Below are 56,960 nucleotides of genomic sequence, written 5' to 3' on the forward strand. Positions count from 1 at the left end.
TACGGCTCCCTCCCGGCCGGTGGCCTGGGTGCAGTGACCCTTGGTTGGCCTGTTGGGGTCAGTTGGTGAATCTCAGCTCGGGTGACGAGACCACCGTGCCCAGTCTGGGGAAGTCCAGGCGGACCGAGGCCTCGTGTTCCGGGGCGGTGAATGCCGTCATCGCGTCCTCGACGAAGACCAGGTCGTAGCCGAGGTCGCCGGCCGCGCGGGCTGTCGACTCCACGCCGAGGTTGGTGGCGATGCCGCCGAACACCAGCGTGGTGACCCCGCGTTGACGCAGCCGGTCGTCCAGACCCGTGCCCTGGAAGCCGCCGATCGTCCGCTTCACGATCTCCAGGTCACCGTCCCGTGACAGGCCCTCCGCCAGTGCGCTGCCGGCCGGCTGCTCGGCCACGTGGGGACGCTCCACCCGGATCAGTACCACGAGCGCGCCCGCCGCCCGGCAGACGGACGCCAGGTCCACGCAGGTGGCGAGCACGTCCGTGCCCTTCCGGGGTGCCAGGGGCAGCGCGACGATACGGTCCATCAGGTCCACCAGGACCAGAGCCGTGCGCGCGGGATCGAGTGCGAGGGGTGCGGTCATGACGGAACGTTAACCGCCGTCAGCGTTCCGTACCGGAGATCCCACGGATCAACCGGCCCCTGAACGCCCCGCGTCCGGAGGCACCATGGACCAGGTGCGCCCCTGCCACTAACGTCCCGTTGCGTGCCCGACGACGCACGCGTACGACACCGCACGGGAACGGGGCTCGGCCTGCTGCTGGCCCTGGTCCTCGGCGCCGTGCTGCTCACCGCCCTGCCCGAGGACGACGACACGGACGGCGCCTGCGCGCCCCGTACCGTCCGGGCCTGGGCCGCCGACCAGCGGCTCACCTCGGAGTTCGCGCGATACGGCGACGACCCCTCGCGCACCGACGACTGGACCGGCGGCGACGGCACCCACTCGGTGCGGCTGCCGGACGGACGGGTGCTGTGGCTGTTCTCGGACACCTACCTCGGCCAGGTGCACGCCCCGCCCAACCCGGTCGGCGAGTCCTACGCCTGGCGGGACACCACGGCTCCGATGGTGCGCAACTCGGCGGTCGTGATGCGCGACGGGCGGCTGGAGAGCACCCTGCCCGCCCCGCTCTTCCCCGATCCCGCGCCGGGGCAGTGGCGCTGGCCGGTAGCGGCACGCGTCGAGCCCCGCTCCCCCGGCTCCTCGGAACAGGTCCTGCGCGTGCTGCTGTGGGTGCGCACGAACGGTCAGCCGCCATGGATCTACGGTGTGCCCACCGCCACCGAGGTCGCCACGCTCTCCCTGCCCGATCTGCGCGTCGAGTCGACGGTCAAGGTCTTCGACCAGCAACTGGTCGCCGACCCGTCCCGGCGCGTGCTGTTCGGCACCACGCTGGTCGAGGAGGACGGCTGGACGTACGTCTTCGGCGGCGACGACGGCCGGGCGGTGTCCCGGCCGGCCTCACGGGCCCATGTGGCCCGGGTGCCCGAGGGCGGCCTCGCCGATCCGGGCGCCTGGGAATACTGGGACGGCGATGAGTGGGCGGTGGGCGTCCGCCCGCGCGCGGTGCTCGGCGACGAGCGGCGCACCGGGGTGGGCAGCGCCTTCTCGGTGGTGCGCGACGGGCGGACGTACGTGCTGTTCACCATGGCGGCGGGCGGGGCGGGACTGACGACCGTGACCTCGTACTGGTCCTGCTCGCCCACCGGCCCCTGGCACGGGCCGGCCAAGGACTTCAGCCCCTCCCTGCCGGACGGGCAGGTGGCCGCGTACAACCCGCAGACCCATCCCGAACTCAGCGAGGACGGGCGGCTGGTGCTCAGCTACGACGTCAACTGGCTGGACACCACCGGTGCCGCTGCCCAGCTCAGCCGGAACGTCTCCCTGTACCGACCGCGGTTCGTGACGCTGCGGCTGGCGGCCGGGGGGTGACCTCCGGGTCGCGGGAGCGCCGTTTGGCGATCACCGCGCACACCATCAGCTGCATCTGGTGGAAGAGCATCAGCGGCAGCACCGCCAGCGAGGCGTGCGCGCCGAACAGGACGCTCGCCATGGGCAGCCCGGCGGCCAGGGACTTCTTGGAGCCGGCGAACTGGATGGCGACCCGGTCCTCCCGGCCGAAGCGCAGCACCTTGGCGCCGTACCAGGTCAGGGTGAGCATCACGGCGAGCAGTACGGCCTCGACGGCGAGGAGTGCGGCCAGCCGGGCGGGGCTGACCCGGCTCCAGACGCCCTGGACCATGCCCTCGCTGAACGCGGTGTAGACGACGAGCAGGATGGAGCCGCGGTCCACCAGGCCGAGGACCTGCTTGTGGCGGGTGAGGAAGCCACCGATCCAGCGGCGCAGCACCTGCCCGGCCAGGAACGGCACCAGCAGTTGCAGCACGATCTTCAGCAGGGAGTCGGCGGAGAAGCCGCCGCCGGTGCCGCCGAGCAGGCTCGCCGCGAGGAGGGGGGTGGCGACGATGCCGACCAGCGAGGAGAAGGAGCCCGCGCAGATCGCGGCGGGCACGTTGCCGCGGGCGATCGAGGTGAACGCGATCGACGACTGCACGGTGGAGGGCACCAGGGTGAGGAAGAGCAGCCCTTGGTAGAGGGGGTCGGTCAGGAGCACCGGGACGAGTCCGCCGGCCGCCAGGCCGAGTACCGGGAAGACGGCGAAGGTGCAAGCCAGGACGGTGATGTGGAGGCGCCAGTGGCGCAGTCCGTCCAGCGCCTCGCGGGTGGACAGGCGGGCGCCGTAGAGGAAGAAGAGGAGGGCGATCGCGGCCGTCGAGGCGCCGGAGGCCACCTCGGCCCCGGTCCCGCGCGCCGGCAGCAGGGCGGCGAGCCCCACCGTGCCGAGCAGCAGCAGGACGTACGGGTCGATCGGCAGCCGACGCGGCCATCGCAGGCGTTTCACTGTGCTCCACTACTTCGCTGTACGTCCGGTCCGGGGGCACGGTCGTGCCCTCTCCATCGTCCTCCCCGCCGAGCTGATCGGGAATCCGGCATACCACTCTGACTGTCATCACGTTCCGCGATAACCTGGGGGCGTGTACGACCCCTCCCAGCTGCGCACCTTCCTGGCGGTCGCCCAGACGCTGAGCTTCACCCAGGCCGCCCGGCGGCTCGGCCTGCGGCAGTCGACGGTGAGCCAGCACGTACGGCGGCTGGAGGACGCCACGGGCCGGCAGCTCTTCGCCCGGGACACCCACTCCGTGGAGCTGACCGAGGACGGCGAGGCGATGCTCGGCTTCGCCCGGCGGATCCTGGAGGTCCATGAGCAGGCGGCCGCCTTCTTCACCGGGACCCGGCTGCGCGGGCGGCTGCGCTTCGGCGCCTCGGAGGACTTCGTGCTGACCCGGCTGCCGGAGATCCTGGAGGGCTTCCGGTACGAGCATCCCGAGGTCGACCTGGAGCTGACCGTGGAGCTCTCCGGCACCCTGCACGAGCAGCTGGCGGCCGGAAAGCTCGATCTGGTCCTCGCCAAGCGCCGCCCCGAGGAGCCGGGGGGCGAGCTGGTGTGGCACGACCGGCTGGTGTGGATCGGGGCGGAGCGGCTGCGTCTGGAGGCGGACCGCCCGGTGCCGCTGATCGTCTATCCGCCGCCGGGCATCACCCGCGCCCTGGCGCTGGAGGCCCTGGAGCGCCAGGGGCGGCAGTGGCGGATCGTGTGCACCAGCGGCAGCCTCAACGGCCTGATCGCGGCGGCCCGGGCGGGCCTGGGCGTGATGGCGCACTCGCGGGGCCTGATCCCGCCGGGGCTGGTCAGGATGGCGCAGCGGTCGGGGCTGCCGGAGCTCGGCCGGGTGGACTTCGTACTGGTCCACGGGCAGCGGCGGACGGCCGCCCAGGGAGCGGCGGAGGCGCTGGCAGCGGCCATCCTGGCGGGCGGGGAGCGACTGCACCGCCGCTGAGCGGGCCGTACGGATTCGGAGTCGTACGGATTAGGAGTCGTACGGATCCGGTGGCTTACGGATCCGGTGGCTTACGGATCCGGTGGCTTACGGATCCGGTGGCTTACGGATCCGGTGTCGTGCAGATCCGGTGTCGTACAGATTCGGTGGAGATTACAGCCATCCGGCCGGAGCGTGGGGTAGCTTTCACGGCGCTGTGCGGGGCGTCGACGAGAGCGGGGAGCGGGGTTTGCGCGAGTTCACCAACCCTCCGTCGGCGTTGGCACCGCCGGTGGGCGGACTGGCCGACGTGGTGTTCGAGCGCGCCCGGGAGAACCCGGCGCACGTGGCGCTCGGCCGCAAGGACGGGGCCGGCCGCTGGCGGGACGTGACCTCCGCCGAGTTCCGCGACGAGGTGCTCGCCCTGGCCAAGGGGCTGCTCGCCCGGGGCGTCCGGTTCGGCGACCGGGTCGCCATCATGTCCCCCACCCGCTACGAGTGGACCCTGTTCGACTTCGCCCTGTGGAGCGTCGGCGCCCAGGTGGTGCCGGTCTACCCGACCTCCTCCCCCGAGCAGTGCTTCTGGATGCTGCACGACGCGGAGGTCTCGGCGGCGGTCGTCGAGCACGAGGACCACGCGATGACCATCGCCACGGTCATCGACCGGCTGCCGCGACTGCGCGAGCTGTGGCAGCTCGACGCGGGCTGCGTCCAGGAGCTGTACGACGCGGGCGCCCACCTCGACGACGAGGTGGTGCACCGGCACCGCCAGGCGGTCACCCCCGACTCGGTCGCGACCGTCATCTACACCTCCGGCACCACCGGCCGCCCCAAGGGCTGCGTCATCTCGCACGGCAACTTCATGTACGAGGCGGACACCGTCATCGAGCGCTGGGAGCCGGTGTTCCACTCGAAGAAGGGCGACGAGGCGGCCACCCTGCTCTTCCTGCCGCTCGCGCACGTGTTCGGCCGCATGGTGCAGGTCGCCGCGATCCGCGGGGGCGTCCGCTTCGGCCATCAGCCGCAGATGAACGCCGCCGCCCTGCTGCCCGACCTGGCCGCGTTCCGGCCGACCTTCTTCCTCGCCGTGCCGTACATCTTCGAAAAGGTCTTCAGCGCCGCCCGCCGCAAGGCCGAGAAGGAGGGCCGGGCCGGCGCCTTCGAGAAGGCCGTCGAGGTCGCGGTGAAGTACGCCGACGCCATGGAGGCCAAGGCCTGGGGGATCGGGCCCGGCCCCTCGGCCGGTCTGCGCATGCAGCACCAGCTCTTCGACAAGCTCGTCTACGGCAAGATGCGGGCCGCGATGGGCGGCCGGATCCGGCACGCCATGTCCGGCGGCTCGGCGATGGACCGCCGGCTCGGCCTGTTCTTCGCGGGCGCGGGCGTGCACATCTACGAGGGCTACGGCCTGACCGAGTCCACGGCGGCCGCCACCGCCAACCCGCCCGAGCGCACCCGCTACGGCTCGGTCGGGCAGCCCGTCCCCGGGACGACCGTGCACATCGCGGACGACGGGGAGATCTGGCTGCACGGCCCCCATGTCTTCCAGGGCTATCTCAACAACCCCAAAGCCACCGACGAGGCCCTGCACGACGGCTGGCTGGCCACCGGGGACCTCGGCTCCCTCGACGCGGACGGCTATCTCACCATCACCGGCCGCAAGAAGGAGATCCTGGTCACGTCGGGCGGCAAGAGCGTCTCGCCGGGGGTGCTGGAGGAGCGGGTCCGGGACCATCCGCTGGTCGCCCAGTGCATCGTGGTCGGCAACGACCGCCCGTACATCGCCGCCCTGGTCACCCTCGACCAGGAGGCCGTGGACCACTGGCTGGCCATGCGCGACAAGCGGCGGCTGCCCCCGGCCGAACTGGTGCGCGACGCCGATCTGGAGGCGGAGGTGCGGCGCGCGGTGGTCGCCGCCAACACCCTCGTCTCCCAGGCCGAGTCGATCCGCACCTTCCGGATCCTCGCCCAGCCCTTCACCGAGGAACACGGCCTGCTCACCCCCTCGCTGAAGCTGAAGCGCAGGGCGATCGAGAAGGCCTACGCCGACGAGGTGGCGGCGCTGTACCAGGCCTGAGGGTTCCGGGCGGACTCCGCACGGATTCCGCGATCAGGAATGCACAGCGGCCCGTGATCGTTGACGATGGGAGTACCAGTCGACGACAACCGTAAGGATCACGAGCTCGTGAGCAGCAAGGTCCCCCCGATCATCCTCAACAACGGCGTCGAGATGCCCCAGCTGGGCTTCGGCGTCTGGCAGGTGCCGGACGACGAGGCGGAGCAGGCGGTCAGCACGGCTCTGGAGGCCGGGTACCGCAGCATCGACACAGCGGCGATCTACGGCAATGAGGAGGGCACCGGCAAGGCCATCACCGCCTCCGGCATCCCCCGCAAGGACATCTTCGTCACCACCAAGCTCTGGAACGCCGAGCAGGGGTACGACAGCACCCTGCGCGCCTTCGACACGTCGCTGGCCAAGCTCGGCCTGGACTACGTGGACCTGTACCTCATCCACTGGCCCCTGCCGGCCCGGGACACCTACGTCGACACCTACAAGGCGTTCGAGAAGCTGCACGCCGACGGCCGCATCAGGGCGATCGGCGTGTCCAACTTCCTGCCGGAACACCTGGAGCGGCTGATCGGCGAGACGTCTGTCGTCCCGGCCGTCAACCAGATCGAGCTGCACCCGCATCTCCAGCAGGACGCCTCCCGCGCCTTCCACGCGGAGCACAGCATCGCCACCGAGGCCTGGTCGCCGCTCGGCCAGGGCAAGGGCCTGCTGGAGGTCCCGGCCATCGTGGCCATCGCCCGCAAGCACGACCGCACCCCGGCCCAGGTGGTGCTGCGCTGGCACCTCCAGCTCGGCAACGTGGTGATCCCGAAGTCGGTCACGCCGTCCCGGATCCAGGAGAACATCGACGTGTTCGACTTCCGCCTGGACGACGAGGACCTGGCGGCGATCAGCGCGCTCAACGAGGACCGCCGGATCGGTCCCGACCCGGCGACGTTCGACGTCGTCTGACGCGTCCGGGGCGGGCGGTCCGGGCCACCGGGCCGCCCGCGCCGGTCAGTTGGGCTGCCCGATCGGCCGTACGACGACGGTGTTGACGTCCACGCCCTGCGGCTGCCGGATCGCCCAGACGATCGAGTCGGCGAGCTGGTCGGCGGTCAGCAGATGCCCCGGCGGCAGACTGCCGTAGCTGTCCCAGAACGGCGTCTCCACCCGGCCCGGCGCGATCAGCGTCACGCCGACGCCCCACTCGGTCACCTCCCGGCGGGTGTTCTCGGCGAGTCCGGTCAGCGCCCACTTGGTCGCGCCGTAGAGGTTGCCCGGTGTGTGCACGAACCCGGCGACACTGCCGACCAGCACGATGCGGCCCCGGGTCTCCTTCAGGGCGTCGATCGAGGCGCGGATGAGCAGCGCCGGTCCGAGGACGTTGGTCAGGATCATCTCCGGCCAGCCGGCCGGGTCGCCCTCGGCGACCGAGTCATGGGTGGCGATTCCGGCGTTGGCGACAACCGTGTCGAGGCGCCCGAACCGCTTCAGCGTGGTCTCCACCGCGCCCTGGATCTGCGCGTAGTCGGCGGCGTCCCCGACGATCGTCAACAGCCCCTCGGGATCACCGAGTTCCTCGGCGAAACCGCGCAGCCGCATCTCGCCGCGACCGGTGACGGCCACCCGGTGCCCGGCGTCCAGCAGCTGCCGCGCCGCGGCGGCGCCGATGCCGCTGCCGCCACCGGTGATGAGTGCGACCGGAGAGTCGGTCATGGTTACCCCCTGTTGTCGTTCGGTGAGGGGGAGTTCATCAGTTGAAGCGCTCTCCAAGTCAAGGGCCGTCGCAGGTGGAGCGGTACCCGGCGGAGGGGAACCAGCGCTGCCACTGCGCCTCGGTGAGCCCTCCTTCGGTCCGGGCGCACACGGTGGCCGCGGCCCGGTCCGGGGCCGACGGCAGGCGGCGCTCGGCGAGGTGCGGGCTGCTGACGCGCAGCACGCCGTCGTGGGTGGTGAAGCGCAGGGCGAGCAGCGGACCGTCCCCGGCCGGAAGGGTGGCCGGCGGCAGGCTCGGCATGGCCGTCTCCCAGACGTGCACCGAACCGTCCGGTGCGCCGACCGCGAGGAGCGAGCCGTCGGCGGAGAAGGCCAGGGTCTCCTCGTCCACCGTGGACCCCACCGCTCTGAGAACGGCGATGCGGCGCCAGGCGCGCCGGTCCCACAGGGTCACCCGGCCCTGGACGTCGGCGACGGCGAGGAACCGTCCGTCGCGGCTGAAGGCGGCCGCGCGCAGGTAGTCCTCCCCCCGGACCCCCTTGACTCCGGTGCGTGGTTCGCCCGTCGTCGCGTCCACCAGGACTCCCTCGGCGGTCAGCGCGGTGTGCCCGGCCGGGTCGCGGGCGAGTGCCTCGGTACCGGCGACCCTGGTGCGCGGGGGGCGCCGCGCCGCTCGCGTCCGCCAGCCGTCGTCCATCAGCCCGTGCAGCGAGAGGGTGCGCACCAGGCTGGTGCGGCCGCTCTCCCGGTAACGCAGGACGCCCACGGCGGGATCGAGCCTGAGGTCCCCGATCGACTGCCCGGCGACGGGATGGGTCAGCACCGGCGTGCGCGGGCCGCCGTCCGCCGGGGCCGGGAGGTCGGTGCGCCACAGGGTGAAGGTGCCCGAGCCCCAGGCCAGGACGTAGGGACCGGCGAACTCCACCTGGATCACGCCGCCCGCGACCGGCAGCCGGGGGCGTTCCCGTCCGGCCCGGAAGTCCCAGGTGACGAGCCCCTCGGAGGTGCCGGAGGCCACCGCCCGCCCGTCGGGCGTGAAGGTGAGGTCACCCGCGCACAGCGCCCGCTCGGTCGCCTCCGGGATGTCCAGCGTGACCAGGCGCCCCTCGACGCCGTCGAGCACGCGCAGCCGGGTCCCGTCCCCGGCGCACCAGGCGAGATGCCGGTCGTCGTGGCTCAGCACCGGCAGGGCGCCGTCGTCGTCGCCCCGGTCGTGGCGCAGCAGGAGCCGCTCCCGGCGGACGTCCCACACCTCCAGGGCGGCCCGTCCGTCGGCCGCGTGGTCGACCCGCCGCAGGAGGAGGGTGTCACCGCTGGGGCCGAAGCCGACGTCGGTGTCGGTCCACGGGCCGGTCGGAAGACGGCGCGTGCTGCCGTCCGCCAGACCGGCGATCACCAGGCCGTCCCGGCTGCCGGGGGTGCGGTACGCGACCAGGCGTCCGTCGTCGCTGACGTCGACCAGTCCCGCGGAGAGCCCGTCCAGCCGCACCGAGCGCAGTCGGCGGTGGGTGGGCACGTCCCACTGAACCGCCTCGTCCCGCACGACCGCGGTCAGGATCCGCCCGTCGTGGCTGAGCCAGACAGGGGCGTTGAGGGCGCGCCCGCCCTCCTCGGGCTGGACGAAGACGTCCAGTTCGCTCTGGGCCGCCGCCGTGCGCAGGGCCGTGCGGGTCTCGGGCAGGTCGGCGGTGCGCCAGGCGGCCAGGGCGAGGCGCATCGCGGTGCGTGGTGCGGTGGCGCGCAGGGTGTCCGCGAGGGCTGCGGCCCGGCGGGCCTCGGCCTCGTCGCGCTGCCGGGAGGTGACCCCGCTCTCCCGCCAGGCGGTCACGCCCGCGACCACGGCCAGGCAGAGCAGCACCGCAAGGGCGCCGGTCAGCGCCCGCAGCCGGCGGGCGGCCCGGGTCGCGGCCCGCCGGGCGCCCTCGTCGGCGGCGACACTGGCGGCCAGGAAGTCCCGTTCCGTACGGCTCAGTCCGGCTCCCTCCCCGAAGGTCTCACGGGCCTCCGCCAGCCGTATCCCCCGGTACAGCGCGCCCGCGTCGCGGCTCAACTCCGTCCAGGCGTGGGCGGCTTCGGTGAGCGTGCGGTGCAGGCGCAGCCGGTCGCGGTCCTCCGCCACCCAGCCGCGCAGCCGGGGCCAGGCGCCGATCAGGGCCTCGTGGGCGAGTTCGACGGTGTCCCCGTCCACCGTCAACAAGCGCTCGCGGACCAGGCGTTCGAGCACCTGGGCGGTGGTGTCGTCAGCGTCCAGCTCGGTGCGCGAGACCGGCCGCCGGGTGTCCTCGGTGCCGTCACCCGGCTGCACCAGCCGCAGCAGCAGCGCCCGGGCCGCGGCGGCCTCGGCAGGGGTGCAGCGGGCGTAGGCCGCTTCGGCGGTGTGCGCGACGGCGCCCTCTACGCCGCCGATGGCCTCGTAGGCGGCGAGGGTGAGGGCCTTGCCGGAGCGGCGGCGCCAGACCTCGCGCAGGGCGTGCGCCATCAGCGGCAGTCCCCCGGGCTCACCGGCGACGTCCGCGACGATCCGGGCGGTCAGGGCGCGCTCGACGACCAGCCGGTGGGCGGCGGCGGGCCGGACCACGGCCTCGCGCAGCCCGCGCGGCGACAGCGGCCCCACCAGCAGCGCGGCGTCCCGCAGGGCCTCGGCGAGCGGGCCGTGCTCGGCGCAGCGGCCGTAGAAGTCGGCGCGGACGGCGATCACCACGCGCAGCCGGGAGGCGGGGTCGCGAGCGGTGAGCAGCCGGGCGAGGAAGCGGTCGCGTTCGCCGGGGTCGGCGCAGAGGGTGAACAGCTCCTCGAACTGGTCGACGACGAGGAGGGTGTCGCCGGGGCCCTCGTGCGGGGTGAGCAGCCGCTCGTGGGTCCTGGCCGGACGGGGGCCCGGGGTGAGCAGCCGGATGACGGCCGGCCGGTCGTCGTCCCGGCCGCGCAGGGCGGGCACGAGACCGGCGCGCAGCAGGGAGGACTTGCCGCAGCCCGAGGCCCCGACGACCGCCGCGACCCGGGTGCGGGCCGTGAGCCGGACGAGTTCGCCGATCAGGTCGTCCCGGCCGTGGAAGTGCTCCTGGTCGCCGGTCCCGAAGCGGGCGAGGCCCGGGTAGGGGCCGGCGCCGTCGTCCGGGGCATGCCGCTCCTCGACCGCCTCTTGCAGCCGCCGCGCCCAGGGGTCCGGATCGCCGCCGCACGCGGTGACGTAGGCGGTGAGCACGGCGAGGGACGGCAGCCGCTCCCCGCCCGCCGCCGCGGCCAGGGTCGGCGCGGAGTAGCCGGCGCGTTCCGCCATCGCGCGGTAGGTCAGGCCGCCCGTCTCGTCGCGCAGCTTGCGCAACTCGTAGGCGAACCGCTGTACCGGACCCTCCCCCGGGTCCAGTGGCTTCTCCCGGCGCCCCATGCGGGCCTCCCCCCGTTCGCCCACCCACGCTAACAAGCGCCCCCCGGGCGATTGTTGGGCACCGCGGATCGGGGCTGCCCAACAATCCGCCGGGGCCTGGACTCATCGGTGACCGCCTTGCCGTCCCGCACGGGAGCCAGCCATCGCCACCGCACACGTACCCGAGCCCGCCCTGCAGTCCGCACAGCCCCCGCGCGTCCGCGTGGCGCGCCCCGCGCCGCGTCCGTCCGCCGGCGTGGTCCTGGGGCCCGTCGCCCTCGGCCTCGTCGTCGGTCTGTGGGGCCTGCGCCGCGGCGGCAGCCTGTGGCGGGACGAGGCGGTCACCTACGACATGGCGCGGCGCCCGCTGCCCGACCTCGTGGGGACCCTCGCCCACGCCGACGCCGTGCACGGTCTGTACTACCTGGTGCTGCACGGCCTGTTCCGGATCTGCGGCGACCTGGATCCGCTGCTGGTGCTGCGGCTTCCCTCGGTGCTGGCCGCCGCCGCGGCGGGCGGCTTCGTCGCGCTGCTGGGGCAGCGGCTCGCCGGGCCCCGGGCGGGGCTGCTGGCCGGAGCCGTGTTCGTGCTGCTGCCGCCGGTGCAGCGGTACGCGCAGGAGGGCCGCGGTTACGCGCTGGTGTGCGCGCTGGTCGCCTGGGCGTCGTATCTGCTGCTCGGCGCGGTCCGGTCGGGGAGCCGCCGGGCCTGGGCGGGGTACGGGGCGGTGCTGCTGACGGCGTGTCTGGTGCACGAGTTCGCGGTCCTGGCCGCCCTAGCGCACCTGGTATCACTCCCCCGGCGGACCCGCCGGGCCGGGCTGGCGGTGACCGTCGCGGTCGCCGCCGGTCTCGCGCCACTGGCGGTGCTGAGCGCCGGCCAGTCGGAGCAGGTCGCCTGGATCGGCGGCCCCGGCGCGGGGGCGCTGCTGGGCTTCGCGGGGGTGAGCGCACTCGGCGCCGGATGCGCCGTCCTGGTCAAGGGCCCGCCGGCCCGGTTCGCCCTGCCCCTGCTGGTCCTGCCCGCCCTGCTGCTCCTGCTGCTCTCCCTGATCAAGCCGCTGTACGTGGACCGTTACGTCCTCTACGGCCATCTCGGCACGGCCCTGCTCCTCGGCGCGGCCCTCGACCGGCTGCTGCGGAGGGGGCACGTGCTCGGGGTGGCCGCGGCGGGGGCGGCCGTGATCGCCCTGCTGCCGGCGACGCTGCACCTGCGCACCCCCGAGAGCCGCACGGACGACGTCACCGCCATCGCGACGGCGATCCGGGCGGCCGACGCCGACGCGATCGTGTTCATGCCGTCCCGGCGCCGGGTGTGGACCCTGACCGACCCGTCGTCCGTGCACGGCCTGCGCGACCTGGCGCTGAAGGGCTCCCCGTCCGCGTCGCGCACCCTGTACGGCACGGAGCTGCCCGCCCCGGAGATCCGCACCCGCCTCCTCGCGGCGGGCCGCGTGGTGTCGGTCCGCGACCCGGCCGGGCAGCCCGTCGACCGGACGGCACAGGAGAGCACCAAGCGCCGGGTGCTCGACCGCTACTTCGTGGAGTGCGGCACCCGCAGCGTCCAGGGCGCCCGCGTCACCGTCCACGCCCGGCCGGGCCGCTGCTGACGGCTCGGATCAGGCCGGGCGCACCGCGGTGTGTACCGTGCGCGCCGCCAGGAAAAAGCCAGGTGCCCGGCCGCCATTTCGTGAAGTGCGGCACCCGCAGCGCCCAGGGCGCCCGCGTCACCGTCCACGCCCGGCCGGGCCGCTGCTGACGGCTCGGATCAGGCCGGGCGCACCGCGGTGTGCACCGTGCGCGCCGCCAGGACGAACAGGTCCGGACGGTGGTGGACGCTCGCCTTGTCGTCCGGGTCCAGGAGCCGGTCGAGGGTGGCGCGGTCGGTGGCGTCGAGAGCGTCACCGCAGGTCTCGCGGAACCGCCCGAACGTGTCCGCGGCGACCGTGCGTGCCCGGTCGGGCGCCGGAGCGGGCAGGTCCAGCAGGAAGGTCCGCGAGCCCGTGGGCCGCAGCCCCGCCGCCGACATCAGCGCCCGCCAGTCCTCGGGCACCGCGACACTGCCCGGCAGCCCGGACCGCATCTCGCTGAACCAGTCCTCCTGCACGGCGTCGAGCCGCGCCTGCAGACCCGGCCGTCCGATGCCGAAGTCACGCGGCAGGAAGCGGGTGGGCAGCCCGCCCTCCACGAGGGCGAGGGTGCCGCCGACCGCCAGCCGCTCGGCGAACGCCGCGAGGGCCGCCTGCTGGTCGCCGAGGTGATGCAGGCTGTAACTGGCCCAGATCAGGTCGGCCGGATAGTCCAGGTCGGCCATGGCGTCCGGGAGTTCACCGGTGATGGTGCCGAAGCGGTCCGCGACCCCGAGCCGCTCCGCGCGGGCGCGGGCCCGCTCCAGCAGCGGCTCGGAGCCGTCGACCGCGACGACCCGGGCGCCGGGGAAGGCGTCGGCGAGCATGCAGGAGACGACGCCGGGGCCGCTGCCCGCGTCGACGATCAGACCCGGCTCGGACTGCTTTCCGCCCAGCCAGGCGAGCGCGTGCTCGGTCAGCGGCGTGTACAGCTCGGCCTGGGTCTCCAGGTGCGCGGCCATGTCGGCCCAGTCGATGTCGGTGTGGTCGTGGTGGTGCGCGTGCTGGGACGCGTGCGAGTGCGCCATGGTGGTCAGCCTCTCCTCCGGATGGCGCCAGCGTGCGCCGACGCACCGTCGAAAGGCAATCGACGTTGCCGTAACCGCAAAAAACGGCCGGCGGAGCGGACGACCTGCGCCGGGGCCCGGCCCTCCCGGGCCCCGGCGGGTCGGCCGCTTACGGCAGCGGCGGGTAGGCGTTCCGCATCAGCTGCTGGAACTGGGCGGAGAACCAGTCCCCGGACAGCGGGGCGTCCGGCAGGGCGCCGGAGAGGTTGTTGCCGTTGCGGGCGTTGCCGGTGTACGTCGGGTCGCACATCCGGTCGAAGCCCTTGCCCTCGTCGTTCGGGATCTCCCGGCTGGCGCCGTCGGACTCACCCGGCGGCTTCATCCACACGTAGGCGTCGATCCCCGCGGCCGGTGCGGCCTGCGGACGCTCGCCGAGGCCCGCGCCGGACTGGTTGCACCAGTTGCCGATGTGGATCCGGCGGTCGTAGCGGCCGCCGTCGATGTAGGTGTCGACGCTGGTCGTCGCCCCGGGACCGGCGGGCCGGGCCGAGCCGCCCCAGCCGTTGCGGGAGGTGTCGATCAGCATGCCGATGCTGCTGTTGAAGCCGACGCTGACCAACTGGTTGCGGAAGCCCTGGGCGAAGGACAGCTCGTCCACGTACCGGTTCCAGTCGACCCACTTCGACTCGCGGACCGACTTGCCGGCCACGGTGTCGTTGATGGTGAAGTTGTTCTCCTTCAGGGCGCTGTAGTTGGCGGTGTTGGTGATGAAGCCGTGGACGTCGTTGACGGTGGCGCCCTCGGTGGTCGCGGCCTCCTTGAACAGCTGGGCGGACGGCGCGAAGTTGTCGTCCCAGCCGATCCAGCCGTGGTGCCCGGCGTCCACGTAGTTGTAGACGTTGGGCACGTCACCGAGCTCGCTGAGCGCGTAGCCGACGCCCTTGACGTAGTTGCCGTTGGCCTTCATCACGTCGCACTGCGGGGTGGCCGTCGGGCGGCTGCCGGTGTTGGTGACGAGGTTGGGCAGGGAGTCGATCTCGACGGTGGTGACGATCCGCAGCCCGGCGTACTTGGGGTCGGCGAGGATCGCGGCGATCGGGTCGATGTACTCGGTCTTGTACCGGCCGATCTCCGTCGGTCCGAGTTCGCCGTTGGAGGCGAGGGCGGCGCAGTCGCGGCCGGGCAGGTTGTAGATGACCAGCTGGACGACGAGTTCGCCGCTGCCCTTCTGCGTCAGGGCGGTGTCGAGGTGGTCGCGCAGGCCCATGCCGCCGTTCACACCGTTGATGGCGGCGATCCGGTCGAGCCAGACCCCGGTCGGCTGGTTGGAGATCCGGCTGCCGCCCGGCTCGGCGGCGGCCTTCGCGGACCACTGGGGGTTCACATAGACCTTGGCGCCGGCGTACGGGTTGTCCACGCGGTTGCCGGGATCCGGATCCGGGTCCGGGTCCGGGTCCGGGTCGGTGCCGCCGCCGTCGTCGACGTTGCAGGTCACGCCGTCCAGGGTGAAGGTGGCGGGGACGGCGTTGCTGCCGCTGTAGGAGCCCTGGAAGCCGAAGCTGACCGAACCGCCGGTGCCCAGGGTGCCGTTGTAGGACTCGTTGGCGGCGGTGACGGCCGTACCGCTCTGGGTGATTCTGGCGTTCCAGCCGTTGGTGATCTGCTGGTTGCCGGCGTACGACCACTTCACCGACCAACCGCTCTTGGCGGCGCCGTTGTTGGTGACCGTGACCGCGGTGGTGAAGCCGGTGCCCCACTGGTTCTGCACCTTGTAGTCGACCGTGCAGGGCACTGCGGCGGTGCCGGTGTCGCCGGGCACGGCGGCGAATGCCGTCCCGGAGGCCCCGGCGACCAGCGCCAGGGCGGCGAGCATGGCTGTTCTGGAACGACTCATGGTGGGGGGTTCCCTCTCCGTCAAGGGTGGTGCCCGTTACGGGATGTCATCCGTCGAGCGCGCGCGGATGTCTCGCGGCACGAGGCGATCGGCGCGGGTGACGGGCGGTGCGGGCGGAGGGCTCTGGGCACCGCCGTCACGGTCGTACCGGACCGGGACCATGGGGGTCACTCCGGTGACGGCTAAAAGTACTGAACGCGGGGGGTGGCGCATGAGCGACTCCTTGCGCTCAGCGCGTCGTGACCGACGCGTCGACTGGTGGAACCGCTCCCACTGGTGTCAACGAAGTTAGCGCCAAGTGGCGTCGAGGGACAGAGGAGTTCCTGGACTTTCGCTCGACGCACCTGTCGAATCTTTTTCGACTCTTCAAGCACCTTGACCCCCCGTACGCCCGTCTCCACTATGGGAGCGCTCCCACTGGTTCAAGCCTTGACTTCTCCGAGCCGCAAGGAGGGACCAGCACATGCAACTCCCGCACCGAAGGCGAAGAGCTGTACGGCGTGCCTGGACGGCCGTCGTCGCCGCCCTGGCACTTCCGTTCACGCTGCTCGCGACGGGCACCTCGCCCGCGCAGGCGGCACCGCTGCAGTGCAGCGTCGACTACAAGACCAACGACTGGGGCTCCGGCTTCACCACGGACCTGACCATCACCAACCGCGGCACCGACGTCATCGACGGCTGGACCGTCACGTACGCCTACACGGGCAACCAGCGGCTCAGCAACGGCTGGAACGGGACCTGGTCCCAGTCCGGCCAGAACATCACCGTGAGGAACGCCCCGTACAACGGCCGGATCGCCGCCGGCGCCGCGGTCTCCACCGGGGCGCAGTTCAGCTACAGCGGCACCAACGCCGCCCCGGCCTCCTTCTCGGTCAACGGCACGCGCTGCACCGGCGCCCATCAGCCCCCGATCACGGTGCTGACCAGCCCGGCCGCGGGTGCCGTCTACTCGCAGGGGGACGCGGTGCCGCTCGCGGCGACCGCCGCGGCCGCCGACAACGCCACGATCAGCAAGGTGGAGTTCTACGACGACACCCGGCTGCTGGGCACGGACACGAGCGCCCCCTTCTCGCTCTCCGTCTCCAACTTGACCGTGGGCAGTCACTCACTGCTGGCCAAGGCGTACGACAGCCTGGGCGCGTCCGCGGAGTCCACACCGGTCGGCATCACGGTCGCCTCGGGTCCCGCCGTGGTGGCCTCGACCAACCAACTCGCGGTGCAGCAGGGCGAGACGGGCACGTACGACATCAAGCTGTCGACGCAGCCGTCGGCCAACGTGACCGTCACCACCGCACGCACCGGGGGCAATTCGGGCCTGTCGGTGACCGGCGGCGCCTCGCTCACCTTCACCCCGGCGAACTGGAACACCGCCCAGCGTGTGACCATCACCGCCGACTCCTCGGGAACCGGCGCGGCGACCTTCGAGTCGACCGCGAACGGCCACGGGAAGGCCACGGTGACCGTCACCCAGGTGGAGGCGTCGGGTGAGTACGACGCCCGCTTCCTGGAGCTGTACGGCAAGATCACCAACCCGGCGAACGGCTACTTCTCGCCCGAGGGGATCCCCTACCACTCGGTCGAGACGCTGATCGTGGAGGCACCGGACCACGGCCACGAGACCACCTCGGAGGCCTACAGCTACCTGCTGTGGCTGCAGGCCATGTACGGCAAGGTCACGGGCGACTGGACCAAGTTCAACGGCGCCTGGGAGATCATGGAGAAGTACATGATCCCCACCCACGCCGACCAGCCGACCAACTCCTTCTACAACGCCTCCAAGCCCGCGACCTACGCGCCCGAGCTGGACACCCCGAACGAGTACCCGGCCCGGCTCGACACCTCGGTATCGGTCGGCCCCGACCCGATCGCGGCGGAGCTGAAGAGCGCGTACGGCACGGACGACGTCTACGGCATGCACTGGCTGCAGGACGTGGACAACGTCTACGGCTTCGGCAACTCGCCCGGCAAGTGCGAGGCGGGCCCCTCGGACACCGGCCCGTCGTACATCAACACCTTCCAGCGCGGTGTGCAGGAGTCGGTGTGGGAGACGGTGCCGCAGCCGACCTGCGACGCCTTCAAGTACGGCGGCCCGAACGGCTATCTGGACCTGTTCACCGGTGACGCCTCCTACGCCAAGCAGTGGAAGTTCACCAACGCCCCGGACGCCGACGCGCGTGCGGTGCAGGCCGCCTACTGGGCCGACAAGTGGGCCGACGCGCAGGGCAAGGGCAGCCAGATCTCCGCGACCGTCGCCAAGGCCGCGAAGATGGGCGACTACCTGCGCTACGCCATGTACGACAAGTACTTCAAGAAGATCGGCAACTGCGTCGGTCCGGCGGCCTGCCCGGCCGGCACCGGCAAGGACTCCTCGCACTACCTGCTCTCCTGGTACTACGCCTGGGGCGGTGCCACCGACACCTCGGCGGGCTGGGCCTGGCGCATCGGATCCAGCCACGCGCACGGCGGCTACCAGAACCCGATGGCCGCGTACGCGCTGGCCAGTTACCCCGACCTGAAGCCGAAGTCGGCGACGGGACAGGCGGACTGGTCCAAGTCCCTGGAGCGGCAGATCGAGTTCTACCGCTGGCTGCAGTCCAGCGAGGGCGCGATCGCGGGCGGGGCGACCAACAGCTGGGCGGGCCGCTACGCGACCCCGCCGGCCGGCAAGTCGACCTTCTACGGCATGTACTACGACCAGCAGCCCGTCTACCACGACCCGCCGTCCAACCAGTGGTTCGGCTTCCAGGCGTGGTCGATGGAGCGGGTGGCCGAGTACTACCAGCAGACCGGGAACGCCGCGGCGAAGGCGGTCCTCGACAAGTGGGTGGACTGGGCGCTCGCGCACACCACCATCAACCCCGACGGCACCTACCGGATACCGTCGACGCTCCAGTGGTCGGGCCAGCCCGACACCTGGAACGCCGCGAACCCCGGCGCCAACACCGGCCTGCACGTCACCGTCGCCGACTACACCAACGACGTCGGTGTGGCGGCCGCGTACGCCAAGACCCTGACGTACTACGCCGACCGCTCCGGTGACACCGCGGCGGCGACGACGGCGAAGGCCCTGCTCGACGGCATGTGGGACCACCACCAGGACGCCCTCGGCATCGCCGTCCCGGAGAACCGCGCCGACTACAACCGCTTCGACGACCGCGTCCACATCCCGAGCGGCTGGACCGGAACGATGCCGAACGGCGACGCGATCAACTCCTCGTCGACGTTCGAGTCGATCCGCTCCTTCTACGAGGACGACCCCGCCTGGTCGAAGATCGAGGCGTATCTGGCGGGCGGAGCGGTTCCCACGTTCACGTACCACCGCTTCTGGGCCCAGGCGGACATCGCCCTGGCCATGGGTTCGTACGCGGAACTGCTCGAATAACCCGCCCCCGCCAGGCGCCCCACGGCGCCTGAACGAGCACCGCGTGCAAGGTCTCGTCACCTGACGGCGAGGCCGGACGGCCGGGCGGTCCCTCCCGCACGGGGGGCCGCCCGGCTCATCTCGCTGTGCTGAGCAAGCGCTTTCCACTCCCCCACCGGAAAGGACTTCCCGTGCGAAGAACCCGCATCCTCACGGCCGTCCTGGCGCTCGCGGCCGGGCTGCTCTCGGGCGCGCCGCCCGCACTGGCCGCCGCCGAGCCCGCCGAGAAGACCGTGTCGATCACCGCCGACACCTACTCCTGGAAGAACGCCCGCATCGACGGCGGCGGCTTCGTCCCCGGCATTGTGTTCAACCGCACCGAGAAGGACCTCGCCTACGCCCGCACCGACATCGGTGGCGCCTACCGCTGGGTGGAGGCGTCGAAGACCTGGACTCCCCTGCTGGACTCGGTGGGCTGGGACGACTGGGGCCACACCGGGGTCGTCAGCCTCGCCTCCGACTCCGTGGACCCGGACCGGGTGTATGCCGCCGTCGGCACGTACACCAACAGCTGGGACCCGGGGAACGGGGCCGTGCTGCGCTCCGCGGACCGGGGCGCCAGCTGGCGGAAGGCGGATCTGCCGTTCAAGCTGGGCGGCAACATGCCGGGCCGGGGCATGGGCGAGCGCCTGGCGGTCGACCCAAACCGCAACAGCGTGCTGTACCTCGGCGCGCCGAGCGGCAAGGGCCTGTGGCGGTCGACGGACTCCGGGGCGACCTGGTCGCAGGTGGCGAACTTCCCCAACGTCGGCAACTACGTGCAGGATCCGAGCGACACCAGCGGCTACGCCTCCGACAACCAGGGCATCGTCTGGGTCACCTTCGACGAGTCCACGGGCACCGCCGGCAGCGCCACCCGGACGATCTACGTCGGGGTGGCCGACAAGGACGACGCCGTGTACCGCTCGACGGACGCGGGCGCGACCTGGAGCAGGGTCGCCGGGCAGCCGACCGGCTACCTCGCCCACAAGGGCGTCCTGGACGCGGAGAACGGCCACCTCTATCTGTCGTACAGCGACAAGGGCGGCCCCTACGACGGCGGCAAGGGCCGGTTGTGGCGGTACGCGACGGCGACGGGCACCTGGACGGACATCAGCCCGGTGGCGGAGGCCGACGCCTACTTCGGCTTCAGCGGCCTCACCGTCGACCGGCAGGATCCGGGCACGGTGATGGCCACGGCGTACAGCTCCTGGTGGCCGGACACCCAGATCTTCCGCTCCACCGACAGCGGCGCCACCTGGACGAAGGCTTGGGACTACACGTCGTACCCGAACCGCGCCAACCGCTACACCATGGACGTCTCCTCCTCCCCCTGGCTGACCTGGGGGGCGAACCCGAGTCCGCCCGAGCAGACGCCCAAGCTCGGCTGGATGACCGAGGCGCTGGAGATCGACCCGTTCGACTCCGACCGCATGATGTACGGCACCGGCGCGACGATCTACGGCACCGAGAACCTCACCGCCTGGGACACCGGTGCGCAGTTCACCATCAAGCCGATGGTGCGGGGCCTGGAGGAGACGGCCGTCAACGACCTGATCTCTCCCCCGTCCGGCGCCCCGCTGCTCAGCGCGCTCGGCGACATCGGCGGCTTCCGCCACACGGACCTCACCAAGGTCCCCTCGATGATGTTCACCCAGCCCAACTTCACCTCGACGACCAGCCTGGACTTCGCGGAGTCCAAGCCGGACACGGTGGTCCGGACCGGCAACCTGGACTCGGGCCCGCACATCGCGTTCTCCACCGACAACGGCGCCAACTGGTTCGCGGGGACGGACCCCTCGGGTGTCTCCGGGGGCGGCACGGTCGCCGCGGCGGCGGACGGCAGCCGGTTCGTATGGAGCCCGCAGGGCGCCGGCGTCCACCACTCCACCGGCTTCGGCACCTCCTGGTCGGCGTCCTCCGGCATCCCGGCGGGGGCGATCGTGGAGTCCGACCGCGTCGACCCGAAGGTCTTCTACGGTTTCAAGTCCGGCAAGTTCTACGTCAGTACGGACGGCGGCGCCACCTTCACCGCCTCCGCCGCGACCGGGCTGCCGAGCGGCGACACCGTCCGCTTCAAGGCGCTGCCCGGCGCCAAGGGCGACGTGTGGCTGGCGGGCGGCGCGAGTGACGGCGCCTACGGGCTGTGGCACTCGACCAACGGCGGCACGAGCTTCACGAAGCTGACGAACGTCGAGCAGGCCGACACCGTCGGATTCGGCAAGGCGGCGCCCGGAGCCTCGTACCAGACGCTCTACACCAGCGCGAAGATCGGCGGGGTGCGCGGCATCTTCCGCTCCACCGACCAGGGCGCCACCTGGACGCGCATCAACGACGACGCCCACCAGTGGGGCTGGACCGGCGCGGCGATCACCGGTGACCCGAGGGTCTACGGCCGCGTCTACATCGCCACCAACGGGCGGGGGATCATCTACGGCGACTCCTCCGACAGCGGCGGCGGTACGGATCCCGATCCCGGGCCCACGGGTGCCTGTGCGGTGACGTACAAGGTCACCAACCAGTGGCAGGGCGGCTTCCAGGCGGACGTGCGGCTGACCAACACCGGGACGAGCGCCTGGTCCGGCTGGGCACTGGCCTGGTCCTTCCCCGACCGCCAGACGATCTCCCAGATCTGGAACGCCGAGCACACCCAGTCGGGCGCCGCGGTCACGGCGAAAAACGTCGGCTGGAACGCGAACGTGTCGGCCGGTGCCTCGGTGAACTTCGGCTTCACGGCCAACTGGTCCACCAGCAACGGCAAACCGGCCACCTTCAAGGTCGGTGACCAGACCTGCGCGGTGAGCTGAACCCCGAGGGGCGCGTGCCGTGCCGGCGCGCGCCCCACTGCGTCACTTGACCTCGCCGGCGAAGACGGACTCCTCGGCGGCGGCCGTGAGTGCGCCCTGCAACCGCCGGGGAGGCGGGCAGGGCGCAGGGTGCCGTCAGGGCGCGTACACCGCCGGTCGGGGCGCGGTCGGCATGCCGTTGCCGAGGTAGAAGCTCGGGTGCGGGGGCTGGTTGTAGGCCGTATTTTGCCAGGCCAGGCCCGTGCGGTACATGGTGTCGTGCAGCAGGGTCGTGATTCTGGTGGTCGTCTCGTGCGGCGTCGAGTAGATCCTGAGGGCCCGGTTGTCGCTGGTCGGCCAGATGACTTCCTCGCGCCAGTCGCCGAGGAGGTCGCCGGAGAGCGCCGGGGTCGCCTTGGTGCCGTTGTTCGAGTGCACCGAGGCGCCCGTCAGCAGCCGGGTCTCCGCCGAAGTGCCGTACTTGTCGATCCGGGTGCCGTCGAGGAGTTCGCGGACCGTGTCCCCGTCCCACCAGGACAGGAAGTTGACGGAGGACGGCTCGCGGCCCTTGGCGGCGCCGGCCTCGTCGCGGATGCTCGTGTCCGAGGCCGACCAGACCTCCGCGCCGTCGTTCCCGGCCCACACGTCCGCGGCCACTCCCCGCCCGTTGTCGCAGCAGGCGGCGAGCTTCCAGCGGACCGCCCCGTTCGCCGGGTCGAGATACACAGCGGCCGGCTGGGACGTCGACTCGGAGACCTTGAAGTACTCCAGACCGGGCGCGCCCGGGTCGAGGTCGCCGAGGTGCTGGGCGTCCCCGTGACCGGTCCTCGCGGTCCACAGGCCGCTGCCGTTGTCGTCCACGGCCATCGAGCCGTACACGATCTCGTCCCTGCCGTCGTGGTCGACGTCCCCCACCGACAGGCTGTGGGAGCCCTGACCGTCGTAGCCCTTGCCGGTGTTGGTGGAGGAAGCGGTGTCGAAGGTCCAGCGGCGGGCGAAGGAGCCGCCTCGCCAGTCCCAGGCGGCGATCACGCTCCGGGTGTAGTAGCCGCGCGCCATGATCAGCGAGGGCCGGGAGCCGTCCAGGTACGCCGTGCCCGCGAGGAAGCGGTCGACGCGGTTGCCGTAGGAGTCGCCCCAGGAGGAGACCGTGCCGCGCGCCGGGACGTAGGCCACGGACTGCATGGCCCGGCCGGTCTGCCCGTTGAACATGGTCAGGTACTCGGGGCCGGTCAGGACGTAACCGCTGGAGTTGCGGTGGTCCGCCGAGGCGCTGCCGATCACCGTGCCGCCGCCGTCCACGGTGCCGTCGGCGGTCTTCATCGCGACCTCGGCCCTGCGGTCGCCGTCGTAGTCGTAGACCTGGAACTGCGTGTAGTGGGCGCCGGAGCGGATGTTGCGGCCCAAGTCGATGCGCCACAGCCGGGTGCCGTCGAGGGTGATGCCGTCGACGATCGTGTTGCCGGTGTACCCGGACTGGGAGTTGTCCTTGGCGTTGGTCGGCTGCCACTTCAGGACCAGGTCGAGGGCGCCGTCGCCGTTGAGGTCGCCGACGGAGGCGTCGTTGGCCTCGTAGGTGTAGGCGACCCCGTCGGGTGTGGTGCCGCCGGCCGGCGGGGAGAGGGGGACGTCCTTGTACCCGGTGCGGAACTGGATGGCGTGGACGGAGTCGGCCTGCTCCACGCCGCCCACGACGGCGCGGACCGTGTAGTCGGCGTGCGCGGGGGCGCCGGAGTGGAAGTAGTTGGTGGAGCCGGTGACCGGGGTCGCGTTGACCTTCGTACCGGCCCGGTAGAGGTTGAAGGAGACGTTGTCGGGGTCGGTGCCGAGCCAGCGCCAGCTGACCAGGTTGCCGCTGCCGGTGTGCACGCTGACCACACCCCGGTCCAGGGCCTCGACCTGGCGTGCGGTGGCGGCCTCGGCGCGGTCGGCGCCGGTGAGGGTGGTCAGCCCGGCGGCGAGGAGCGCCGCGGTGGCGCCGAGGGCGGGCAGGAGGATGCTGCGTCTGCGGTGCTTGCGCGGATGCTGCACGAGAGGTACCTCCCGGGAGGACGGACGGTTCCGTTCTCCTTCAGTCGTCGCCGCCGTCCGCGAAGTTGCCGTACCGCTCGGCCAGTTCGGCGACGGTGCGGGCGATCTTCCGCCGAAGTTCGGCGGGTTGGAGCACCTCGATGTCCGTGCCCAGGCGCAGGAATTCGGCATGCGCGTGGTCCACGGACTCGATGGGCACGGTGACCCGGGTCCAGCCGTCCTCCTCGGCGCGCGGGTCACGGGCCCTGGGCAGGGTCCGCCCCGGCGCGAGGCGCACCACCGCCTCGCCCCGGTGCAGCCGGTCCTGGAAGTCCCGCTGGTAGCCGGCCCAGTACGCGGCGAGATCGAAGTCGCCGGGGCGCTCGAACTCCTCTCCGGTGGCGGTCAGTTCGAGGATCTGGTCGACCCGGAAGGTGCGCGGGCCCGGTCCCGCCACGACGTACCAGCGGCCCGCCTTGAGGACGAGTCCGTACGGTTCGAGGCGGCGCTCCACATCGGTGGGCTCGCGCCAGCGGCGGTACCGCACGTGCAGCACCCGGCTGTTCCAGACGGCGTCGGCGACCGCCGGGAGGAAGGGCGTCTCGTCGGCGTCGGTGTACCAGCCGGGGGCGTCGAGGTGGAAGCGGGCGCTGATCCGGTCGGCCTGGACGGGGAGGGCCGCCCGCACCTTCAGCTCGGCGGCGGCGAGCAGCGAGCCGAGGCCCAGTTCGGCGGCGGGGCCCGGCACCCCGGCGAGGAAGAGGGCCTCGGCCTCGTCGGCGGTCAGCCCGGTGAGCCGGGTGCGGTAGCCGTCCAGCAGCCGGTAGCCGCCCGCGTGCCCGGCGTCGCCGTACAGCGGGACCCCGGCCGCGCTCAGCGCCTCGACGTCCCGGTAGACGGTGCGGACGGAGACCTCCAGCTCCTCGGCGAGCTGCGCGGCGGTCAGCCGGCCGCGGGTCTGGAGCAGCAGGAGGATGGAGACGAGACGGCTGGACTTCACTGACACAGGATGTCAGTGAAGCGGTCCTACCGTCACGCCATGCCCTTCACGGAGAAACTGCTGACCGTACCGCCGCCCATTGAGGTGGCGGGCCGGTGGATCAAGCGCTACCACGTCACCACCGACCCGGCGGGCATCGCGCCGGAGGTGGCGGAGGCGGCCTACGCGATCCTGCCGAAACTGCTCCCGGAGCCGGACGGCACACCGCCGGCGACCTTCGTCGTCCTCCACCGGGGCGGCGACGACGGCGCCTACCTCAACGCCTACAGCTGGGTGTGGGACAACGTGCTGCACTTCCGGGGCGCCGCGGCGGGCCAGCCGGTGCTCGGCTGCCCGGACCGGGACCCGGCGCACTTCATCACCCCTGAGCTGCCCTGGATCGGCTGCGTCTGGGAGCTGCCGCCGATCCTGCACGAGCGGGACGCCTGGGTGCGGCACGTCCTGGCGCCCGACTCCCCCGATCTCGAGGCCTATGTGGCCGATTCGCTGCCCGAAGGAACCACGGGAGACCGCTGATGAGCACCGCGCACGACTTCGACTTCCTCCACGGCGACTGGGACGTGCGGCACCGCCGCCGTACCGACTTCCTCGACCCGGACAGCGGCTGGGAGGAGTTCCCCAGCACATGCCGCTGCTGGAGCCTGTTCGACGGTGCCGCCAACATCGACGAGATCGACATGCCGCACCTCGGCGCGAAGGGGCTGACCCTGCGCCTGTTCGACCCCGGGACGCGGCAGTGGTCCCTCAACTGGTCCTCCAGCCGCACCGGCACCCTGTTCCCGCCGGTCCTCGGCGGCTTCGAGGGCGAGCACGGCGAGTTCTACGGCGACGACCTGCACGACGGCAAGGACGTCCGGGTGCGGTTCGTGTGGTCGGGCGTCTCCGCGACCACCGCCCGCTGGGAGCAGGCGTTCTCCCTCGACGGCGGTGCGACCTGGCTGGCCAACTGGGTCATGGAGTTCACCCGGGCTTCCGGAACGCCCGCAGGCTGAACACCGGATCGGGCCGGCGGCGGTCCGGGTCGGGCAGGGTCCCCAGCTCGGCGGCGAAGCGTTCGGTGAGGGGGCCGCCGGGCGGCAGCTGGGTGAACCAGCCCCGGCGCAGATCGGCCGCGGTGCCACGGGGGCTGCGGCCCTGGCCGACGCCCTGGAAGCGCGCGCTGCCGAGGGGGTGGAGGCCGTGCTCGGCGGCGCGGGCCCCGACGCGATGCGCGGCGTCCGGGGCGGACCGGCGCGGGCGCGGTGCGAGCACGGCGTCGATGTCGCTGCCCACGTCATGGGCGGCGGCCTTGTCGACGGTGGTCACGTACACCCCGCCGGGCCGCAGCACCCGGGCGCACTCGGCGACCACCGCGCCCATGTCGTCGCCCCGGTCCAGCAGATGCAGCAGCCACACACTGGTCACCGCGTCGAACGTCCCGTCGGGGAACGGCAGCCGCCGGCTGTCCGCCAGCACGATCGCGCCGGGCAGCCGGGCTGCGGCCGTCCGGGCCATCCGGTACGTCAGATCCACGCCCGTCACCCGCAGCGCGGGCCGCGCCGCCGCGAGCCGCCGGGTGACGATACCGGTGCCACAGGCCACGTCGAGGAGGTCCCGGGCACCGTCCGGAATCAGCCCGAGGACCGCCTCGGCCGCCGCGGCGGCCCGGGGTTCGCCGCCGCGGGAGGAGTCGTAGGCGTCGGCTTCCTTGTCGTAGTCGAGCACGTGCCCCTCACTCGGCCCCGTGCCCCGGGGCCAGCTCGGCGACCCGGCGGGCCAGCTCGACGTCCTTCTCGGTGACGGCGCCGCCCGCGCTGTGCGTGTGCACGGTCAGCGAGACGGTGTTGTAGCCGAGCGTGAGGTCGGAGTGGTGGTCGAGCTCCTCCTGGACCTGGGCGATGTGGACGACCATCGCGGTGGCCGCGAAGTGCGAGGAGAGCCGGTAGGAACGGGCGAGGCGGTCCCCGTCGAGGGACCAGCCCGGCAGGTCCGCGAGGCGGTCCTCGATCTCCTTCTGGGACAGCGGTTCGACGGCCATGCGCCGCTCCTTCCTGGACTGCGGGTGCCCCCCAAGAGTGCCCTCCAAGACTGCCACAGAGCCACCGCCCGAGCCCTGGTCGCAAGGTGGGCATCGCCGGTGTGCCGCCGGGTCGTCTACGGTCGTGGCATGACCGTCACTTCCACCGACCGGGGTGTCGGGCCGCTGCTGCGGGCCTGGCGGGAGCAGCGCCGGGTCAGCCAGCTGGAACTGGCGCTGCGCGCCGACTCCTCGGCCCGGCACATCAGCTTCATCGAGACGGGCCGGTCCCGGCCCAGCGAGGAGATGGTGCTGCGGCTGGCCGAGCACCTGGACGTGCCGGTCCGCGAGCGCAACGCCCTGCTGCTGGCGGCCGGTTACGCCCCGCACTACCCGGAGACACCGCTGGACGACCCGGCGCTGGACGCCGTGCGCCAGGGCATGGAGCGGCTGATCCAGGGTTACGAGCCCTACCCGGCAATCGTGGTGGACGCCCTGTACAACGTCCAGGCGGCCAACCGGGGCATCCTGATGCTGCTGGACGGCATCCCCGGGCATCTGCTCGAACCGCCACTGAACGCGATGCGTCTGACCCTCCACCCGGAGGGCCTGGCACCGCGCATCCGCAACCTGCGCGAGTGGCGCGGCCATCTGCTGGAGCAGATGCAGCGGCAGATCGCCCTGCACCGCTCGGAACCCCTGCGCAAGCTGTACGAGGAGGTGGCGGCCTACCCGGTGCCGGAGGAGGACCCGAGCGAGGAACCGGCGGAGCCGGTCCCCTACTTCGCGCTGCCGCTCCGGATCGAGCACGAGGGCCGGACCCTGTCGTTCATCTCGTCGATCTCCACGTTCAACACCCCTATGGACGTGACCGTCGCCGAGCTGGCCATCGAGACGCTGCTCCCGGCCGATCCGGCGACGGTCAAGTACCTTCAGTCGCTGATGGCCTGACGGCTTTTCAGCGCCAGGTGCTGCAGTGCCGCGAACCCGGCGACGGTCAGCGCCTGCACGACGGTCCACACGGCGCCGGCCGTGGTCGGGGAAAGCCACACCGCGAGGGCCAGCAGACTGAGCGCGGCCCAGGCGAAGTTGGACTCGATCACGACCCGGACCGGGAAGGCGGCCGGCCGGGCGCGGGAGGCGAGCAGCCCGACGCCCGCGGCATACACCGCGAGGAAGATCCCGAGGGCTATCAGCAGCGCCGAGTCGACCCCGAAGAGCCGCCCCAGGGGGCCGGAAGCGGCCAGATAGGCGAGTGCGTTGGCGCCCGTCACCACCGCGTCGAGGGCGAGGAACCGGCGCAGCACGGTCCCCGGCTCGGACGTCCTGGCGAGCGCGGCAAGCTGGGTCGCGGACATGACGAATCACCCTCCGTCGGGTCTGGGGCACGGGACCCGGGTCCCGGATCGGAGTGCGCCGATCCGGAGCCCGGTGACCCCTACGATCCCGCGGCCCGGGGCGGGGGTCGATTACCTCCCGGGTAATGCGGCGTCGGACAGTGGTGAGTGCCTCACCGCCGAACCGGTGAGAGCGGAAGCGGAACGTGGCACACTGCACGGGTACTTCGGCGCGTAGGGGAGGCGTGGCGTGAGTGAGCGGCGGCCTGCGCCGACCGTGGGGCAAGTGGTGCTCGGCAAGCGTTTGCAGGAGCTCCGGGAGGCGGCCGGGCTCAAGCGCGAGGAGGCCGCGAAGGTCCTGCGGGTGGCCTCGGCGACCGTACGGCGGATGGAGATGGCCGAGGTCTCCCTGAAGATCCCGTACGTGCAGGTGCTGCTCGAGACCTACGGGGTGCCCGAGGAGGAGGCGGCCGCGTTCGTCTCGCTGGCCGAGGAGGCGAACCAGCCGGGCTGGTGGCAGCGGTACCACGACGTCCTGCCGGACTGGTTCAGCCTGTATGTGAGCCTGGAAGGCGCGGCGCGGCTCATCCGCTCCTACGAGCCGCACTTCGTGCCGGGCCTGCTGCAGACCGAGGACTACGCGCGCGCGGTGCTGGAGGCGGGCACCATCGGCCAGACCGGACCCGCGGCGATCGAGCGGCACGTGGCCCTGCGCATGGAGCGTCAGCGCCTGCTGGAGAGCCCGGACCGCCCCCACCTGTGGGTGATCATGGACGAGACGGTGCTGCGGCGGCCGGTGAGCGACCATCCCTCGGTGATGCGCGAGCAGCTGGACAAGCTGCTGGAGTTCGCCGAGCGGGACCGGGTCACCCTGCAGATCGCCGAGTTCGCCCGGGGCCCGCACCCGGGCACCTACGCCCCCTTCACCCTGTTCCGCTTCGCCGAGCCCGAGCTGCCCGACATGGTCTTCACGGAGTACCTGACCGGCGCCCTGTACCTGGACTCCCGCACGGAGGTGGCGGCCCATCTGGAGGTGCTGGACCACATGTCCACCAGCGCCGCCACCGCCGACCGCACGAGGAAGATCCTCCGGGACCGCCGCACGGACTTCTGAGTCCCCGCCTCCCGGCCCGCCCGCGCCTTCTGACCCGTACGGGTGCCGTCAGCGGGTGCGCCTCCCCGCTCCGCCCTAGGTTCGTGACCACAGGCGAGCAAGGAGGAGATCCGATGCCCTCGGACGCGGTGCTCTACCAGGCGGCGGCGCTCTGCCTGACGTACCCCGACGACGACTTCCGCGCCCGGCTTCCGCTGCTGCGCGAGGCCGCACCCCAGCTGCGGGAGTTCACCGACCACGCGGCGGTGACCGACGCCCAGGAGCTGGCCGCGCACTATGTGCAGGTCTTCGACCCCACCGGTCGGCACGGCCTGTACCTGAGCCGGTGGCGGGACGGGGACACCCGGCGGCCCAGGATGCCACCGGCCCGCTTCGAGGACCTCTACCGCGAGCACGGTTTGGAGTCCAGCGGCGAGGAGCTGCCCGACTTCCTGCCCGCGGTCCTGGAGTTCGCGGCCCGCACCGGCAACCTCGACCTGCTCGTCGAGCACCGCGACGGCCTGGAGCACCTCCGCTCCCGGCTCACCGACCGCGGCACGCCGTACGCCTCCGTCCTGGACGCCGTGTGCGCCACGCTCCCACCGGGAACCGCCGGTGACCGCTAGGCGGTCCCGCCCTTGTGGTCCTTCTCGTCGTCGACGATCTCCGCGTCCACCACGCCTTCTTCGTCCTGCGGTGCGGTGTGCCGGTCGGTGGGCTCCGACTCGGGCTGCGCGTACATCGCCTGGCCCATCTTCTGGCTGACGGTGGCGAGTTTCTCGACGCCGGTGCGCAACTCGGCGGTGTCCGCGTCGCGTTCCAGGAGACCCTTCAGCTCGGTGATCGCGGCCTCCACCTCGGAGCGGGTGTCGGTGGGCACCTTGTCCCCGTTCTCGCGGAGGAACTTCTCGGTCTGGTAGACGAGTTGTTCGGCCTGGTTGCGGGTCTCGGCGGTCTCGCGGCGCTTGCGGTCCTCCTCCGCGTACTGCTCGGCGTCCCGCATCATGCGGTCGATGTCCTCCTTGGGCAGGGCCGAGCCGCCGGTGACCGTCATCTTCTGCTCGCGGCCGGTGGCCAGGTCCTTGGCGGAGACGTGCATGATGCCGTTGGCGTCGATGTCGAACGCGACCTCGATCTGCGGAACCCCCCGGGGTGCGGGCGGCAGGCCCGTCAGGTCGAAGACGCCGAGCTTCTTGTTGTAGGCCGCGATCTCGCGTTCGCCCTGGTAGACCTGGATGCCGACCGAGGGCTGGTTGTCGGTGGCGGTGGTGAAGATCTCCGAACGCCGGGTGGGGATCGTGGTGTTGCGCTCGATCAGCTTGGTCATGATGCCGCCCTTGGTCTCGATGCCGAGGGACAGCGGGGTGACGTCGAGCAGCAGCACGTCCTTGACGTCGCCGCGGATCACCCCCGCCTGGAGGGCCGCGCCGACCGCCACCACTTCGTCGGGGTTGACGCCCTTGTGCGGGTCCTTGCCGGTCAGCTCCTTCACCAGCTCCGTCACGGCCGGCATCCGGGTCGAGCCGCCGACGAGGATCACGTGGTCGACCGCGGCGAGCTTGATGCCGGCGTCCTTGACCGCCTGGTGGAAGGGCGTCGTGCAGCGGTCCAGGAGATCGGCGGTGAGCTCCTGGAACTGGGCGCGGGTCAGCTTCTCGTCGAGGTGCAGCGGCCCCTCGGCGGAGGCCGTGATGTACGGCAGGTTGATCGTGGTCTCCGAGGAGCTGGAGAGCTCGATCTTGGCCTTCTCGGCGCCCTCGCGGAGCCGCTGCAGAGCCATCTTGTCGTTGCCCAGATCGATGCCGTACTGACCCTTGAACTTCTTCACCAGGTGCTCGACGACCCGCTGGTCCCAGTCGTCGCCGCCTAGGTGGGTGTCGCCGTTGGTGGCCTTGACCTCGATGACGCCGTCGCCGATCTCCAGCAGGGAGACGTCGAAGGTGCCGCCGCCGAGGTCGAAGACCAGGACCGTCTGCTCCTCGCCGCGGTCCAGGCCGTAGGCGAGGGCGGCCGCGGTCGGCTCGTTGATGATCCGCAGCACCTTCAGGCCCGCGATCTCACCGGCCTCCTTGGTCGCCTGCCGCTGGGCGTCGTCGAAGTAGGCGGGGACCGTGATCACGGCGTCGGTGACGTCCTCGCCGAGATAGGACTCGGCGTCCCGCTTCAGCTTCTGCAGCACCCGGGCCGACAGCTCCTGGGCGCGGTAGCGGGTGCCGTCGACCGAGCCCTCGTGCGGGAAGCGCCAGCCGCCGTCCCCCATGTACCGCTTGACCGAGCGGGCGGTCCGCTCGACGTTGGTCACCGCCTGCCGTTTGGCCACCTCGCCGACGAGCACCTCGCCGTTCTTGGCGAAGGCCACGACCGAGGGTGTGGTCCTGGCCCCCTCCGCGTTGGCGACGACCGTGGGTTCGCCGCCCTCCAGCACCGCCACCACCGAGTTCGTGGTCCCGAGATCGATTCCGACCGCACGTCCCATCGCTGTCCCCTTCCGCCAGGGCACTTCCCCGAACTCCAGCACAAAACTTGAGTGCGCTCTTGTCAATGGTGCGTACCCCGGGGTGCCGGTATCCCGGCGGTGGCTCAGCCGGTCACCCGCTCCGGTTCCCGGGGGTCGCCGCGCAGGGCCACGGCCCGCCGGGGCCGGTCGGTGATCAGTACGTCCACGCGCGGGTGGCTGAGGAAGGTCCGCATCAGGGTGTCGTCGTTGACCGTCCACACCATGGTGAACAGGCCGTTGCGGGTCGCCTCCCTGAGCACACTGGCGCGGGCCAGCTGCTGGTGCACCGCGACCCCGCCGGCCCCGCAGGCCCGCACCCGCCGCATCGGCAGCAGCTCGCTGAGCCGGGTCCCGGGGAGCCGGGCCCAGCCGATCTCGTCCCGGTCGCGGCCGAGCGAGAGGGCGGTGCGCGCCCGGGGGAAGGCCCGGGAGATCGCGGCGACGGAACGGTCCTCCAGGGTGGTGGCCACGAAGCCGTCCTCGCCGAGCAGGGCGACGGCCCGGTCGATCACCTCGCGCTCGTAGCCGACCTCCTTGAGGTCCAGGTGGCCGACGAGCCTGCCGGCGATCAGTTCCATCACCTCGTCGACGACCGGCACCGCGTATCCGGCCCGCTCGCTGAGCTCCGCGTGGGTGATCGTCGACAGCAGTGGCCCGGTGTGGCAGGCCCGGGCGTCGTGGTAGACGACGAGGACCCCGTCCGCGGTGCGCCGGATGTCGAACTCGGCGTACTCCGCGCCGCTCAGCAGCGCGTCCTCGTACGCCTCCCAGGTGGCGGCACCGGCGCGTTCGGAGCCGCCGCGGTGGGCGGAGACGGCGGGTCGTCGCGGCATCATCGGTCAACTCCCGGGAGGGGTACGCGGTGCGGGCACCGGGGCGGTCGGCGGGTCGGACGCGGACAGCAGTGTGCCGGGCCGTCTGCCGACTCTGCGGAGCAGCAGGTAGCCGAGCACGACCAGCACGACGAAGGGCAGCCAGGCCAGCGCGTACGCGGCGCCGTACCGGCCGAGGTCGAGGATGGAGCGGCCCTCGTCGACGTCGGTGGCGTTCACGCCGAAGAAGGCCAGCAGCAGGGTCGGCGGGAGGGCGATGAGGGTGGCCGCCGCGACCAGCGCGGAGATGACCCGGTTCTGCCGCTCGTCCCGTTCCGCGAGGGCGGCGTCCAGGGCGGCCGAGCGGGCGCTGATGACGGAGGTGAGGCGCTCGACCATGCGGGCGGAGTTGTCGAGGCTGTCGCGGATGCCGAGGGTGTCGCGCAGCGACGACTGGAAGCCCTCCATGAGCATCTCCGGGATCAGCAGGCTGTCGACGTACGCCTCGACACCGAAGGCGAGGTCCAGTTGCAGCTCGTTCACGCCGTCGGAGAGGCGGGAGATGAGGGTGCGGACCTCGGAGGCCGAGTCGGTCAGGGCCTGTTCGTTCTGCTTCATCATCGCGAAGGCCGCGAGCCGGGTGCGCTGGAGCACGGCCAGCGCGGAGACCATGCCGAGCGCGACGACGGCGAGGCCGTTCTCCACATGGGTGGCCCAGCCCGCCTGGACGGAGACGCCGCGGCCGTGGGCGGAGAGGGTGACGCCCTGATTGGTGAGGTTGGGCGGCACGCTGACCGTCAGGCGGTCGGCGGCCTCGGCGGGCATCTTGCCGCGGTAGATGATCCGGTTCAGCAGCGCGGACCGGTGGGTGTCGTCGGCGTGGGACAGCACGTCCTCGCGTAACCGGCCGCCCGGGTAGACGAGTTGGTGGACGTTGAGGCCGAAGGGGAAGGGCTCCGGCAGGCCCAGGCGTTCCCTCAGCACCTCCAGCAGCGGCCGTCCGCCGAGCAGCAGGTGGTCGCGCTCGAAGCAGGTGGTGGCGAGCCAGGAGGCGACGGCGAGCGCCTCGGTGTCCCCGGCGAACTCGCAGTCCAGCAGCAGCGTGGCGTCCCCGCGGGGGGTGGCGACGACGAGCAGGTCGAGACGGGACAGGGTCAGGCCGTGGTCCCCGCCGGGCAGCCTCAGGTCACCCGGGGCCACCGTCTCGGCCAGTACCGGTACCGGCAGCACCGCCTCGCCGGACTCCAGGTGCGGCCGGAACCGGCCGAAGGGGAAGCGGTCGACGAGGGTGTCCGGGGCGGGGTCGGGCGGGCGGACCCGGCAGCCGAGGCTGAACAGCAGCAGTATGCGGGTCAGTTCCCGGGTGGCGGAGTCGAGCACCGCCCCGCTGCCCGCGGTTCCCGTCACCATCGCGGTCCTTCCGAGTCACCGGCGTCCATGTCATACCCCGAACCGACGTCGCGCAGGCCACCGGGCGGGCGGCCTGCGCGAACCATGCTCCGCGACGCTCAGGCGAGCTTCGCGGACAGGGTGATCGGGACGGCCTTGAGGGCCTGGCTGACCGGGCAGTTGGCCTTGGCGTCCTCGGCGGCGGCCAGGAAGTCCTCCTCGCTGATGCCGGGCACCGTGCCCTCGACGGTGAGGTGGATGCCGGTGATGCCCTGGCCGGGCTGGAAGGTCACGTCCGCGGAGGTGACGAGCTTGGTGGGCGGAGTGCCCGCCTTGTCCAGGCCGTTGGAGAAGGCCATGCAGTAGCAGCTGGAGTGCGCTGCCGCGATCAGCTCCTCGGGGCTGGTCTTGCCGTTCGCCTCCTCGGTGCGCGCCGGCCACGACACCGGCTGCGCGGCGATGCTGCCGGAGGAGTCGAAGGTCACGACGCCGTTGCCCTGGAACAGGTTGCCTTCCCACACGGTGTGTGCGGAGCGCGTGGTTGCCACGATGAATCCCTTCGGTGAGGTCCCGTGTTCGGGGTCCGTGAGCACTATCCGATCACATTCCGGCTCAGCTCACCCGGAAGACCGGCCCGCCTGCGGAGAACGGCAGCCGGGCGCCCTGCGGGATCAGATAGGCGTGCTCGCGCCGGACCCTGAGCACGTCGCACCAGCCGTCCGTGATCACCAGGACCGGCGCGCCGGGCGGGAAGTCGTCGGCGCGGTGCAGCAGGTCGACGCCCGGCTGCAGAACCGTGCCGCCCCGGCCGTGCACCCGGACCCGCCCGGCGATCTCCGTGACCGGCAGATATCCCGCGTCGTGCGGGGCCGTGTCGCAGAACACCACCCGCGCGGCCGGGACGTCCCGGGCCTCGGCGTAGGAGGCGATGGCGCCGAGCGCCTTGCCGAGCAGGATCCGGTTCATGGAACCGGAGGTGTCCAGGACCACGCCGAAGGTGCAGCGGGCGATCTCCTCGGGCGGGAAATGGCGTCCCGCGCGCGGGATGCCGGGCGTGGCGGCCTGGCGGCGCGCCGGGCGGGCGTACGTCCGCACCGGTTCGGGGCGGGGCACGAACTCGTCGAACCATCGCGCCAGTTGCGCGTCCCACGGCAGCGGCGGATGACTGAGCGCGCGGATCTCCTCGACCAGGCCACCGGGCAGGAAGCCGCGTTCCTGGCGCTGGTGCAGGTCCAGGCCCTGGTGGAGGCCGCGCCGGTAGAACTCGTCGAGGTCGACGAAGTCGCCCGGCGGGCACAGCGGCGCGCCGAGGATGTCGCCGACGCCCTTGCCGCGCAGGGTGGCCAGGCGCCGCATCCGGCGCAGATCGCCGGCGATGCGGTCGTAGACCTCCTCGGCGGACAGTCCCGTGAGCCCGGCGTCGTACAGCAGGCCCTCGGGCATGGTGCCGACGTCCATCTCCTTCAGCCAGCCGTTGATGACGTAGTCGCAGGCGATGTTGAAGAGGTAGGGATCGCGGGCGCCGCAGCGGTCGCCGTGGCGCAGGGCGGCGTGCAGCATCTCGTGGGCGAGCACGAACCGCCACTCCTCGTCGTCGAGGGAGCGGAGCGGGTTGACGTAGATCTCGCCCGCCTCGGCGTTCACCGCCGCGACGGAGATGCCGTGGGCGCGAGCGAGGTCGGCGTCGGCGACCAGCTTGATGCCCGAGGCGATCCCGGCGAGGAGCGGGTAGGAGGCGATGAACCAGCTCAGGGCGCGCTGCCAGGGGCGCTGCAGGGCCGGTTCGCCGTCCAGGGTCTCGCGGCGGCCGCCCGCCATGTCCATCGCCGCGGACACGGTCCGGGTCAGCGCGGTCGCGAAGGCCAGCTGGTGGTCGGGCGGCTGCCCGTACCAGCCGTGCCACTCCACCAGCCGCAGGTCCGGCTCGCCGCCCGCGGTGCCGCAGCGCTCGTACACGGCCGGCAGGCCGGTGCGGCGCCAGCGCGCGGCGAGCTGCTCCTCGTCGCCGTCGGGGTAGGCGGCGGGCAGTTCCTCGGGGGTCTCGCCGATGGTGAAGCCGAGCAGGAAGCGGTTGACGACGACACAGCGGGCGGCGAGGTCGCAGGCGTCGGGCTGCTCGCGGACGCCCTTGGCCGCCGGGGCATGACCGAAGCCGAGGTGGAGGATCGCGTGGGCGAGGGCCCAGGCCCAGGCGGCAGGCGCGGCCATGGGGGTCCCCCCGCGCGAGTCTGTTCGAGCGTGGGGGAGGTCGGGGTGGACGTGGAGGGTGGCGGAGGAGGTGACGCGTACCAGTCCCTCGCGCGGGGCCAGCGCGCAGTCCTCCTCGCGGCACAGGTCGAACTCCACGGCCGCCAGCGCCGGGTTGGCCTTCACCAGCCGCATCCCCTCGGCGAGCGCCTCCGCGGCCAGGTCCCGCTTCTTCGGCCGCTGACGGCTCACCGGCGGGCCTCCACCAGCCGCGGCATGTCCCGGGCCGCCTCGACCAGGAACCACGAGGGCAGCACGGGGTTGCCGTCCGCGTCGGAGGCGATGACGGTCTGGGCGACCTCGACGGAGATCTCCGCGAGCTGCACGAGCAGCGACTTGGCGCGGTAGGCGGTCTGGCGGCCGCTCGCCGACATGTGCTCCTTGCCGGCGGGCAGTTCCTTGACCAGCCGGCCGCGGAAGGAGTCGGCGAGGTAGTAGAGCAGGTCGCGGTCCTCGGGGCGGTTCGGCCAGCGCGCCTCGCCCTTGATGATCGCCTCGATGCCGAACCGGCTGCGGACGATCTTGACGTAGCCGCAGAACGCGGTCGCGTGGGCGGGGGTCAGCGTGCCGTGCGCGAGGACCTTCAGGGTCTCCTCGTCCAGGTCCCGTCCGAAGGAGTGCAGCGCGTCGGAGAGCATGTGCCAGGACCGGGGCGTGGAGAACGGCTCCTCGGTCTTGGGCGGCCTGGACCACAGCTGGTCGGGCCGGTCGGTGAGGTGGTCCACCACCCAGGGGTGCACGCCGTTCTCCCCGGCCCAGACCAGCCAGTCCTTCGGGGAGGCCGCCAGATGCACATGGGTGAGCCGGTTGATCAGCGCGGAGGCGATCGGGCGGGCTAGCGCGTTGTCGGTGGCGCGGTTGCCGGCCCCGATGACGATCGACCCCGCGGGCAGCTCGTAGTTGCCGATCCGGCGGTCCAGGATCAGCGAGTAGAACGCCTTCTGCACATCCGGTCCGGCCGCGTTCAGCTCGTCCAGGAACAGGCAGTACGGCTCGTCGCGGGCGATCGCCTCGGGCGGGCAGAACACCGACCGCCCGTCCCTGATCTGCGGCACGCCGATCAGGTCCTCGGGCGCGAGCTGGGTGCCGAGCAGGCTGACGCACTCCAGCCCGAGCGATGCGGCGAAGTCCCGTACCAGGGAGGACTTCCCGATGCCGGGGGCGCCCCAGAGGAACACGGGCCGCACGGTGGCGAGGCCGAGGAGGAGTTCCGGGAGGCGGGCGGGGGTGACGGTGACGGCAGCCTGCAAAGCAGGGGCTCCTCAGGGGTGTTCGAGCGATGGGCTGCGAACAGTGTGTGCGTACGACCCTTTTGGCGCACCCGGTTTTCAGGCCGCCCGCTCCTCGGCGGGCCGCTCCAGGGGCACCTGCGGCCCGCCCGCCTCGTCCAGCCAGCGGCGCAGCACCCGGTGGACGCTCTCGGCGCCGACGAGCTCCGCCCCGTCCTCGGCGGGCGCGGACAGCACGAGGGGCGAGAGCAGGAAGGCCTTGCCCTGGGCGCCGCCGAGTCCGCCGTGCGAGCCGATCTGCTCCTCGAAGGCGAGGACTTCGCCGTCGGCGGGGTCGTACATGGAGTTGACCATGATGTCGGCGGTGTGCGGGAAGGAGTGGGTGCGCCGCACGGCGTCCGCGGCGCCGGGCCCGAAGGGGGCGAGCGGGCCGGGGTCGTGGTCGAGGCGGTCCAGCGGGATCTCCGTGCCGAACGGGCCGAGCACGACCCCGCCGTGCCGTTCGCTGCGCACCAGCAGGAAGCCGATGCCGGGGTGGTTGGCGAGCGTGGTCAGCAGTGCGGGGTGGCGGGCGTCGATCTCCTCCTTGGTCATCCGGTGGGGGACGTCCGGGAAGGAGATCAGGCCGAGGTTGCCGGAGGCCAGCACGATCGGCTCCGAGCGGCGGGCCGGGCGGTCCCGCTCGCCGCGCTCCTCCACGGGGATGCGCAGCGCGGCGCGCACAGCGGTGCGCGCCTCGGCCCCGCTGTGGGTGCGGCGGGCCCTGCGCGGCACGGGCAGCCCGCAGCCGGCCCGCACCAGGTCGCCGAGGGTGAGGCCGTAGCGGGTGCGGAAGGTCTCGCCGGGGCTCTGCCCGTGGTCCGACAGCACCACGATCCGGTACGGCCGGGGGGCGTGCTCGGCGACGTTCTCGATGAGTTCCAGCGACCGGTCGAGGTGTTCGAGGACCTTCTCGGCGTCCCGGCTCGCCGGTCCGGAGTGGTGGGCCACCTCGTCGTAGGCGACGAGGTCGGCGTAGACGGCGGTGCGCCCGGCGAGCATGTCGCCCATCACCGCGGCGACGACGACGTCCCGTTCGACGACGGTCGCGAAGGCCCGGACGAAGGGGTAGAGGCCGCCGCGGGAGACCCGGGGGCGGGTCTTGCGCAGCCGGGCCCGGGTGGACTGGCCGATCTCCCGGCCGACCTCCGCGACGAACGACAGGGCGGTGCGCACCGCGTTGGCAGGGTCGGAGAAGTAGGCGAAGTAGCCCGCACGGGAGCGGGTTTCGCGGCTGCGGCGCATCGTCGCGATGGACAGCACCAGGGCCTGCTCCTCGGCGCCGCCGCTGAACAGGTTGCCGCGGCTGGCGCCGTCGACGGTGAGCAGTCCGCCGTCGCCGCTGTGCCGCACGGCGCGGCGCTGGAGTTCGGCGGCGCTGGTCGGGCGGTTGCAGACCATCACCTCCCCGCTGTCCTTCTCGTACCAGCGGAAGGCCGGGACGTCGTGGTTGCTGCCGTGCATGATGCCGAGCTGGCTGGCGCCGGTCTGGCTGGACCAGTCGGTGCGCCAGGGGGTCAGCCGGTGGGTGGGGCGCTCCCCGCCGGTCCAGCGGGCCAGGGTCGGCATCAGCCCCTTGCGGACGGCGTCCCGCAGCACGTCGTGACCGACCCCGTCGAGCTGCAGGAAGACGGTGCCCGGAGTCGACGGACACGGCGGCCCGGTGCCGCGCCGGCGGTCGGCCAGCCGGTACAGCCGCCGGCGGTAGGCGTCGTCGTCCCGTACGGCGAGGGCGGCGCCGGTGGCGGAGGCGACCGCCGACATCACGGCGGCGACCACCACGGCGGTCTCCCAGGCGGCGCCGCCGCGGTCGGCGGGGTTCAGCCGCAGGGCGACCAGCAGGAGGGCGCCGTTGAGGAAGAAGACCAGCAGTCCGAGGACGAGCGCGGGCACCAGCAGCAGCAACCGCACCAGGAGCGGCCAGACCAGGGCCGACAGCACACCGAAGGCGCCGGCGCCGAACGCGGCGGTGACGGCGATCCGGGTCGAACTGTCGCCGTCGGGGGACTGGAGCTGGAAGTCCGGGAGGATCCCGGCGAGCACCAGCAGGGTGAGCGTCGAGACCGCCCACACCGTGACGCTGCGCCCGATCTGACTGGCGACCCGCCGCCAACGCCGCCCCAGCACGCCCCGCACACCTCACCGTTCCGACCCGACACCGGCGGGCCTGCCTCCACCTTGTCATATGGACGCGCGGGAGCAGGGGGCCGTTCCTACCGGCCGTCGTACCCCGCGGTCGGCAGCGACAGCCGACGGTGCACCTGGGCCTTCATCCGGGAGTCGTAGCGGGGCTCCTCGCAGCCCACGGTCTCCACCCGCACGCCGCGCCGCGCGCACTCCGCGGTGAACTCCTCGGCGGAGGACAGCGCGCTCTCCAGCACCCGGCGGCTCGGCACCACGAACAGGTCGACGCCGGGCCGCACCCCGTCCCACAGCGCCAGGTGGTCGGGCCGCAGCTTGCGGACCAGCAGCTCCCGGCTCACCGTGTACCCCTGCTCCGCGGCCCACCGCGCGCAGATGGCGTGCTGGGTGCGGGAGTCCACCAGAAAGGGGTCGGCGTCCAGTTCCTCCAGCGGCGTCAGACTCGCGATCGCCGTGACCCGCACCGGTCCCATGGGGTCCCCCTCACCTCCGCGTTTCAGGCGCCGACACTACTCCTGCCCGTAGGCTTCGGGGAGTCGCGCGAAGGGAGCAAAGAGGTGCCCGTGGAGATCACCTGGTGGGGTCACGCCACCTGCACGGTCGCCGACTCGGACGTACGCGTCCTGACCGACCCTTTGTTCGCACGCCGGCTCGCGCATCTGCGCCGGCGCCGGGGCGCGCTCCCGGCGCCCGACGCCTGGCGTGCGGATGTCGCGCTCGTCTCCCATCTGCACGCCGACCACCTGCATGTTCCTTCCCTGGCGCGGCTCGCCGAGGGCACGCGCCTGGTCGTGCCCCGCGGCGCACCACGGTCGGTGCCGGGGCTGCGCCGGCTCACGCATCTGCGGGTCACCGAGGTGGAGCCCGGGGATGTGACGCAGGTGGGCGCGGTGCGGGTGCGCGCCGTGCCCGCGCGCCACGACGGCCGCCGGCTGCCGGTCGGACGCCACCACTCCCCCGCTCTCGGTTTCGTCGTCGAGGGCGAGGCGCGCACCTACTTCGCCGGGGACACCGGCCTGTTCGACGAGATGGCCGCGGAGGTCGGGCCGGTGGACGCGGCGCTGCTGCCGGTGGGCGGCTGGGGCCCGTCTCTCGGCGAGGGCCATCTGGACGCCGGGCGCGCGGCGGAGGCACTGGCCCGGCTGGCGCCCCGCACTGCCGTGCCGGTGCACTACGGCACGTACTGGCCGATCGGGATGGACGCCGTACGCCCCCACGAGTTCCACGCGCCGGGCGACGAGTTCGTGCGCCTCGCCGCCGAGCGCGCGCCGGGCGTCGCCGTGCACCGGCTCGGGCACGGCGAGAGCATACGGCTGGGGGTGACCGCGTGACCTGGCTCGCCGCCGCGTCGACGGTGTCGGCCGAGTCCGCGCATCAGGCGATCGGCTATCCGACGCTGTTCGTCCTGGTGCTGGTCGGCGCGCTGGTGCCGGTCGTGCCGACGGGGGTGCTGGTGAGTACGGCCGCGGTGGTGGCGTTTCACCAGACGGCGCCCCTCGCGCTGGCTTTGGTGTTCGTCACGGCCTCCCTCGCCGCGTTCACGGGAGATGCCACGCTGTACTGGCTCGGGCGCCGGGGGATGAAGTCGAAGAACGGGTCGCGGTGGCTGGAGGCGATACGGTCGCGGGCGCCGGAGGAGCGTCTGGAGCAGGCGCAGACGAAGCTGGCCGAGCACGGGGTGGCGGTGCTGGTGCTGTCCCGGCTGGTGCCGGCGGGGCGGCTTCCGGTGATGCTCGCCTGTCTGCTCGCGAAGTGGCCGATGCGCAGGTTCGCCCGGGGCAACTTCCCGGCGTGCCTGGCATGGGCGCTGACGTATCAGCTGATCGGGATCCTCGGCGGGTCGCTGTTCCCGGAGCCCTGGGAGGGGGTCGTGGCGGCGGTGGCGCTGACGCTGGCCGTCGGTGCGGCGCCCAGTGTCTGGCGGCGGATCCGGGCCGCCGGGTGAGCGCACCCCCCTAATCAGTCCTCCAGCACCCGGGACGCCCCGACGGGCAGGTCCCACAGGTCCTCCCGGGACAGCCCCGCCGCCTCCCACGCCGCCCGCACCCTGGTGAGCGGCTCCAGGACGGGCTCCGCCGACAGGACGAACGTGCCCCAGTGCATGGGGGCCATCCTGCGCGCCCCCAGGTCCCGGACGGCCCGCACCGCTTCCTCCGGGTCGCAGTGGACGTCGCTGAGCCACCAGCGGGGGTCGTAGGCGCCGATCGGCATCAGGGCGAGGTCGATTCCGGGATGGCGGCGGCCGATGCGGGCGAACCAGTGGCCGTAGCCCGTGTCGCCCGCGAAGTACACGCGCCGGCCGTCGGGGGCGGTGAGGACCCAGCCGCCCCACAGACTGCGGCAGGTGTCGGTGAGGCTGCGCTTGGACCAGTGGTGGGCCGGGACGAAGTCGAAGCGCACGCCGTCCAGTTCGGCCGCCTCCCACCAGTCCAGCTCGGTGACGGCGGTGAAGCGGCGGCGGTGGAACCAGCGGGCGAGGCCGGCCGGCGCGAACACCGGGGTGTCGCGCGGGAGCCGGCGCAGGGTGGGGGCGTCCAGGTGGTCGTAGTGATTGTGGCTGATGACGACCGCGTCCACGCGCGGGAGGGCCGCCCAGTCGATGCCGACGGGGGTGATCCGGGCGGGGGTGCCGATGATGCGGCGGGACCAGACCGGGTCGGTGAGGACGGTGAGCCCGCCGATCATGACCACCCAACTGGCGTGTCCCGCCCAGGAGACGGCGACCGTGCGGGCGTCGACGCTCGGCAGCGGGCCGGGTTCGAAGGGCAGCAGCGGGACGTCGGCGAGGCCCTCGCGGCCGGGGCGGACGGCGCCCTCGCGGGCGAACCGGGCCATGGCCTTCAGACCGGGCAGGGGGGCGGTCAGCCGGTCGTGGAAGGTGCGCGGCCACACCCGGGGCTCGGCGAGCGGGCGGGGCTCGGCGAGCGGCGGAAGCGGTGCCGGGGAGGAGGCGGGGTGGCCGGCTGCCTCTTCCCGCACGGCTGCCGTTTCCCGCACGGCAGTCTTCTCCCGTTCGGTTGCCTTCTCCCGCTCGGCTCCCCTTCCCCGCTCGGCTTCTCTTTCCCGCTCGGCTTCTCTTTCCCGCGTGGTCTCGGACTGCTGCGTCATCGAGAGGGCTCCCCTCGCCGGGCGTCGTCGCGGAGATCGTCGAAGACCGATGTCACATGGGACAACGCACGTCGCACATGGGGCAGTTCCCAGGGCGCGGGCGAACCGAGGCAGGCCGCGCGTTCCTCGTCCGTGCCGCCCAGCAGGTCCCCGGTGGACAGCCGTACGCGCGGCGCCCCGAGGTCGTCGCCGAAACGGTGACCGCCCGGCGCGGGCAGGCCGAGCCGGGCGGTCAGGAAGTCCTCCAGGTCCTGGGCGTCCCCGACGCCCTGGGCGCTCAGCGCGGGACGCAGGGGGCCGAGGTCGACGTAGAGATGGCGGCCGGCCTGCGGGGGAAGGGCGAGGGCTCCCGCCTCGACGACGGCCGTGTGCAGGGCGGCGGCCAGGTGCGTGTGCAGGGCCACGGAGGCCGCCAGGCGGGCGAGGACCGGCTCGGGTTCGGTGAGCGCGTACGCGGCCGCGGCGGCGACCGGGCCGGCGACGCGGGCGCCGAGCGCGGTGAGCACGTCGAGCACGCGCGCGTGCAGATCCGCGCCGACCTCGCCCGCGGGGAACCGGGCGATCGCGGCCGGCCAGCCGGGCGGCAGCAGGGCTCCGGCCAGGTCGGTGACGACGGTGACCCGCTCCGGCAGCATCTCGGCGGGGCTGAGCAGCACGGAGTCGTAGGGGGCGTGCCGGGTGTCGCGCCAGGTCTCGTCGCTGACCAGGTGCAGACCCTCGGCCGCGGCGGCCTCGACGGTCTCGTGCAGCACCTCGGGCGGCGCCACGGTGGCGGTGGGGTCGTCGGCGACGGAGAGCACCAGCAGCCGGGGGTCGCCGCCCTCGGCGCGGACCCGGCGCACGGTCTCCAGGAGGGCGAACGGGTCGGGCACCCCGCCGCACTCGGCGGGGGTGGCGACATGGAAGACGGGGCGTCCCAGCAGGCGGGCGTACGGTCCCCACCAGGTGGCGCAGGGCCGGGGCACCAGGACGTCACCGCCGAGGGCGGCGGTCAGCGCGAGCAGCAGGGCGGGCGCGCCGGGGGCGGCGACCACCCGGTCGGGCACGGCGGACAGGCCGCGCCGGTCCCAGTGGCCGCAGGCGGCGTCGAGCAGGGCGCCGCCGCCTCCGACGGGTTCGCTCTCGGGGCGGGCGGCGGCAGCGGCGAGCCGGGCGGACAGCTCGGGCAGCACGGGCAGCCCGTCCCCGGGCAGCGGGGGCCCGTACCGGACGGGGCCGTGGCTCTCGGGAATCCTCCGCGCCACCCTGACTCCCTCCTGGTACGTACACGGTACGAGATCAGCTGTCGGCACCTCTTCCCGTGCGGCGCAGCCGGTACACGGCACCGCCCAGTGCTCCCGCGATCAGCACCCCGCCGGTCACCAGGGCGGGGACGGAGTCGGTGAACGTGCCCCCCTCGCCGGCCCGCACACCGCGCTGGACCACGGCGGGCGGACAGGTCTCGTGGTGTTCCCCGGTCGCGCACGGGCGGGGGCTGACGACCGCCGGCGGGCAGGACGGGGTATGCGGCTCGGTGGCGCACGGCCGCGGGGCGGTGGGACCGCCCTTGGCGACGGTGAAGGTCGCGCTCCACTGCTTGCCCTGGCCGCCGGGGGCGGCGGGGCAGGTTCCCTCGACGGTCCAGGCGGTGTCGGGCCCCAGGGGTTCGACGCCGCCCTCGAGCTCCGCTGCGGAGGCGATCAGGGCGGTGCCGCGGTAGGAGGGCCCGGCGGCGGCCCCGTCGTCACCGGCGACCTTGTGCAGGGCGACGGTCTCCTCCTCGAAGGCCAGCGAGGTGGCGTCGAGGGTGGCGGGCGCTGGCCCGCCGGTGGGGTCGCAGGTGACCGAGACGGTGAGGGTCCCGCCGGGATGCGTGCTGCCCGGGCTGACCTCCGCGGCCGGTTCCGCGAAGGCCGAGGAGGCGGCGAAGCCCAGGAGGACACCCCCCAGGGCAAGGGCGGACAGGACACGGACGGTGCGGCGCATGGTGCGGGCTCCTCGGGCGGACGGCTGCGGGACACGCAGACACGTGTTCCGCAGCCATCACAGCCCGCCCGGGGCCCGGCCGCGCGCGGCGGACACCATTAGCGGGACGCGGGGCGGCCGTCCGGGTGAAAACCCCGAAGGAAGTGCTTCATCCGCCGAAGGACCGCGGAGGTTCCCGCCCGAGGGAAGTGCTTCACCCGCCGAAAGACCGCGGAGGTTCCCGCCCGAGGGATGTGCTTCACCCGCCGAAGGACCGCGGGGGTTCCCGCCGGAAGATCTAGGCCGGGTCCCGGAGGATCTGCTCCCGCATCCGTCCGCAGCACCGGCTGATCAGCCGGGACACGTGCATCTGCGAGATCCCCAGTTCCTCGGCGATCCGGCTCTGCGTCATGTCCCCGAAGAACCGCATGTACAGGATCGCCCGCTCCCGCTCCGGCAGTGCGGCCAGCCGCGGCTTCACGGCCTCCCGGTCCACCACCGTGTCCAGGGCGGGATCCGCGGACCCGAGCGCGTCGCTCAGCGAGTACCCGTCCTCACTGCCGGGCAGCTCCGCGTCCAGCGACAGCGCCGTGAAGCTCTCCAGTGCCTCGAGACCGGCCCGGACGTCGTCCTCGGTCATGTCCGCGTGTTCCGCGATCTCCGCCACCGAGGGGTTGCGCCCGGAGACGGTCTGCAGGTCCTGCACGGCGAAGCGCACCCGATTGCGCAGGTCCTGCACCCGGCGCGGCACGTGCAGCGTCCACATGTGGTCCCGGAAGTGCCGCTTGATCTCGCCGGTGATGGTGGGCACGGCGTAGCTCTCGAACGCGTTGCCGCGCTCGGGGTCGTACCGGTCGACCGCCTTGACCAGACCGAGGGCCGCGACCTGGCGGAGGTCCTCGTAGCTCTCGCCACGGCTGCGGAAGCGGCCCGCGAGCCGGTCCGCCATCGGCAGCCAGGCCTCGACGATCCGCCCGCGGAGCGCGTCGCGCTCCGGACCCGCCGGCAAGCTGCTCAGCTTGCGGAACGCCTCCGCGGTGTCGGGGGCGTCGTCGTGCGGGTGGTGCTTCGCGCTCACTCGTGTGGGCATATGCGTCGCAACTCCCTCGTCTGTGCTGTGGGTTGGACGGTCAGCGTGGGAGCGCACAGCAGAACCGGACGGTACGCAGCCGTGTCGACGATCCGCCGCTCCCACGGACGTGCCTCCTGTCCGAAGCACTGAGGGTGCGCCTGCCCCTGCCCCTGTCCCCCAAACACCGGCTCAGGTTTTCGGCGGACGCCCCGGGGTGACTCGTACAGCTGCTGCCCATCCATCCCGTCCGGGAGGTCCCCGTATGAGCACCAAGGTCTCCGACCACGTCCTGCAGCGGCTGCGCGAGTGGGGGGTCGAGCATGTCTTCGGCTATCCCGGTGACGGCATCAACGGCCTGCTCGCGGCCTGGGGGCGGGCGGAGAACCAGCCACGCTTCATCCAGTCCCGGCACGAGGAGATGTCGGCGCTGCAGGCCGTCGGCTACGCGAAGTTCAGCGGCCGTCTCGGCGTGTGCGTGGCGACCTCGGGCCCGGGCGCGATCCACGTCCTGAACGGCCTGTACGACGCCAAGCTGGACCATGTCCCGGTGCTGGCCATCGTCGGTCAGACGCATCGCACGGCGATGGGCGGCTCGTACCAGCAGGAAGTCGATCTGCACACCCTGTTCAAGGACGTGGCCTCGGACTTCGTGGAGACGGTGACGGTCCCCGAGCAGCTGCCGAACGTGCTGGACCGGGCGATCCGCACCGCCTACGCCCGGCGCTGCCCGACGGCGGTCATCATCCCCGGTGACGTCCAGGAGCTGGACTACTCGCCGCCCACGCACGACTTCAAGATGGTGCCCTCCAGCCTGGACCGCAGCTCCTGGACTGCGATCCCTTCCCAGGAGTCGCTCGAACGGGCCGCCGAGATCCTCAACACCGGCGACAAGGTGGCGATCCTGGTCGGCCAGGGCGCCGCCGGGGCGCGGGCCGAGGTGGAGCGGATGGCCGAGGTGCTCGGCGCGGGGGTCGCCAAGGCGCTGCTCGGCAAGGACGTGCTGAGCGATGAACTCCCGTACGTCACGGGCTCCATCGGCCTGCTGGGGACCCGGCCGTCGTACGAGCTGATGCGGGACTGCGACACGCTGCTGACCATCGGGTCCTCCTTCCCGTACTCCCAGTACCTGCCGGACTTCGGCGAGGCGCGGGGCGTGCAGATCGACCTCGAGCCGCACATGGTCGGGATGCGGTATCCGTACGAGGTGAATCTCGTCGGCGACGCCCGGGCCACCCTGGAGCGCCTGATCCCGATGATCGATCCGGCACGCGGGCGCGAGTGGTTCGACACCGTGTGCGACAACGTGACGCACTGGCGGGACGTGCTGGAGCGGCGGGCGAAGGTGTCGGCGGACCCGATCAACCCGGAATACGTCGCCCATGTCCTGGACCCGCTGCTGCCGGCCGACGCCATCGTCACCTCCGACTCGGGCTCGATGGCGAACTGGTACGCCCGGCATCTGACGATGCGGCCCGGCATGCGCGGCTCGCTGTCCGGCACGCTCGCCACGATGGGCAGTGCGGTGCCGTACGCCATCGGCGCGAAGTTCGCGCATCCGGACCGGCCCGCGATCGCGCTGGTCGGGGACGGGGCGATGCAGATGAACGGGATGGCGGAGCTGATCACGGCGGCGAAGTACCGCGATCAGTGGGAGGACCCGCGGCTGGTGATCGGCATCTGGAACAACCAGGACCTCAACCAGGTCACCTGGGAGATGCGGGCCATGGGGGGCGCCCCGTCCTTCCTGCCCTCGCAGGCGCTCCCGGACGTGCAGTACGCCTCCTTCGCCCGTTCGCTGGGCCTGACCGGGATCCGGGTGGAGAAGCCGGAGGACGTGGAGGCCGCCTGGCGGGCCGGTCTGGAGGCGGACGGTCCGGCCGTGATCGAGTTCCTCACCGACCCCGCGGTCCCGCCGATCCCGCCGCACGCCACCTGGGACGAGATGGAGGCCACGGCCGCATCGATCCTCAAGGGCGACGCGGACCGCGGCTCCATGGTCAAGCAGGGGTTCAAGGCAAAGATGCAGGAGTTCCTGCCGGGACGGGCGAAGAAGTAGCCTCGCCCGGCTCCCGGGAGAGCAGGAGCTCCTCGTAGCGGCCCAGCGCCAGCACGACACCGAGCATGAGCAGCGGAATGATCACTGCGAACACCACCATGGCCTGTCCTTCCCCGGAGAAGAAGCGCGGGGGGCGCAGGCCGGGTCTCCCGCCGTGCACCGGGCAAACCCGGCCGGTCCGTGTCGGCCGTGGGTCTTCGGGTACGCGGTGCGGACCCGAAGATCTGGAGGGACTCATGCAGCGAGGCAGCGCCCGGCTGAACGTTCACCGTGACGACGAGATGAAGCACGAGCTCCAGGGCCTGCTCAGGTCCGGTCATCCGACCCGGGTCGAGGAGTGGCACGACCCCGAGCCGAGCGCCGACGACGACCCGCAGGTGGCGGGTGGCCCGGTGGCACCCGGCGGGGGTACGGCCTCACTGGCGGCGGTGCGCCAGGAGCTGGCCCGGTACCTCAGTCGCAGCCTGTTCCCGGCGAGCCCGCGCGAGCTGGCCGGCACCCTGCGCCGCGCCTACGCGCCCGATGCCCTGGTGGAGCCGGTGGAGCGGCTGCCCCGCTCGGAGCGCTACACCACCGTCCAGGAGCTCGCCGAAGCCCTCACCCGACGCTAGCCGGAGAGGAACGAGATGGCCGATTTCGTCAGGGACGTGATGACCGCGGGAGTGGTCGCGGTCCGCCCGGACGCCTCGCTGGTCGAGGCGGCGCAGCTGATGCGCGCCCAGGACATCGGTGATGTGCTGGTGGCCGACGGCCAGCGGGTCGTCGGCATGCTCACCGACCGTGACATCACGGTCCGGGCGGTCGCCGAGGGCGTGGACCCTCTGACGGCGAGCGTCCGGTCGGTGTGCACGCCGGATCCGCTGGTGGTCGCCCCGCAGGACCCGGTGACGGCCGCGGTCGCCCTGATGCGGCAGCACGCCGTGCGCCGGCTGCCGGTCGTCGAGGACGGCCTGCCGGTCGGCATGGTGAGCCTCGGCGACCTGGCCGAGGCCCAGGACCCGGACTCGGCGCTGGCCCACATCAGCCGCGCCGCGCCGGACGAGTGAGGGCGCGGTCCCTGCTGAACGAGGGCCGGGACGCCGGGCGTCCGGCGGCTGGTGCCGCACGGGCGTCCGCTGTCCCGGCCCGGGTACTGCCGCGGTGCCGGCTGCGGCGCGACGCACGAGAACGAAAGGAAGCTGAACCACCATGCGCATCGCATTTCTCACCGCACCCGAGGGCGTGGAGCAGGTCGAACTGACCGACCCCTGGCAGGCGGCGGTGGACGCGGGCCACGAACCGGTGCTCGTGTCGACGAAGCCGGGGAAGATCCAGGCGTTCAACCACCTCGACAAGGCGGACACCTTCCCGGTGCAGGAGGTCGTCGGGGAGACCACGGCCGACTCCTTCGGGGGACTCGTCCTGCCCGGCGGCGTCGCCAACCCGGACTTCCTGCGGATGGACGAGCAGGCCGTCGCCTTCGTCGCCGCCTTCTTCGAGCAGGGCCGGCCGGTCGCCGCGATCTGTCACGCGCCGTGGACGCTGGTCGAGGCGGACGTCGTGCGGGGCCGGGTGCTCACCTCGTGGCCGAGCCTGCGCACCGACATCCGCAACGCCGGCGGCACCTGGGTCGACGAGCAGGTGAAGGTGTGCGACCACGGCCCCAACAAGCTGGTCACCAGCCGCAAGCCCGACGACCTGAAGGCGTTCTGCGAGACCTTCCTGGACGTGTTCGCCAAGGAGGCCGTCTGATGGGGGACCCCAAGCAGGAGCAGCGCGACCGGTTCCGGGCGGACGACCCGAAGAGCGGGCCGCTCACCACCGACCAGGGCGTGACGGTCGACCACACCGACGACTCACTGGCCGCCGGTGAGCGCGGGCCGACCCTGATGGAGGACTTCCACTTCCGGGAGAAGCTGACCCGCTTCGACCACGAGCGGATCCCGGAGCGGGTGGTGCACGCGCGGGGCGCGGGCGCGTACGGCTACTTCGAACCGTACGAGTCCTGCGCGGAGTTCACGCGTGCCGCCTTCCTCCAGGACCCCTCCGTGCGGACGCCCGTGTTCGTGCGGTTCTCCACCGTGCAGGGGCCGAAGGGGTCGGCGGACACCGTGCGGGACGTGCGCGGCTTCGCGACCAAGTTCTATACCTCCGAGGGCAATTACGACCTCGTCGGGAACAACTTCCCGGTGTTCTTCATCCAGGACGGCATCAAGTTCCCGGACTTCGTGCACGCGGTGAAGCCCGAGCCGCACAACGACATCCCCACCGGGGCGTCCGCCCACGACACCCTGTGGGACTTCGTGTCGCTGCAGCCGGAGACGCTGCACGCGATCATGTGGCTGATGTCGGACCGGGCGATCCCGCGCAGCTACCGCATGATGCAGGGCTTCGGCGTGCACACCTTCCGGTTCGTGAACGCCGAGGGCCGCGGCACGTTCGTGAAGTTCCACTGGAAGCCGCGGCTCGGTGTGCACTCGCTGGTGTGGGACGAGGCCCAGGAGTGCCAGGGCCGCGACCCGGACTTCAACCGGCGGGACCTGTGGGACGCGATCGAGGCGGGCGAGCACCCGGAGTGGGAGCTGGGGGTCCAGCTGGTGCCGGAGGAGGACGAGTTCGCCTTCGACTTCGACCTGCTGGACGCCACCAAGCTCATCCCCGAGGAGCAGGTGCCGGTGCGGCCGATCGGCCGGATGGTCCTGGACCGCAACCCGGAGAACTTCTTCGCCGAGACGGAACAGGTCGCCTTCCACACCGCCAACGTGGTCCCCGGCATCGACTTCACCAACGACCCGCTGCTGCAGGCCCGCAACTTCTCCTACCTGGACACCCAGCTGATCCGGCTGGGCGGGCCGAACTTCGCGCAGCTGCCGGTGAACCGGCCGGTGGTGCCCGTGCGCACCAACCAGCGCGACGGCTACGGCCAGAGCGCGATCCACCGGGGCACCAACTACTTCCCCAACTCCCTGGGGGGCGGCTGCCCCGCGCACGCGGGCGTCGACAGCGGTGCCTTCACGCACTACGCCGAGCGCGTGGACGGCGCGAAGATCCGCCGGCGCAGCCCGAGCTTCAAGGACCACTACAGCCAGCCCGCGCTGTTCTGGCACAGCATGACGGACTGGGAGCGGCAGCACATCGTCGAGGCCTTCCGCTTCGAGCTGGGCAAGGTGGACACGATGGCCGTCCGCACCCGGACCGTGGAGGAACTGGCCAAGGTGAACGGCGAGCTGGCGTCCCAGGTGGCCCGCGGCATCGGTGTGCCCGAGCCGTCCGGGGCCGCGGAGGGCACCCCCAAGGCGCTCTCCCCCGCGCTGAGCCTGCAGTCACTGCGGGGCGACGGCTCGGTCCGCACCCGGCGGATCGCGGCCCTGGTCGCCGACGGCGTCGACGGCGAACAGCTGGCGTCGGTGCGCGAGAGCCTGACCGCCGAGGGCGCGGTCGTCGAGGCGCTCGCGGCCACCGACGGGACCGTCGCGGGCGCGGACGGCGACCGGGTCCCCGTGGACCGGGCGCTGCCGACCATGGCGTCGGTGCTGTACGACGCGGTGCTGCTGCCCGGGGGCCCGGGGGGCACCCCGCCCGGCGCCGCCGATCCGGACGTCCTGCGCTTCGTGCGGGACGCCTACCGGCACGGCAAGCCGATCGGCGCGCTCGGCTCGGGCGTGGGGATCCTGTCGTCGCTGGAGCCGGAGAGCCTCGACGTCTCCACCGAGTTCCACCGGGTGGTCGAGGATCAGGGCGTGGTGACGGACACCTCGCCGGGCACGGCGAGCGAGGAGTTCTGCCGGGCCTTCACGGCGGCGGTGGCGGCCCACCGGCACTGGGACCGGCCGCCGCTGCGCCGCTGAGCGGGCGCGGGCCGGTCAGGTGCCCGGGGTCGCGGCTTCGCCCGAGCCGCGGTCCCGGGCACCTTCGCGGGTGCGGCCGGCGGCGACCGGGCGGCGCGGGTTGCGGCGGAGGTACTCGCCCTCCAGCTGGGCCATGCGTTCGTTGTGGGCCCGCAGCGCGTCGTTCGAGCCGTACAGCAGGGTGTCGTGGCGCGTGCGGTGGATGGTCTCCAGCTCCTTCATGAGCTGCTGGTCGTCCAGCCGTTCGGGGTCGACTCCGGTCATGGTGTGCCCCACTCGTCTCGTCCGTGTCCTGGTCCGCGGTCCGGGTACCCGCAGGCGCGGGTTTCGCCCCTTGCGTCCACTCTACGAACATCCGGTGCCCCGGGCCTGCGGGAAGGCGGGCGTCAGCGCGCCCGCTCCACCCGCCGTTCGTCCCATACCGGCTCCGTCGTCTCCCGGACCCGGCCGTCGGTGCCGAAGACCAGATAGCGGTCGAACGCCCGCGCGAACCAGCGGTCGTGTGTCACCGCGAGAACCGTGCCCTCGAAGGCTTCGAGGCCTTCCTGGAGGGCTTCCGCCGACTCCAGGTCGAGGTTGTCGGTCGGCTCGTCCAGCAGGAGGGCGGTGACCCCCTCCAGCTCCAGCAGGAGGATCTGGAAGCGGGCCTGCTGGCCGCCGGAGAGCCGGTCGAAGGTCTGCTCGGCCTGCTGGGTCAGCTCGTAGCGGCGCAGCCGGGACATCGCCGCACCCCGGTCCTGGGCGTGTTCCTGCCAGAGGATGTCCAGCAGGGTGCGGCCCGCCAGCTCCGGATGGGCGTGCGTCTGGGCGAAGTGCCCGGGCACGACCCGCGCCCCCAGCTTCCAGGTGCCGGTGTGCGCCACCTCCTCCCCGGCGAGCAGCCGCAGGAAGTGCGACTTCCCGGAGCCGTTGGAGCCCAGCACGGCGACCCGCTCGCCGTAGAAGACCTCCAGGTCGAACGGCTTCATCAGGCCGGTGAGCTCCAGACCCTCGCAGGTGACCGCGCGGATGCCGGTCCGGCCGCCCTTCAGGCGCATCCGGATGTCCTGCTCGCGCGGCGGCTCCGGCGGCGGGCCCGCCTCCTCGAACTTGCGCAGCCGGGTCTGCGCCGCGGCATAGCGGGACGCCATCTCATGGCTGACCGCGGCTGCCTGACGGAGGGTCAGCACCAGCTTCTTCAGCTGCGCGTGCTTCTCGTCCCAGCGGCGGCGCAGCTCCTCGAAGCGGGCGAAGCGTTCGCGCCGGGCCTCGTGGTAGGTGGCGAAGCCGCCGCCGTGCACCCAGGCGTCCGCGCCGGCCGGCGAGGGCTCGACCGAGACGATCTTCTCGGCGGCCCGGGCCAGCAGTTCACGGTCGTGGGAGACGAAGAGGACCGTCTTGCGGGTCTCCTTCAGCCGCTCCTCCAGCCAGCGCTTGCCGGGCACGTCGAGGTAGTTGTCCGGCTCGTCGAGCAGCAGCACCTCGTCGGTGCCGCGCAGCAGCGCCTCCAGCACCAGCCGCTTCTGCTCACCGCCGGAGAGCGTGCGCACCTGCCGGAACTGCGCCTTGTCGTACGGCACGCCCAGCGCGGCCGTGGTGCACATGTCCCACAGGGTCTCCGCCTCGTACCCGCGCACCTCGGCCCAGTCGGAGAGGGCCTGCGCGTACCCGAGCTGGGCGGCCTCGTCGTCGACCGTCATGATCGCGTGCTCGGCCTCGTCGACGGCCCGCGCCGCTTCCCGGATGCGGGGCGGCGCGACCGACACGAGCAGGTCCCGTACGGTCGTCTCGTCCCGCACCGACCCCACGAACTGGCGCATCACCCCGAGGCCGCCGCTGACCGTGACGGAGCCGCCGTGCGGCTTCAGCTCGCCGGAGATCAGCCGCAGCAGGGTCGTCTTGCCCGCGCCGTTCGGGCCGACCAGGGCCATCACGGACCCTTCGCCCACCCGGAAGGACACATCGCCCAGCAGTGCCCTCCCGTCGGGGAGGGAGTACTCCAGGTGCGCGGCTTCCAGATGTCCCATGAGGTGGCATTCTGCGGGTCCGCCACCGCCTGCGGCAAACCGTTATCCGGCGTCGTCCAGCGGCTCCCCCGCCGGACCGCCCGCGCCCGCCGGTGCCACACTCGCGCCCGCCCACGACAGCGCCTTGAAACCGTCGGACGGCGAGCCCTCCAGGATCACCACACCGGTGTTGGCCAGCCGGTGCCCGGCGGCGAAGGCGAGGTCCACGTTGCCCGCGCGGGCCGCCGTCCAGGTGCGGATGGCCGCGCCGTGGCTGATCATCGCGACCGTGCCGGCGCCGCTGCGCGCGGCCTCCTCGACCACGGCGTCGTAGCGGGCCAGGAACTCGGTGCCGCTCTCCCCGCCGGGCATCCGCAGCTCGGTGTCACCGGCCGCCCAGGAGAAGGCCGTACGCATGTACAGCTCGCCCTGTTCCGTGTTGCCGGGCAGCATCTCCAGGTCGCCGGCGGCGATCTCCCGGATGCCGTCGCGGACGGTCACCTCCAGTCCGCGGGCGGCGGCCAGCGGGGCGGCGGTGAGCTGGGTGCGCACCAGGGTGGAGGCGTACAGGGCCTCGATGTCCTCGTCGGCGAGCGCCTCGGGCAGGGCTCCGGCCTGGGCCTCGCCGAGTGCGGTCAGACCGGGTCCCGGGACGGCGGTGTCCAGCAGGTAGTCGACGTTCGTGGGGGTCTGGCCGTGGCGGACGAGGATCAGTCGCATCAAGGGCCCTCCGGGGACGGGACCGGACAAGAAACAGCCACTTCAGGGTACCCGTGACCATATGAGTCCCGATGTCGACCTCACCTTGCCGAAGCCGGGCCGCCACGCGCTGCGCGACCGGCTCCTCGCCCTCGACTCCCAGCTCTTCGAATTCGCCGCCGGGCAGCACTGGCCGGGCGCCGAGCGGGTGCTGCCCCGGCTGAGCCGGAGCGCCAACCACGGCGTGCTCTGGTTCGCCACCGGCGCCCTGATCGCGGCGTCCCGCACGCCGCGGGCCCGCCGGGCCGCCGTCCGCGGTCTCGCCTCGCTGAGCCTGGCGTCCCTGGCGATCAACACGCTCGGCAAGCGCTCGGTGCGCCGGCCCCGGCCGGTGCTGGACCCCGTGCCGCGGGCCCGGCAGCTGAAGCGGCAGCCGATCACCACCTCGTTCCCCTCCGGCCACGCCGCGTCGGCGGCGGCCTTCGCGACCGGGGTGGCCCTGGAGTCACCGGCCTGGGGCGCCGCGGTGGGCCCCGTCGCCTGGTCGGTGGCGCTGTCCCGGGTCTACACCGGGGTCCACTTCCCGAGCGACGTGCTCGCGGGCGCGCTGCTCGGCGCGGGCGCCGCGTATGCCGTACGGGGTCTGGTGCCGACCCGCGCCCAGCTCCGCCCGCCCGCCCGGCCGCGGGCCAAGGTGCCGGCGCTGACCGAGGGCGAGGGCCTGGTCCTGGTGGCGAACACCGCCTCGGGCACCGCCGACCGGGTGCGCACCCTGCAGGACGTCCTGCCCGGCGCCGAGGTCGTGGAGTGCGAACCCGGCGAGGTGCGGGCGGAGTTGGAGAAGGCGGCGGCCCGGGCCCGGGTGCTCGGGGTGTGCGGCGGCGACGGCACGGTGAACACCGCCGCCGAGGTCGCCCTGCGGCACGGACTGCCGCTCGCGGTCCTGCCCGGCGGCACCCTCAACCACTTCGCCTACGACCTGGGCGTGGAGGACGTGCGCCATCTGACCCACGCCCTGGTGAACGGACAGGCCGTGCGGGTGGACCTGGGCCAGTTCCGCTGCGGCACGCGGCGGGGCGTGTTCCTCAACACGTGCAGCCTGGGCGTCTATCCGGAGCTGGTGCGCGAGCGGGACCGCTGGTCGCCCCGGATCGGCGGCTGGCCGGCCGGAGTGCTGGCGGCGCTGCGGGTCCTGCGGACCGACGGGCATCCGCTGGAGGCGCAGGTCGGCAGCAGTGCCCGGCCGCTGTGGCTGCTGTTCGCCGGGAACGGCACCTACCACCGGATGGGCCTGGCTCCCGGCCGCCGGGTCGACCTCGCCGACGGCGTCCTGGACGTGCGGGTCGTGCACGGCGGCCGCCGCCCCGCGGTCCGGCTGCTGGCGGCCGCCATCGCGGGGCCGCTGACCCGCTCCCCCGCCCACGCGGCGGTCCAGGTCGGCCGGCTGCGCCTGTCCGGCGTCGCCCCGGGCTCGCTCCTCGCCTACGACGGTGAAGTCACGGAGGTTCAGGGCGAGGTGATCCTGGAGAAGCTGCCGGAGGCGCTGACCGTGTACCGGCCGCTGCCCGGCGACTGACCCCCCGTCAGTCCACCATTCAAAACGCGGGTCTCATCATTCGACATGCGGGCGTACCGTGACGCCATCATCACGAAACGAGGGGACCGCATGTCGAAGCCGCGTGAGACCGCCGTGTACACCCATGGGCACCATGAGTCGGTGCTGCGCTCGCACACCTGGCGCACCGCCGCCAACTCCGCCGGTTATCTGCTGGGTTCGCTCCGGCCGGACATGCGGATCCTGGACATCGGCTGCGGGCCCGGCACCATCACCGCCGATCTCGCGGCACTGGTGCCGCAGGGCCATGTCACCGGGGTGGACCGGGCACCGGGCGTGCTGGAGCAGGCGCGGGCCACCGCCGCCGAACGGGGCCTGGGCAACGTCGGCTTCGCGGTCGCCGACGTGCACGCTCTGGACTATCCCGACGACACCTTCTGCGTGGTCCACGCCCACCAGGTGCTCCAGCACGTCGGCGACCCGGTGCGGGCGCTGCGGGAGATGGCCCGGGTGACCAGGCCTGGCGGGTACATCGCGGTCCGCGACTCGGACTACGCGGCGATGACCTGGTACCCGGCGTCCCCGGGGATGGACGACTGGCTGGACCTGTACCGACGGGTGGCCCGCGCCAACGGCGGGGAGCCGGACGCCGGGCGGCGGCTGAAGGCCTGGGCGCTCGCGGCGGGGCTGGAGGACATCACGGCCACCTCGGCCACCTGGACCTTCGCGTCCCCCGAGGAGCGGGCCTGGTGGAGCGGGCTGTGGGCCGACCGCACGCTGGCCTCGGCCTACGCGGACCGGGCCCTGGAGGGCGGCCATGCCACCGAGGAGCGGCTGCGGGCGGTGTCCGCGGCCTGGCGGGCGTGGGGCGAGCAGGCGGACGGCTGGTTCAGCGTGCTGCACGGCGAGATCCTGTGCCGCAAGGACGGCTGAGACGCAGGCTGCGGCCGCCGCCTTCCCAAGGCGGACAGGCGCCGGCAGACGCCGGGATCACTCCCGCGGCAGCAGCGGCCCGAGCGGCCCGAGGTCCAGATTCAGGTCCTCGGGCCGCAGCCCGTAGCGCTCGCGCAGCTCGGTCATGCGCTCGTCGAGCAGCATCAGCGTCAGCCCGATCCGCTCCTCCTGCTCCTCGCTGAGGTTGCCCTCGTCGCAGCGGCGCAGCGCCTGCCGCTCCATGAGCTGACGGAGCAGTTCCAC

Annotated in this window: 48 protein-coding genes (1 of these 48 running past the window's edge); 21 read left to right on the forward strand and 27 right to left on the reverse strand. The window is 72.6% G+C overall.

Features of this window, described 5'->3' with window-relative positions:
- Positions 1-58 precede the first annotated feature (58 nt).
- On the reverse strand, positions 59-583 hold the full coding sequence (locus M8H82_RS24545) for an isochorismatase family protein (RefSeq protein WP_250077169.1): 525 nt from the start codon (positions 581-583) through the stop codon (positions 59-61).
- A 123-nt stretch (positions 584-706) separates the two neighbouring features.
- Here M8H82_RS24545 and M8H82_RS24550 point away from each other — a divergent pair, with 123 nt between their 5' ends.
- A complete protein-coding gene (locus M8H82_RS24550) occupies positions 707-1,930 on the forward strand; it encodes a DUF4185 domain-containing protein (protein WP_250077170.1) in 1,224 nt (407 codons plus the stop codon).
- On the opposite strand, the gene M8H82_RS24555 is transcribed toward M8H82_RS24550, so the two are convergent.
- Complete coding sequence (locus tag M8H82_RS24555) at positions 1,866-2,900, reverse strand: bile acid:sodium symporter family protein (protein WP_250077171.1); 1,035 nt, start codon at positions 2,898-2,900, stop codon at positions 1,866-1,868. The genes M8H82_RS24550 and M8H82_RS24555 overlap by 65 nt on opposite strands.
- Positions 2,901-3,033: 133 nt before the next feature.
- Between M8H82_RS24555 and M8H82_RS24560 the strand changes: the two genes are divergently transcribed.
- The 3 genes from M8H82_RS24560 (at position 3,034) to M8H82_RS24570 (ending at position 6,898) form a co-directional block, all read left to right on the forward strand.
- On the forward strand, positions 3,034-3,897 hold the full coding sequence (locus M8H82_RS24560) for a LysR substrate-binding domain-containing protein (RefSeq protein ID WP_250077172.1): 864 nt from the start codon (positions 3,034-3,036) through the stop codon (positions 3,895-3,897).
- A gap of 229 nt (positions 3,898-4,126) precedes the next feature.
- The gene (locus M8H82_RS24565; protein ID WP_250077174.1) at positions 4,127-5,953 is read left to right on the forward strand and encodes a long-chain fatty acid--CoA ligase; all 1,827 of its coding nucleotides are present in this window, start codon (positions 4,127-4,129) and stop codon (positions 5,951-5,953) included.
- 108 nt (positions 5,954-6,061) lie between these two features.
- Positions 6,062-6,898, forward strand: coding sequence for an aldo/keto reductase (locus tag M8H82_RS24570; protein ID WP_308293277.1), 837 nt, complete (start codon positions 6,062-6,064; stop codon positions 6,896-6,898).
- A gap of 45 nt (positions 6,899-6,943) precedes the next feature.
- On the opposite strand, the gene M8H82_RS24575 is transcribed toward M8H82_RS24570, so the two are convergent.
- The gene (locus tag M8H82_RS24575; protein WP_250077175.1) at positions 6,944-7,645 is read right to left on the reverse strand and encodes an SDR family oxidoreductase; all 702 of its coding nucleotides are present in this window, start codon (positions 7,643-7,645) and stop codon (positions 6,944-6,946) included.
- A 58-nt stretch (positions 7,646-7,703) separates the two neighbouring features.
- Positions 7,704-11,033, reverse strand: coding sequence for a hypothetical protein (locus M8H82_RS24580; RefSeq protein ID WP_250077176.1), 3,330 nt, complete (start codon positions 11,031-11,033; stop codon positions 7,704-7,706).
- Positions 11,034-11,268: 235 nt separating this feature from the next.
- Between M8H82_RS24580 and M8H82_RS24585 the strand changes: the two genes are divergently transcribed.
- Complete coding sequence (locus M8H82_RS24585; RefSeq protein ID WP_250077177.1) at positions 11,269-12,621, forward strand: glycosyltransferase family 39 protein; 1,353 nt, start codon at positions 11,269-11,271, stop codon at positions 12,619-12,621.
- Between the two features lie 158 nt (positions 12,622-12,779).
- Here the strand turns inward: M8H82_RS24585 and M8H82_RS24590 are convergent, their stop codons facing one another.
- Positions 12,780-13,667 (reverse strand): trans-aconitate 2-methyltransferase, encoded by an 888-nt coding sequence (locus M8H82_RS24590; protein ID WP_250077178.1) that lies wholly within the window; start codon positions 13,665-13,667, stop codon positions 12,780-12,782.
- A 148-nt stretch (positions 13,668-13,815) separates the two neighbouring features.
- A complete protein-coding gene (locus tag M8H82_RS24595) occupies positions 13,816-15,540 on the reverse strand; it encodes a glycoside hydrolase family 6 protein (protein ID WP_250077179.1) in 1,725 nt (574 codons plus the stop codon).
- Between the two features lie 463 nt (positions 15,541-16,003).
- Here M8H82_RS24595 and M8H82_RS24600 point away from each other — a divergent pair, with 463 nt between their 5' ends.
- On the forward strand, positions 16,004-18,922 hold the full coding sequence (locus M8H82_RS24600; protein WP_250077180.1) for a glycoside hydrolase family 48 protein: 2,919 nt from the start codon (positions 16,004-16,006) through the stop codon (positions 18,920-18,922).
- A gap of 170 nt (positions 18,923-19,092) precedes the next feature.
- Positions 19,093-21,747 (forward strand): cellulose binding domain-containing protein, encoded by a 2,655-nt coding sequence (locus tag M8H82_RS24605; protein ID WP_250077182.1) that lies wholly within the window; start codon positions 19,093-19,095, stop codon positions 21,745-21,747.
- A 135-nt stretch (positions 21,748-21,882) separates the two neighbouring features.
- Here the strand turns inward: M8H82_RS24605 and M8H82_RS24610 are convergent, their stop codons facing one another.
- Both M8H82_RS24610 and M8H82_RS24615 read right to left on the reverse strand, forming a co-directional pair.
- Entirely contained in the window at positions 21,883-23,757 is a 1,875-nt protein-coding gene (locus tag M8H82_RS24610) for a rhamnogalacturonan lyase (RefSeq protein ID WP_308293278.1), read from the reverse strand.
- A gap of 40 nt (positions 23,758-23,797) precedes the next feature.
- A complete protein-coding gene (locus M8H82_RS24615) occupies positions 23,798-24,736 on the reverse strand; it encodes a YafY family protein (RefSeq protein ID WP_250077184.1) in 939 nt (312 codons plus the stop codon).
- A 39-nt stretch (positions 24,737-24,775) separates the two neighbouring features.
- On the opposite strand from M8H82_RS24615, the gene M8H82_RS24620 reads away from it, so the two are divergent.
- Complete coding sequence (locus tag M8H82_RS24620) at positions 24,776-25,252, forward strand: hypothetical protein (RefSeq protein ID WP_250077186.1); 477 nt, start codon at positions 24,776-24,778, stop codon at positions 25,250-25,252.
- Positions 25,252-25,728 carry a hypothetical protein gene (locus tag M8H82_RS24625; RefSeq protein WP_250077187.1) on the forward strand — a complete coding sequence of 159 codons (477 nt, stop codon included), beginning with the start codon at positions 25,252-25,254 and terminating at the stop codon, positions 25,726-25,728. The genes M8H82_RS24620 and M8H82_RS24625 overlap by 1 nt, the downstream gene beginning before the upstream one ends.
- On the opposite strand, the gene M8H82_RS24630 is transcribed toward M8H82_RS24625, so the two are convergent.
- Complete coding sequence (locus tag M8H82_RS24630) at positions 25,697-26,440, reverse strand: class I SAM-dependent methyltransferase (protein ID WP_250077188.1); 744 nt, start codon at positions 26,438-26,440, stop codon at positions 25,697-25,699. The genes M8H82_RS24625 and M8H82_RS24630 overlap by 32 nt on opposite strands.
- Positions 26,441-26,447: 7 nt before the next feature.
- The gene (locus M8H82_RS24635) at positions 26,448-26,753 is read right to left on the reverse strand and encodes a 4a-hydroxytetrahydrobiopterin dehydratase (protein WP_250077189.1); all 306 of its coding nucleotides are present in this window, start codon (positions 26,751-26,753) and stop codon (positions 26,448-26,450) included.
- Between the two features lie 129 nt (positions 26,754-26,882).
- On the opposite strand from M8H82_RS24635, the gene M8H82_RS24640 reads away from it, so the two are divergent.
- Positions 26,883-27,683: a helix-turn-helix domain-containing protein gene (locus M8H82_RS24640; protein ID WP_250077190.1), complete on the forward strand. Its 801-nt coding sequence runs from the start codon at positions 26,883-26,885 to the stop codon at positions 27,681-27,683.
- Here M8H82_RS24640 and M8H82_RS24645 read toward each other — a convergent pair.
- Positions 27,665-28,090, reverse strand: coding sequence for a hypothetical protein (locus M8H82_RS24645; RefSeq protein WP_250077191.1), 426 nt, complete (start codon positions 28,088-28,090; stop codon positions 27,665-27,667). The two genes, M8H82_RS24640 and M8H82_RS24645, sit on opposite strands and share 19 nt — an antisense overlap.
- A gap of 229 nt (positions 28,091-28,319) precedes the next feature.
- Here M8H82_RS24645 and M8H82_RS24650 point away from each other — a divergent pair, with 229 nt between their 5' ends.
- On the forward strand, positions 28,320-29,183 hold the full coding sequence (locus M8H82_RS24650; protein ID WP_250077192.1) for a helix-turn-helix transcriptional regulator: 864 nt from the start codon (positions 28,320-28,322) through the stop codon (positions 29,181-29,183).
- A gap of 113 nt (positions 29,184-29,296) precedes the next feature.
- On the forward strand, positions 29,297-29,788 hold the full coding sequence (gene narJ, locus M8H82_RS24655; protein ID WP_250077193.1) for a nitrate reductase molybdenum cofactor assembly chaperone: 492 nt from the start codon (positions 29,297-29,299) through the stop codon (positions 29,786-29,788).
- Here narJ and dnaK read toward each other — a convergent pair.
- The 8 genes from dnaK to M8H82_RS24695 all read right to left on the reverse strand — a co-directional run bounded on the left by dnaK (position 29,785) and on the right by M8H82_RS24695 (position 39,990).
- On the reverse strand, positions 29,785-31,638 hold the full coding sequence (gene dnaK / locus M8H82_RS24660) for a molecular chaperone DnaK (RefSeq protein ID WP_250077194.1): 1,854 nt from the start codon (positions 31,636-31,638) through the stop codon (positions 29,785-29,787). The genes narJ and dnaK overlap by 4 nt on opposite strands.
- Before the next feature lie 104 nt (positions 31,639-31,742).
- Complete coding sequence (locus M8H82_RS24665; protein WP_308293279.1) at positions 31,743-32,492, reverse strand: glycerophosphodiester phosphodiesterase family protein; 750 nt, start codon at positions 32,490-32,492, stop codon at positions 31,743-31,745.
- A 6-nt stretch (positions 32,493-32,498) separates the two neighbouring features.
- Complete coding sequence (locus tag M8H82_RS24670; RefSeq protein WP_250077196.1) at positions 32,499-33,881, reverse strand: CorA family divalent cation transporter; 1,383 nt, start codon at positions 33,879-33,881, stop codon at positions 32,499-32,501.
- Between the two features lie 98 nt (positions 33,882-33,979).
- Complete coding sequence (locus M8H82_RS24675; RefSeq protein WP_250077197.1) at positions 33,980-34,408, reverse strand: OsmC family protein; 429 nt, start codon at positions 34,406-34,408, stop codon at positions 33,980-33,982.
- A 64-nt stretch (positions 34,409-34,472) separates the two neighbouring features.
- Positions 34,473-36,242: a hypothetical protein gene (locus M8H82_RS24680; RefSeq protein WP_250077279.1), complete on the reverse strand. Its 1,770-nt coding sequence runs from the start codon at positions 36,240-36,242 to the stop codon at positions 34,473-34,475.
- A 53-nt stretch (positions 36,243-36,295) separates the two neighbouring features.
- Complete coding sequence (locus tag M8H82_RS24685; RefSeq protein ID WP_250077198.1) at positions 36,296-37,357, reverse strand: ATP-binding protein; 1,062 nt, start codon at positions 37,355-37,357, stop codon at positions 36,296-36,298.
- Between the two features lie 78 nt (positions 37,358-37,435).
- Positions 37,436-39,502 (reverse strand): phage holin family protein, encoded by a 2,067-nt coding sequence (locus M8H82_RS24690; protein WP_374211695.1) that lies wholly within the window; start codon positions 39,500-39,502, stop codon positions 37,436-37,438.
- Between the two features lie 86 nt (positions 39,503-39,588).
- The gene (locus M8H82_RS24695; RefSeq protein WP_250077200.1) at positions 39,589-39,990 is read right to left on the reverse strand and encodes a hypothetical protein; all 402 of its coding nucleotides are present in this window, start codon (positions 39,988-39,990) and stop codon (positions 39,589-39,591) included.
- A gap of 84 nt (positions 39,991-40,074) precedes the next feature.
- On the opposite strand from M8H82_RS24695, the gene M8H82_RS24700 reads away from it, so the two are divergent.
- Positions 40,075-40,848, forward strand: a complete 774-nt coding sequence (locus M8H82_RS24700; RefSeq protein WP_250077201.1) for an MBL fold metallo-hydrolase — start codon at positions 40,075-40,077, stop codon at positions 40,846-40,848.
- On the forward strand, positions 40,845-41,462 hold the full coding sequence (locus M8H82_RS24705) for a VTT domain-containing protein (protein WP_250077202.1): 618 nt from the start codon (positions 40,845-40,847) through the stop codon (positions 41,460-41,462). Before M8H82_RS24700 ends, M8H82_RS24705 begins: the two co-directional genes overlap by 4 nt.
- 14 nt (positions 41,463-41,476) lie before the next feature.
- Here the strand turns inward: M8H82_RS24705 and M8H82_RS24710 are convergent, their stop codons facing one another.
- From M8H82_RS24710 to M8H82_RS24725, 4 genes are all read right to left on the reverse strand, one after another.
- Positions 41,477-42,625: an MBL fold metallo-hydrolase gene (locus M8H82_RS24710; protein WP_250077203.1), complete on the reverse strand. Its 1,149-nt coding sequence runs from the start codon at positions 42,623-42,625 to the stop codon at positions 41,477-41,479.
- Entirely contained in the window at positions 42,622-43,869 is a 1,248-nt protein-coding gene (locus M8H82_RS24715) for an aminotransferase class I/II-fold pyridoxal phosphate-dependent enzyme (protein ID WP_250077204.1), read from the reverse strand. The genes M8H82_RS24710 and M8H82_RS24715 overlap by 4 nt, the downstream gene beginning before the upstream one ends.
- Before the next feature lie 34 nt (positions 43,870-43,903).
- Positions 43,904-44,590, reverse strand: coding sequence for a hypothetical protein (locus M8H82_RS24720; RefSeq protein ID WP_250077205.1), 687 nt, complete (start codon positions 44,588-44,590; stop codon positions 43,904-43,906).
- Between the two features lie 277 nt (positions 44,591-44,867).
- The gene (locus M8H82_RS24725) at positions 44,868-45,659 is read right to left on the reverse strand and encodes an RNA polymerase sigma factor SigF (RefSeq protein ID WP_250077206.1); all 792 of its coding nucleotides are present in this window, start codon (positions 45,657-45,659) and stop codon (positions 44,868-44,870) included.
- A gap of 244 nt (positions 45,660-45,903) precedes the next feature.
- On the opposite strand from M8H82_RS24725, the gene M8H82_RS24730 reads away from it, so the two are divergent.
- The 5 genes from M8H82_RS24730 (at position 45,904) to M8H82_RS24750 (ending at position 51,524) form a co-directional block, all read left to right on the forward strand.
- On the forward strand, positions 45,904-47,697 hold the full coding sequence (locus tag M8H82_RS24730; protein WP_250077207.1) for a thiamine pyrophosphate-requiring protein: 1,794 nt from the start codon (positions 45,904-45,906) through the stop codon (positions 47,695-47,697).
- A gap of 236 nt (positions 47,698-47,933) precedes the next feature.
- On the forward strand, positions 47,934-48,308 hold the full coding sequence (locus tag M8H82_RS24735) for a DUF2795 domain-containing protein (protein WP_250077208.1): 375 nt from the start codon (positions 47,934-47,936) through the stop codon (positions 48,306-48,308).
- 15 nt (positions 48,309-48,323) lie between these two features.
- The gene (locus M8H82_RS24740; protein ID WP_250077209.1) at positions 48,324-48,743 is read left to right on the forward strand and encodes a CBS domain-containing protein; all 420 of its coding nucleotides are present in this window, start codon (positions 48,324-48,326) and stop codon (positions 48,741-48,743) included.
- A 142-nt stretch (positions 48,744-48,885) separates the two neighbouring features.
- A complete protein-coding gene (locus M8H82_RS24745; RefSeq protein WP_250077210.1) occupies positions 48,886-49,428 on the forward strand; it encodes a type 1 glutamine amidotransferase domain-containing protein in 543 nt (180 codons plus the stop codon).
- A complete protein-coding gene (locus tag M8H82_RS24750) occupies positions 49,428-51,524 on the forward strand; it encodes a catalase (protein WP_250077211.1) in 2,097 nt (698 codons plus the stop codon). The genes M8H82_RS24745 and M8H82_RS24750 overlap by 1 nt, the downstream gene beginning before the upstream one ends.
- 15 nt (positions 51,525-51,539) lie before the next feature.
- Here the strand turns inward: M8H82_RS24750 and M8H82_RS24755 are convergent, their stop codons facing one another.
- The 3 genes from M8H82_RS24755 to M8H82_RS24765 all read right to left on the reverse strand — a co-directional run bounded on the left by M8H82_RS24755 (position 51,540) and on the right by M8H82_RS24765 (position 54,229).
- Positions 51,540-51,788 carry a DUF6158 family protein gene (locus M8H82_RS24755; RefSeq protein WP_250077212.1) on the reverse strand — a complete coding sequence of 83 codons (249 nt, stop codon included), beginning with the start codon at positions 51,786-51,788 and terminating at the stop codon, positions 51,540-51,542.
- A gap of 122 nt (positions 51,789-51,910) precedes the next feature.
- Complete coding sequence (locus tag M8H82_RS24760) at positions 51,911-53,530, reverse strand: ABC-F family ATP-binding cassette domain-containing protein (protein ID WP_250077213.1); 1,620 nt, start codon at positions 53,528-53,530, stop codon at positions 51,911-51,913.
- 42 nt (positions 53,531-53,572) lie between these two features.
- Positions 53,573-54,229: a histidine phosphatase family protein gene (locus M8H82_RS24765; RefSeq protein ID WP_250077214.1), complete on the reverse strand. Its 657-nt coding sequence runs from the start codon at positions 54,227-54,229 to the stop codon at positions 53,573-53,575.
- 61 nt (positions 54,230-54,290) lie between these two features.
- Between M8H82_RS24765 and M8H82_RS24770 the strand changes: the two genes are divergently transcribed.
- Together M8H82_RS24770 and M8H82_RS24775 are read left to right on the forward strand one after the other, a co-directional pair.
- Positions 54,291-55,784: a bifunctional phosphatase PAP2/diacylglycerol kinase family protein gene (locus tag M8H82_RS24770; RefSeq protein ID WP_250077215.1), complete on the forward strand. Its 1,494-nt coding sequence runs from the start codon at positions 54,291-54,293 to the stop codon at positions 55,782-55,784.
- A gap of 90 nt (positions 55,785-55,874) precedes the next feature.
- The gene (locus M8H82_RS24775) at positions 55,875-56,696 is read left to right on the forward strand and encodes a class I SAM-dependent methyltransferase (RefSeq protein ID WP_250077216.1); all 822 of its coding nucleotides are present in this window, start codon (positions 55,875-55,877) and stop codon (positions 56,694-56,696) included.
- A gap of 57 nt (positions 56,697-56,753) precedes the next feature.
- Here M8H82_RS24775 and M8H82_RS24780 read toward each other — a convergent pair whose 3' ends face one another.
- On the reverse strand, positions 56,754-56,960 hold the 3' portion of the coding sequence (locus M8H82_RS24780) for a gas vesicle protein K (protein ID WP_250077217.1). The gene runs 75 nt beyond the window's last position; the window shows 207 of its 282 coding nt (coding positions 76-282); the start codon falls outside the window, past its right edge — the gene reads right to left on this strand; its stop codon occupies positions 56,754-56,756.

Origin of the sequence: Streptomyces sp. YS415 (genome assembly GCF_023544665.1) — a bacterium.
Lineage (GTDB): Bacteria > Actinomycetota > Actinomycetes > Streptomycetales > Streptomycetaceae > Streptomyces.

Coding starts and splice junctions, on each gene's coding strand:
- narJ (WP_250077193.1), top strand. CDS start 29,297: ATGCCCTCGGACGCGGTGCTCTACCAGGCGGCGGCGCTCTGCCTGACG.
- dnaK (WP_250077194.1), bottom strand. CDS start 31,638: ATGGGACGTGCGGTCGGAATCGATCTCGGGACCACGAACTCGGTGGTG.
- M8H82_RS24695 (WP_250077200.1), bottom strand. CDS start 39,990: ATGGGACCGGTGCGGGTCACGGCGATCGCGAGTCTGACGCCGCTGGAG.
- M8H82_RS24580 (WP_250077176.1), bottom strand. CDS start 11,033: ATGGGGCGCCGGGAGAAGCCACTGGACCCGGGGGAGGGTCCGGTACAG.
- M8H82_RS24620 (WP_250077186.1), top strand. CDS start 24,776: ATGCCCTTCACGGAGAAACTGCTGACCGTACCGCCGCCCATTGAGGTG.
- M8H82_RS24730 (WP_250077207.1), top strand. CDS start 45,904: ATGAGCACCAAGGTCTCCGACCACGTCCTGCAGCGGCTGCGCGAGTGG.
- M8H82_RS24710 (WP_250077203.1), bottom strand. CDS start 42,625: ATGACGCAGCAGTCCGAGACCACGCGGGAAAGAGAAGCCGAGCGGGAA.
- M8H82_RS24735 (WP_250077208.1), top strand. CDS start 47,934: ATGCAGCGAGGCAGCGCCCGGCTGAACGTTCACCGTGACGACGAGATG.
- M8H82_RS24590 (WP_250077178.1), bottom strand. CDS start 13,667: ATGGCGCACTCGCACGCGTCCCAGCACGCGCACCACCACGACCACACC.
- M8H82_RS24575 (WP_250077175.1), bottom strand. CDS start 7,645: ATGACCGACTCTCCGGTCGCACTCATCACCGGTGGCGGCAGCGGCATC.
- M8H82_RS24680 (WP_250077279.1), bottom strand. CDS start 36,242: ATGCGGCTGGTGAAGGCCAACCCGGCGCTGGCGGCCGTGGAGTTCGAC.
- M8H82_RS24725 (WP_250077206.1), bottom strand. CDS start 45,659: ATGCCCACACGAGTGAGCGCGAAGCACCACCCGCACGACGACGCCCCC.
- M8H82_RS24595 (WP_250077179.1), bottom strand. CDS start 15,540: ATGAGTCGTTCCAGAACAGCCATGCTCGCCGCCCTGGCGCTGGTCGCC.
- M8H82_RS24745 (WP_250077210.1), top strand. CDS start 48,886: ATGCGCATCGCATTTCTCACCGCACCCGAGGGCGTGGAGCAGGTCGAA.
- M8H82_RS24760 (WP_250077213.1), bottom strand. CDS start 53,530: ATGGGACATCTGGAAGCCGCGCACCTGGAGTACTCCCTCCCCGACGGG.
- M8H82_RS24720 (WP_250077205.1), bottom strand. CDS start 44,590: ATGCGCCGCACCGTCCGTGTCCTGTCCGCCCTTGCCCTGGGGGGTGTC.
- M8H82_RS24600 (WP_250077180.1), top strand. CDS start 16,004: ATGCAACTCCCGCACCGAAGGCGAAGAGCTGTACGGCGTGCCTGGACG.
- M8H82_RS24625 (WP_250077187.1), top strand. CDS start 25,252: ATGAGCACCGCGCACGACTTCGACTTCCTCCACGGCGACTGGGACGTG.
- M8H82_RS24665 (WP_308293279.1), bottom strand. CDS start 32,492: ATGCCGCGACGACCCGCCGTCTCCGCCCACCGCGGCGGCTCCGAACGC.
- M8H82_RS24750 (WP_250077211.1), top strand. CDS start 49,428: ATGGGGGACCCCAAGCAGGAGCAGCGCGACCGGTTCCGGGCGGACGAC.
- M8H82_RS24755 (WP_250077212.1), bottom strand. CDS start 51,788: ATGACCGGAGTCGACCCCGAACGGCTGGACGACCAGCAGCTCATGAAG.
- M8H82_RS24640 (WP_250077190.1), top strand. CDS start 26,883: ATGACCGTCACTTCCACCGACCGGGGTGTCGGGCCGCTGCTGCGGGCC.
- M8H82_RS24635 (WP_250077189.1), bottom strand. CDS start 26,753: ATGGCCGTCGAACCGCTGTCCCAGAAGGAGATCGAGGACCGCCTCGCG.
- M8H82_RS24775 (WP_250077216.1), top strand. CDS start 55,875: ATGTCGAAGCCGCGTGAGACCGCCGTGTACACCCATGGGCACCATGAG.
- M8H82_RS24765 (WP_250077214.1), bottom strand. CDS start 54,229: ATGCGACTGATCCTCGTCCGCCACGGCCAGACCCCCACGAACGTCGAC.
- M8H82_RS24645 (WP_250077191.1), bottom strand. CDS start 28,090: ATGTCCGCGACCCAGCTTGCCGCGCTCGCCAGGACGTCCGAGCCGGGG.
- M8H82_RS24670 (WP_250077196.1), bottom strand. CDS start 33,881: ATGGTGACGGGAACCGCGGGCAGCGGGGCGGTGCTCGACTCCGCCACC.
- M8H82_RS24740 (WP_250077209.1), top strand. CDS start 48,324: ATGGCCGATTTCGTCAGGGACGTGATGACCGCGGGAGTGGTCGCGGTC.
- M8H82_RS24545 (WP_250077169.1), bottom strand. CDS start 583: ATGACCGCACCCCTCGCACTCGATCCCGCGCGCACGGCTCTGGTCCTG.
- M8H82_RS24770 (WP_250077215.1), top strand. CDS start 54,291: ATGAGTCCCGATGTCGACCTCACCTTGCCGAAGCCGGGCCGCCACGCG.